Here is a 55,602-nt window from a genome sequence, read left to right on the forward strand (position 1 = left end):
CGGGATCGGGGCGCCGAGACCGTGGGGTTACCCCGCTGTCTCGGCGCGAAGATCCCGTCTCGCGGAAAGGTGAGTGGCGGGAGGGGAGCGGGGTCAGGCGCGGGGCTTGGCGGGGAAGACGGCGGCGACGCTCGCGTTCGCGAGCCGACCGGCGACCGTGCTGAGACCGCCGGCGAGCGCGGCGTCATCCGCGACGGCGCGCTCCCAGCCCTTGTCGGCGAGGGCGAGCGCGTAGGGCAGCGTGGCGTTCGTGAGCGCGGGGGTGGAGGTGCCGGCCGCTGCCCCGGGCATGTTCGCGACGCAGTACAGGATGGCGTCGCCGACCCGGAAGATCGGGTCGTCGTGGGTCGTGGGGCGGGAGTCCTCGAAGCATCCGCCCTGGTCGATCGCGATGTCGACGAGCACGCTGCCCGGCTTCATCCGCAGTACGAGGTCGTGTGAGACGAGCTTCGGCGCCTTCGCGCCCGGGATGAGCACCGCGCCGATCACCAGATCCGCCTCGAGCACCGATCGCTCGAGTTCGTAGGCGCTCGAGGCGACTGTCCGCACCGCGCCGCGGTAGAGGTCGTCGATGGCGCGTAGGCGCGGCAGCGAGAGGTCCAGGACGGTGACGTCGGCGCCGAGGCCGACGGCCTGGGCGACCGCGTTCGCGCCGGCCATCCCGCCCCCGATGACGGTGACCTTCGCGGGGCGCACCCCGGGTACCCCGGCCAGCAGCACGCCGCGCCCGCCCTGCGAGCCGAGCAGGTGGTAGCCGCCGGCGAGCACGGCGAGGCGACCCGCGACCTCGCTCATTGGGGCGAGCAGGGGGAGCGACCGATCGGCGAGCTGCACGGTCTCGTACGCGAGGGCCGTGGTGCCCGCCGCCAGCAGCGCGTCGACGAGCGGCTCGTCGGCAGCGAGGTGCAGGTACGTGAACAGGGTGAGATCGGGCCGCAGGTAGCCGTACTCGGCGGCGACGGGTTCCTTCACCTTCAGCACGAGCTCGTTGTCCCACGCGGCGGCCGCGTCGCCGAGCTGGGCGCCGGCCGCGACGAATTCCGCATCCGGGATCGCGCTTCCGGCTCCCGCGCCGGCCTGCACGGTGACGGTGTGGCCGTGGCGCACGAGCTCGTGCACTCCGGCCGGCGTCGCCGCGACGCGGTACTCGTGGTTCTTGACTTCGGCGGGAACTCCGATGCGCATGGTTTCTCCTCGTGTGCGGGGCCGGTCGGCGACCCGAATCTAGAAGAAAATCGCGGATGTGTCGCTAGCAGCCGAATAGTCTTCTCTCACACCGCTCAGGACAGGAGGATCTGCGATGAATCGCTCAACGGATGCCGGCCGCGCGCAGAAACGTCAGCTCGATGAGATCGACGAGCGGATCCTCTGGGAGCTGCAGCGCGACGCCGATCTGACGAACGCCGCGCTCGCCGCCCGCATCGGTCTCTCGGCCTCGACCGCCCACGCGCGCGTCCGCGCGCTCCGTGCGGCGGGGGTGCTCGGCGCCTCGCGCGCCGACGTCGACCTGGCCGCCCTCGGCCTTCCCCTGCAGGCGATCGTCGCGGTGCGCCTGCGCGCCCAGGCGCGTCCGTCGATCAAGACCTACGCCGACAAGGTCGCGCGGTTGCCGAACGTGCTGAACATCTTCTTCCTCGGCGGGCAGACCGACTTCCTCATCCATGTCGCGACGACCTCGCCCGAGCAGCTCCGCGACTTCGTGGCGACGCGCCTCAGCATGGACCCCGCGGTCGCGTCGACCGAGACCCAGATCGTCTTCGACTGGGTGCGCTCGCCGGGGCGCGCCGGCGGGTTCGACGACATGCGCGACCCCATCCAGTAGCGGCTCAGCGCGCGGGGTCGCTCGGCGTCAGAAACCGGCGCAGCATGTCTTGCAGTTCGGCGAGCAGCGCCGCGCGTTCGCTTCCGGATGCGGCGAACGCCTCGTGCAGCACGGCGTCGGCCGAGAGGAACGCCACGCGGGCGCGCAGCTCGTCGCGACCGTCGGAGGCGAGCCCGCTGACGCGCATGAGCGTCGCGACTTTCGCCGCCATCCGCTGTCGGTGCAGGGTGCGCTCGTCGAAACCGGCCGGCGTCGTCGAGACCGCGTGCAGGGCGCGCACGGGTTGCTGGTCGAGGTAGACCCCGGCGACGGCGTCGATCACGTGCGCGACCGGATCGGCCGGGGCGGCGGAGCGCGTCGTCTGGGCGATTGCATCGTCGAGAAGCAGCTCGAGCCGGGAGTGGTAACGCGCGACGAGCGCCCGCGTGATCGCGTCGCGGTCGGGCAGGTACTGGTAGAGCGCGCCGACGCTGACGTCGGCCTCGGCGGCGACGCGCGGCAGGTTGATCGCGTCGGGTCCTTCGGTGCGGAGCAGCCGGTCGGCGGCGACGAGCGCGCGAAGGACCTTGTCGCGCGAGCGCGCTTGCGTGGGGACGCGGCGGAGCGGAAGGGCGTCCCACTCCTCGGCTGTCGTCACGGATCCTCTAATCAAACTTGACTTTGGTTTGCTCGCTGCGCATGCTCACTGTATGACATCGACGTCAGACATCGTCGCGTTGCGCCGAACGGTGGCGGATGCGGCCCGCGTGCTCGCCGACCGCGACCTTCTCATCGGCACTGCCGGCAACATCAGTGCCCGCTCGGGCGACCTGGTCGCCCTCACCGCGACGGGCGCCGTGCTCGGCGAGTTGACGCCCGACCAGGTCACGATCGTGACTCTCGATGGCGCGGTCGTCGAGGGGGAGTGGGCGCCGACTTCCGAGGCGGACCTGCATCTCGGCGTGCTCCGCGCCGCGCCGCCCGGCGTCGTAGGCGCGGTCGTGCACACCCATTCCCGGTACGCGACCGCCCTGTCGATCGTGGTCGACGAACTCCCGGTTGTGCACTATCAGCAGCTGACCCTCGGCGGCGCCCTGCGCGTCGCGGCGTTCGAGCCGTTCGGCAGTCCCGAGCTCGCGCGCGCCGTGGGCGGCGCTCTCGACGGGCGGCTGGCGGCGTTGATGGCCAACCACGGCGCCGTCGCGCTGGGCGCCGACCTCGCCCGCGCCGTCGAGAACGCGCTGCTGGTCGAATGGCTCTGCGAGTTGTACTGGCGTGCGCGGGCGATCGGCGAACCGCGGGCGCTGGATGGTGCCGCGCAGCGCGCCGTCATCGAGGCGGCGACGCGCCGCGGCTACGGCACGACCCAGAGGATCGTTCCGTGAGCGCCCCGATCGCGCGCGGGCGGTCCTCCGAAGTGTTCGCCGATGACCCCGGGCACGTCGTGAAGCTCTACTTCGCCGGCGCCGACGAGGTCGAGGTCGACCGCGAGGTGCGCGACTCGCGGACCGTGCACGCGCTCGGCATCACCCCGGTGCGCTGCTACGGGCGGGTCGAGCGCGACGGCCGGCACGGCATCGTGTTCGACCGGATCGACGGCATCCCGCTGACCACGGTCGCCGAACGCAACATTCTGCGGCTTCCCGAGGTGGGACGAACCCTCGCTGACGAGCACGTGGCGGTGCACGCCGCGCACACCACCGAGCTGCAGGATGTGCGTGCGCTCGCGCTCGCCCAGATCGACAAGCCCTCGTTCGCGGCGTTGACGATCGCCGAACGAGAGTCCCTCCGGGCGCACCTGCGGTCGCTGCCCGACGGCGATGCCGTGCTGCACCTCGACTTCCACCCCCAGAACGTGTTCGTACTGGCGGATCGGAACGTCGTGATCGACTGGCAGACCGCCGTCTCCGGTGACCCTGCGGCCGACGTCGCCCTCACCTGCCTGCTCTTCCGGGAGGCGGAACTCTTCCCGGGAACCTCGGCCCCCATGCGCGTCGTCTACGCGGCGGTCAGGCGTGTCCTGCTGCGCCACTACCTCGCGGAGTATCTGCGTCGCAGCACCGTCACCCCCGCGCAGATCGAGCGCTGGACGACAGCCGCGCGCGTGCTGCGGCTCGGCCTGCTCGATGTCGCGTCGGAGCGCGAGCGGATGCTGGCCGGCATCCGTCGCGACCTCGCCGCCCGTGCGTCGGCCCAGGGTCCGGCACGATCGGCGTCGGCGTCGTGAGTGCCCCGTTCGCCCGTCGCCTGCCCGGTTCGCCGGTCGACCTGCTCATCATCGGGGCGGGGATCACCGGGACGGCTCTCGCCTACGAGGCCGCGAGCCGGGGCCTCCGCGTCGCGGTCGTGGACGCCGGTGACATCGGCGGTCGCACGTCGGCGGCGACCGGCAAACTCATCCACGGCGGCCTCCGGTATCTGAAGAACTTCGAGGTCGGCCTCGTCCGCGAGTCCCTTGCCGAGCGCCGCACGCTCATGCGCATCGCTCCGCACCTCGTCGAACCCGTCGGCATGGTGCTGCCCGACCCGGGACTCATCGAGCACGTGGGGCTCACGGCCTACGACGTGCTCTCGTTCGACCGCAACCGCATCCCGGATCCGGCCAAGCGCATCCCCGCGCACCGGGTGCTCTCCCGGGGGCAGCTCGATGCGCGCGGTCTCGCGCACGTGGGCCGCGGCATCCTCTACTACGACGCCATGATGTATTCACCCGAGCGGCTGACGTTCGCCTTCGCGCGCACCGCGCAGCAGCACGGTGCCACCTTCTCGACCTATACCCGCGCCGAGCGACTGCTCGTGCGGGGTTCGCGGGTCGAGGGGGCGCGGGTGCACGACGCCGTCACCGGATGCACGCACGACGTTCGCGCGACCGTGACGGTGAACGCGGCGGGGCCCTGGTCGCACGATCTGCTCAGCAGCACGCCGGAGCTGCTGCCGCTCGCCGGACCCGCGCCGCGCGTGCGCTCGGAGGGCATCTACCTCGTCACGCGGCCCCTCACCCGCACGATGGTGCTCACGGTGTCGGGGCACGGCCACTTCAGCGTCGCACCGTGGCGCGGGCACAGCCTCATCGGCCCCACCGAGACCCCGTACTCCGGCGCGGTCGGCGACTGGCGCCTTACGCGCGAGTCGATCGAGCGACTCGTGGATGCGGTCAACGCCGGCGCGAATCTGCCCGAACGACTCGCCATCGACGACGTCGTGGCGGCGTACGGGGGGTTGCGCCCGCTCTCCGAGTCGTCGGGCGACGACACGTACCGGGCCTCTCGATCATCCGAACTCGTCGACCATGCGAAAGGCGGCGTCGACGGATTGCTCTCGGCGGTGGGCGGCAAATACACGAACTCCCGCGCCTTCGCCGAGAAGGTCGTCGACCGGCTCGGGCGGCGGGCGGGACTCGGGGCCGCGCGGAGCGTCAGTGCGCGCACTCCGCTGTTCGGTGGCGACATCGCCGACATCGGCTCGGCCCGCGCCGCGATCGTGCCGGATGCGGCCGCAGCCTCCGTCGCCGCCGACACCGCCGATCTCCTGCTGCGCCACTACGGCACCCAGGCCCGCGAGGTGCTCGCGCTCATGAGCGAGGACCCGAGGCTTGCCGAACGGGCGACGCCCGACGGCGAACCGCTCGCCACCGTCGCCTACGCGGTGCGGCAGGAATCTCCCGTGCACCTGACCGACGTGCTCCTGCGCCGCACGGGGATCGGCCACCTCGGAGACCCCGGGGACCGGATCCTCGGGATGGCCGCCGACATCGCGGCCGAGCATCTGGGCTGGGATGCCGGGCGCCGCCGCACCGAACTCGATGCCGCCCGCCGCGCCGTGCGGCTGCCGGTGGACTGAGCGGGCTCAGCGCAGGCGGAGCACCGCGTCCCACAGCGCGTCGGCGACCTCGCGCTTCGTGCCGGTCACGGATGCGGGCTGCGCGTCGTCGTGCGCGTCGCCGTGCGCGTCGCGGGTGAGGAGCAGCAGCGTGTTGTCGGTGGTCTCAAAGCCGCGATCCCAGCCGACCTCGTTGACGGCGAGGAGGTCCACGCCTTTCCGTTCCCGCTTTCGCGCGGCCCGCGCGAGCAGTTCGTCGCCGGTCGCGGTCTCGGCGGCGAAGCCGACGATCGTCTGTCCGGGGCGCCGCTCCGCGACCAGCCCCGCGACGATGTCGGGGTTCTCCACGAGCTCGAGCGTGCGCGTGCCGTCGCCGGACTCCTTCGTGAGCTTCCGCTCCGACACGGCGGCGACGCGGTAATCGGCGACGGCCGCGGCCATCACCACGACATCGGCGTGGGTCGCCGCATCCGTCGTCGCGCTCTGCAGCTCCGTCGCCGTCCCGACGTCCGTCACCCGGATGCGGGGATCGGCGGATGCGGTCGCCCGCACATCCGCGTCGAGGTGGGCCGCGATCAGGTGCACGTCGGCGCCGCGATCGGCCGCGGCGAGCGCCACCGCGAGGCCCTGCCGCCCGCTCGATCGGTTTCCGAGGAAGCGCACCGGGTCGATGGGTTCGCGGGTGCCGCCCGCGGTGACGGCAATGCGGAGCCCGGCCAGATCCTGGCGCAAGGGGGCGGCCACCTCGAGGGCGAATCGCACGATGCTTTCCGGTTCGCTCATGCGCCCGGGCCCGCTGTCGCCGCCGGTGAGTGCGCCGTCCTCCGGTCCGATCACGCGCACGCCGCGGGCGCGGAGGGTCTCGATGTTGGCGACGGTCGCCGGATGACGCCACATCTCGCTGTGCATCGCCGGCGCGACGACGACCGGCGCGACCGTGGCGAGCAGCGTCGTGCCGAGCAGATCATCGGCGATACCGGCCGCCATCTTGGCGAGGGTGTTCGCGGTCGCCGGGGCGATGATCACGAGGTCGGCGTGCTGGCCGAGCGCCACGTGACGCACCTGCGGAACATCGTCGTGCAGCGATGTCGTGACGGGGTTGCGGCTGATGGCCTCCCACGTGGGCAGGCCGACGAACCGCAGCGCCCCCTCGGTCGGGATGACATGCACCTCGTGGCCCCCGCGGATGAGGTCGCGAACGAGCGATACGGTTTTGTACGCGGCGATTCCACCGGTGACTCCGACGACGACGAACACGGCATGATTCTCGCACGCGACGCGTCCGCCCGAAGGAGACCCGATGTGCACCGTGATCGTCCGCGTCCCCGAGAACCCGGACGCCCCGACGCGCCTGATCGCGATACGCGATGAGGATCCGGGTCGCCCCTGGAATCCCGTGGGGCCGTGGTGGCCGGACGCGTTTCCGGGAGTGCTCGGCGTGCACGACGTGCGGGCCGGCGGTGCATGGTTGGCCGCCGACCCGGGCGCGGGGCGGCTGGCCGTGCTGCTGAACCGGCACGACGACGGTTCGCTTCCCGACGCGGATGCCGTCTCTCGCGGCATCCTGCCGCTCGCTTCCGTGGCGGGCTCGCCGCCCGGTGAGGCGCCGCGCACGCGCGGCTTCAACCTGCTCGAGATCGACGGGGCGGCATCCCGCGTGGTGTCCTGGGATGGCGTTCGGCGCGGGGTCACCGAGCTCGCGCCGGGAACCCACATGATCGCCCACGACGACCTCGACGACCCCCGCACGGCCCGCATCACGCGCTGGCTGCCCGAGTTCACCGCCGCAGACACGGATGCGGCGGGCGCATGGTGGGCGCCGTGGCTCGGCGTGATCGAGCGGAGCACCGCGCTCGCCGCGACCGACGACCGCGCCATCATCCGCGATCACCGGCATCTCGGCATCCCCACGCTCTCGCTCCTCATCTGCGTGGCGAGCGTGCGCTCCCACGGCGTGGAGCTCCGAGATGCCACCCTCCCCGCGCCTGGAACGTGGGGGCCGCTCACGTTCTGAGTGGCTGCCAGCCGCGCGACGCGAGAGGATGGGGCGGGCCCGCTCAGAAGGCGGGCTCACCCAGGAGGAAACATGATCATCGTCGGGCTCGTTTTCGCGGCACTCGCCGCGCTGCTGCACGTCTACATCTTCTGGCTCGAGTCGATCGCCTGGACGAGCGATCGCGCGCGGCGCACCTTCGGGACGACCCCGCAGGAGGCGCAGGCGACGCGGTCGCTTGCGTTCAACCAGGGCTTCTACAACCTGTTCTTGGCGATCGCGGCCGCGCTCGGAATCGTGTTCTTCGCCGCCGGTGCCACGGCGATCGGGGCGACGCTCGTCTTCGTCGGGACGGGCTCGATGGTCGCGGCCGCGCTCGTGCTCCTCCTGTCGGACCGTTCGAAGACGCGTGCGGCGCTCACGCAGATGGCCTTCGCGGTGATCGCTGTCGTCGCGCTGGCCGTGGGGATCGCCCTCTGATCCGACGCCCTCGGGGCGTGGGGCCCCGTCAGGGGGTGGGGGTTGCGGCGGGCGGCCGGTCCGGTGCGGGGGCGAAGTGCTCCGCGACGAGCATGATGCCACCCGACGAGTTCGCGGAGTTGGCGAGCTCTTCGATCCACTCGCGGCTCAGCATCGCCGGCTCGGGGTCGTCGAAGACGAAGCGCAGCGGAATCGACGGATGCAGCCACAGCGTGCTGCGGCCGCGGGGCTGATCGTCCGGGTGCCGCCACGAGAGCGTGAAGCTCTCGCCCCGGCGGAGCTTCGTTGAGAGAACCACCTTCAGGTGTGCCAGGGCACGGTCCTCGATATGGATCGGAGTGCTGCCCCCGCCGTAGTAGATCGTGCCCATGCGATCACCCTAGCCGGGGGCGCACCCGGTAGCGCGGGTCGCGTGGCCTATGCTCGTGCCGTGGGCCGATTCATCTATGACACGAACGCGAACGCGGTCGACATCGAAGACCGTACGCTTTCGCACCTGCGGATCGTGGTGATGAACAAGCTCCGTCGTGGCGAGCCCTTCATGTTCGATGTCGAGATCGGCGACGGCAGCGGGCGCCGCAGCTTCTGGGTGCACCCGTCGGTTCCCATGCAGTTCCACTTCTACGGCAGTCGTCAGCCGAAGATCAACCGGGCCTGGATCGAAGATCTGATGCTGGCCGCATCCGGACCCGCCGGACTCACGATCGTGCCCGAACCGCCGGACGAGCCGGTGGAACAGACGGCCTAGTAGCAGCGATTCCCGGCGCGTCCGGGTTGTCAAGGGGTCGGACCGCGCCCGCCGCTGAGGCAAGGTGGGAACCGCCCCAGGAGGTGGTGCCATGCTCGCCGGACCCGAAGACGTCGTGCCCGAGAACCCGCTGACGTCCCTCGAATTCGAAGACGTCCCCGGCATCGACGTCGTCGACGGCGAATTCCTCCCGCGGAGCGGCTTCGATCCGCTCTCCCCGCGCTGAACGCATCCCCACCGATTCCGGGGCGCGCCAGTTTTCTGCTGCCGCTCCACAGATCTGAGGCGCGGGAGCAGGAAACTGGCGCGCGGCGCGCGGTGAGTGCAGAGAAGTGGCGCGCCGGATCGGGGCAAGCCGGCGGATGCGGGGTCAGCCGGCGGATGCGGGGTCGGCGAGCAGGGGTTCGAAGGCCGCCTCGGCGGCACCGATCAGGAGCCGGTCGTCGGCGAGCGACGCGAGGCGCAGATCGAGGGACTCCGCACAGGCGGGCATTGCCTGACCGCGGACGGCGGCGGTGAGCCCCGGAAGATCGCTCGATGCCAGCGCGGCGAGGAACCCGCCGAGCACCACGACCGACGGGTTCAGCACGTTCACCGCGTTGGCGAGCGCAGTGCTGAGGATGCGGCGCTGCCGGTCGCGTTCGGCGCGGGCAGTGGGCGCGGACGTCGTCTGCAGCGCGCGGGCGAGGGCGTGGTCGTCCGCATCCGTCGCGGAGCCGCCGAGCGCCGCGAGCAGCCGCGCGCGCCCGACTTCGTCTTCGAGCACCCCGCCGGGAGCCCGGCGATCGGAGGCGTCCTCGATGCCGGGGCGATTCTGGCCGAACTCGCCGGCGTATCCGCCCGCGCCGCCGAGCATCGTGCCGTGGGCGATCACCCCGCCGCCGATACCGCTGGCGCCGCCGTTGAGGTAGATCACGTCGGCGTGGCCGCGGGCGGCGCCGAAGAGGTGCTCCGCGCGGGCGCCGAGGCTCGCGTCGTTGCCGACCGTGGTCGGGAGCCCGGCCGCCGACTGTACGAGGGCGGCAAGGGGGGCATCGCGCCAGCGCAGGTGCGGCGCGTCGCGGACGACCCCGTCGCTCGTGCGCACGAGACCCGGCACGGCGACACCGACGCCGACGATCCGGTGGTTGGCAAGCGCCCCCGCACGCCACTGCGCGATGCGGTCGGCGATCGCCGCCGCGGCGACCTCCGGCGAGGGTGCGTCGCGCCAGGGGATCCGTACGCGCGCGACGACGGAACGATCGAGCGTCACGGCCGCGAGGGTCAGCGCATCGATCTCGGGGTGCGCCGCGATCGCGACCGCGGAGCCGCTGGTCACCACGACCGGCGACGGGCGGCCGGCGCGGCGCGCAGCATCCGGAGCCCGTTCCTCGACCAGCCCGAGCGCGGCGAGTTCGCCCACGAGGTCTCCGATCGTGGACCGGTTCAACCCCGTCTCCTCGGTGAGCGCCGCGCGTGAGCGGGGCCCGTCGAGATGCAGGAGCGTGAGCACGCGGGCGAGATTGCGCTGCCGCACGGATGTCGCGCTCGCCCCGGTGGTGGTCATCCTCCCAGTGTAGTATGTTGGCGAGCACAACTTATTCGGGTGCACCCCGCCCCGCACATTCGCAAAGGAGCGTCATGTCTTCACCCACGCGCGACGACAAATTCTCGTTCGGCCTCTGGACCGTCGGCTACAACGGCACCGACCCGTTCGGTGGGCCCACCCGGCCGCCGCTCGACGTCGTGCACGCGGTCGAGAAGCTCTCGGAGTTGGGGGCGTACGGGCTCACGTTCCACGACGACGACCTCTTCGCCTTCGGCTCGTCGGAGACCGAACGGCAGACCCAGATCGATCGCCTCAAGGGCGCGCTCGAGGACACCGGGCTCATCATTCCGATGGTCACCACGAACCTCTTCTCCGCCCCGGTGTTCAAAGACGGCGGGTTCACCGCGAACGACCGGGACGTGCGCCGGTTCGCCCTGCGCAAGGTGTTCCGCCAGCTCGACCTCGGTGCCGAACTCGGCGCGAAGACCTTCGTCATGTGGGGTGGCCGCGAGGGCGCCGAGTACGACTCCGCGAAGGATGTTCGCGCCGCGCTCGAGCGGTACCGCGAGGCCGTCAACCTGCTCGGCGACTACGTCACCGACAAGGGGTACGACATCCGCTTCGCGATCGAACCGAAGCCCAACGAGCCGCGCGGCGACATCCTGCTGCCGACGCTCGGCCATGCGATCGCGTTCATCGACTCGCTCGAGCGCCCCGAGCTCGTCGGCGTCAACCCCGAGGTCGGCCACGAGCAGATGGCCGGGCTGAACTTCGCCGCGGGCATCGCGCAGGCGCTCTTCCACGGCAAGCTCTTCCACATCGACCTGAACGGTCAACGCGGCATCAAGTACGACCAGGACCTCGTCTTCGGGCACGGCGACCTGCACAACGCCTTCGCGCTCGTCGACCTGCTCGAGAACGGCGGACCCGGCGGAGTGCCCGCCTACGACGGCCCGCGGCACTTCGACTACAAGCCGAGCCGCACCGAGGATGAGAAGGGCGTGGGGGAGTCGGCCGCGGCCAATATGCGCACCTACCTGCTGCTCAAGGAGCGCGCGGCGGCCTTCCGCGCCGACCCCGAGGTGCAGGAGGCGCTCGAGGCGGCACGGGTCGCCGAGCTCTCGGTGCCCACGCTCCACGAGGGAGAGTCCTATGACGACTTCCTCGCCGATCGTTCGGCCTACGAGGACTTCGACGCCGACGTGTACCTGGGCGGCAAGGGTGGCGGCTTCGTGCGCCTGCAGCAACTCGCGACCGAGCACCTGCTCGGCGCTCGCTGACCGCATCCGCCCGGCCCTGCCTAGCCCTTCCCCGACCCTTCCCCAACCCTTCCCCAACCCTTCCCCGACCCTTCCCCGACCGCGAGACTGGATCTTCGCGCCGAGACAGTGGGGTAACCCCGACGTTTCGGCGCGAAGATCCCGTCTCGCGGGTAATCGCGCGGGCGGGAGGGCCGCGGGAGGGTCGGGGCCGGGGGAGAACGCACGAAGGAAGGAGAGCGCGGATGGCGCTCGTCATGGGAGTCGACTCGTCGACCCAGTCCTGCAAGGTCATCGTCGTCGACAGTGCGACGGGGGCGATCGTCCGCGAAGGGCGGTCGCCGCATCCGGACGGCACCGAGGTGGACCCGGATGCATGGTGGGTCGCGCTGCAGGCGGCGATCGCGGAGGCGGGCGGGCTGTCCGGCGTCGATGCGTGGGCGGTCGGCGGGCAGCAGCACGGCATGGTGGCGCTGGATGCGGAGGGCCGCGTCATCCGTCCGGCGCTGCTCTGGAACGACACCCGCTCGGGCGGTGCGGCCGCCGACCTCATCGCGGAGTTCGGGGCCGACCTGCTCGCCCGGCGCACGGGCCTCGTGCCGGTGGCCTCGTTCACGATCACGAAGCTGCGCTGGCTGCGCGATCACGAGCCCGAGAACGCCGCGCGCGTCGCCGCCGTCGCGCTGCCGCACGATTGGCTGACCTGGCGCCTGCGCGGCTTCGGGCCCGACGGCGAATCCGCGCACGGCCCGGTGCTCGACGAACTCATCACCGACCGCTCCGATGCGTCGGGCACGGGATACTGGTCGCCCGACACGGGCGGCTACGACCGCGAGCTGCTCGTCGCGGCGCTCGGTCATGACGCGGTGTTGCCGCGCGTGCTCGGACCGGAGGGGTGGGTGACGGATGCGGACGGCCGCCGCGTCGGCCCCGGCGCGGGCGATAACGCGGGCGCGGCGCTCGGCGTCGGCGCGGGTCCGGGCGATGTGGTCGTGTCGATCGGAACCAGCGGCACGGTGTTCGCGGTGAGTGCGGAGCGGACGATCGACCCGACCGGCACGGTCGCGGGATTCGCGGATGCGGACGGCCACTTCCTGCCGATCGTCGTCACGCTGAACGCCGCCCGCGTGCTGGACGCCATCGCGCGCCTGCTCGGCACCGACCACGCGGGTCTGAGCGCGCTCGCGCTCGCCGCCGAGCCGGGCGCCGGCGGGCTGCTGCTCGAGCCGTACTTCGAGGGGGAGCGCACCCCCAACCTGCCGGATGCGAACGCCTCGCTGTACGGCATGACGCTCGCCTCGACGACGCGCGAGAACCTCGCGCGCGCGGCGGTCGAGGGGATGCTGCACGGTCTCGGTGCGGGGCTCGACGCCCTGCGTGAGCTCGGCGTTCCGCTCGAGCGGGCGCTCCTGATCGGCGGGGGCGCGCAGTCCGAGGCGGTGCGCCGCGTCGCGCCGCTGATCTTCGGTATGCCCGTCGAGGTGCCCGCACCCGGCGAGTACGTGGCGCTCGGCGCCGCCCGCCAGGCCGCCCGGCTGCTCACCGCCTGACCCCCTCCCCGACTGACCCCCATCGACCGCGAGACTGCAGCTGCGCAACGAGACGTTGGCTCGGAGCCGCGGTCTCGTTGCGAGAATGCTGTCTCGCGGTCGGCCAGGAGCGGCGAGCCCCCGCACTCCCAGCGCCCGCCGAAGTGGGGCACCTAGGGTCGAGGGCATGACCATCCCGCTCGATGACGGGCAGATCACGGTTTCCGCCGTCGAACTGCGTGCCGCACGCGATGAACTGCAGCGGTTCCTCCTGGAGTACCGATTCGGGATGCAGGAGATCGAGACGAAGCTCTCGATCCTTCGCGACGAGTTCCTCCTGATGCACGAGTACAACCCGATCGAGCACGTGTCGAGCCGGGTCAAGACCCCTGACAGCCTGGTCGACAAGGTGCGCCGGAAGGGGATCGACCCCGGGTTCGAGTCGATCCGGGCGCACATCACCGACATCGCCGGTGTGCGCGTGACGTGCAGTTTCACCGCCGACGCCTACCGGCTATTCGACCTGCTCACGCAGCAGGACGACATCACCGTCCGCGAGGTGAAGGACTACATCGCGGCGCCCAAGCCGAACGGCTACAAGAGTCTGCACGCGATCGTCGAAGTGCCGGTCTTCCTGTCGACGGGGCCCATGCGGGTGCCGGTCGAGGTGCAGTTCCGCACCATTGCGATGGACTTCTGGGCGAGCCTCGAGCACAAGATCTACTACAAGTACGACCGGCAGGTGCCGGGGCGCCTGATCGACGAGCTGAAGGATGCGGCCGACAACGCCGCCGCTCTCGATGACCGGATGGAGCGCCTGCACCGCGAACTGCACGGCCCGCGCCCTCCGCACACCCTGCACGTCTGATCGCCCACGGGGAACCGCGAGCGGTGGCCGCAGACGCGGCACAATGAGGACATGAGCGAGGTCGAGGAGCTGTTCGCGGACGCCCGCCGCGCGCTCGCCGACCTGCCCACGGAGAACCTCGGCCAGTGGACCACGCCGCGCCGCATCCTGGGTGTGCCGCGCGCGCCGCGGGTCGCCCCGGCCGGCACCGCCTGGCATCTCGGGGTCCTGCTCGTGACGGACGATGCGGTGCTCGGCACGGGAGACATCATCCGCGCCCGGGAGGAGGTGCGGCGGGGCTTCGCCGCCGAGTCCCAGCGTGAGCGCGCGGCGATCGCCGCGGCCGCCTTCCGCGGAGGGTTTCCCGAGGGGGTGGCCGTCCACATCGGGTGGACTGTGCTCGACCCGTCCGCGCTGGATCGCGGCGCCGCATCCGGCCCGCTGGCGGTTTGCGACGGACGCCCGGCCGTGCGCTGGAGCGCGTCGGGCGGGTACCAGCCGCTCGAGGGATATCTCCGCGAACGCATCGCCCTGCTCCGCACGCCGCCCGAGCGCGCGTAGCGCGGCGCGCACCGGGGTCTCCGCGGGTGCCCCGTCAAGCCCCCGACCCGGCACGGCCGCATCCGCGAGGCTCGACCCATGACCGACATTTCCGCGCCCGCCGACCCGACTAATGTGGAACCCCTTCCACAGCAAGGGGACAACGTGCAGACGTGGCCGGGATCGACCTATCCGCTGGGTGCCACCTTCGACGGCAACGGCACCAACTTCGCCATCTTCAGCGAGGGCGCCGAACGCGTCCAGCTGTGCCTCTTCGATGAAGACGGCACGGAGACCCGCGTCGACCTGATCGACGTGGATGCGTTCGTCTGGCACGCCTACCTGCCGAACATCGCGCCCGGTCAGCGCTACGGGTACCGCATCCACGGCGAGTACGACCCGGCATCCGGCAACCGCTTCAACGCGAACAAGCTCCTGCTCGACCCGTACGCGAAGGCCGTCGAGGGGCAGGTCGACTGGGACCAGGCCGTCTTCAGCTACACGTTCGGCGACCCCGATTCGCGCAACGACGAGGACTCCGCCGCACACATGATGAAGGGTGTCGTGGTGAACCCCTTCTTCGACTGGGGTGGGGATCGCCAGCCGAAGACGCCGTACTCGGAGTCGTTCATCTACGAAGCGCACGTGCGCGGTCTCACCGAGCGCCACCCCGGAATCCCGGATGAGATCCGTGGCACGTACAGCGCCATCGCGCACCCGGTCATCATCGAGCACCTGAAGAAGATCGGCGTCACGGCGATCGAGCTGATGCCGGTGCACCAGTTCGTCAACGACGACACCCTGCAGCAGAAGGGCCTCTCCAACTACTGGGGCTACAACACGATCGCCTTCTTCGCCCCGCAGAACACGTACTCGTCCACGGGCGAGCTCGGACAGCAGGTGCAGGAGTTCAAGGGGATGGTGCGGGCCCTCCACGCGGCGGGCATCGAGGTCATCCTCGACGTGGTCTACAACCACACCGCCGAGGGCAACCACATGGGCCCGATGCTCTCGATGCGCGGCATCGACAACCAGGCCTACTACCGCCTCGAAGACGACGACAAGCGGTACTACACGGATTACACCGGCACAGGCAACAGCCTGAACGTCGGCAACCCGCACGCGCTGCAGCTGATCATGGATTCGCTGCGCTACTGGGTGCTGGAGATGCACGTCGACGGCTTCCGCTTCGACCTGGCAGCCACCCTCGCCCGCGAGTTCTACGACGTCGACCGCCTCGCCGCGTTCTTCGAGCTCGTGCAGCAGGATCCGGTGGTCTCGCAGGTCAAGCTCATCGCCGAGCCCTGGGACATCGGCCCCGGCGGCTACCAGGTGGGCAACTTCCCGCCGCAGTGGACCGAGTGGAACGGCAAGTACCGCGACACCGTCCGCGACTTCTGGCGCGGCGAGCCGTCGACGCTCGGCGAGTTCGCGTCGCGGCTCACCGGCTCCGCCGACCTGTACGAGCACGACGGACGCCGGCCGGTGGCATCCATCAACTTCGTCACGGCGCACGACGGCTTCACGCTCCGCGACCTCGTGTCGTACAACGAGAAGCACAACGACGCCAACGGCGAAGACGGCAACGACGGCGAATCCCACAACCGTTCGATGAACTTCGGCGTCGAGGGCCCGACCGACGACCCGGCGATCCTGGAGATGCGCGCACGCCAGCAGCGCAACTTCATTGCGACGCTGCTGCTCAGCCAGGGCGTCCCGATGCTGCTGCACGGCGACGAGCTCGGTCGCACGCAGCAGGGCAACAACAACGGCTACGCCCAGGACAACGAACTCACCTGGGTGGACTGGGACCACGTCGACCAGCCGCTCGTGGAGTTCACCGCCGCTGTCGCGCGCCTGCGCCGCGAGCACCCGACCTTCCGGCGCAGCCGCTTCTTCGACGGCCGGCCCGTCCGCCGCGAAGACGAGCGCATCCCCGACATCGTGTGGCTCCGCCCCGACGGCTCCGTCATGGAGCCCTCCGATTGGGACTCCGGATTCGGCCGCGCGGTCGGTGTCTTCCTGAACGGCAACGGCATCCGCGAACGCGACCGTCGGGGTGAGACCATCCGCGACAAGCACTTCATCGTGCTGTTCAACGCGGGCGATGACGACGTCGACTTCACACTCCCCGACGTCGAGTTCTCGCCGCGCTGGGACGTGCTGGTCGACACGGCGGGCAAGCACGCGAACACGCGCCCGGCCGACCCCGGCGACGTGCTCGCCGTGGGGGCGAAGTCGCTCATCGTGCTCTGCGAGCACCAGGGCGCCGAGGTGGAGATCGACCACTCCGTCGCCGCCTCGCTCGCCCAGAACATGACCGGAACGATCGACGAGGTGCCGAGCGCGGCGCCGAAGTCCGAGCTGCCGAGGTAACGGCGTGCGGCCTCTCTCGACCTACCGGTTGCAGATCCGACCGTCGTTCGACCTGGATGCGGCGACCGAGGTCGTGCCGTACCTGCGCGATCTGGGTGTCTCGTGGGCGTACCTGTCGCCGCTGTTGCAGGCGACGACCGGGTCCGACCACGGCTACGACGTCGTCGACACGAGCCGCGTCGACCCCGCGCGCGGCGGCGCGGCCGGTCTCGCGGCGTTCTCGGCTGCCGCGCACGAGGCGGGTCTTCCCGTGCTCGTCGACATCGTGCCGAATCACATGGGCATCTCCGCACCGCGCGAGAACCCGTGGTGGTGGGACGTGCTCCGTCTCGGGCGCGGGTCGGCGCACGCGGCCGCGTTCGACATCGACTGGGATGCGGGCGGCGGGCGCGTGCTCGTGCCCGTGCTGGGCGCTCCGCTCGAGGAGGTCGCGAGCGATCTCACTCTTGACACCGCGCCGGCAGACGACGCTCCGGACGGTCTGCTGCGCTACTTCGAGCATGCCTTCCCCCTCGCCCCGGGGTCGCTCGACGGCATCGATCCGGGAGCGGTCGGCGCACCACTCGAGGTGCTCGGTCGCCAGCACTACACGCTGGCCTTCTGGCGCACCGAGGCGACCGATCTGAACTACCGGCGGTTCTTCGCCGTGACGACGCTCGCCGGTGTGCGCGTCGAACTGCCCGAGATCTTCGAGGCGACGCACACCGAGATCCTGCGGTGGGTGCGCGAGGGGCTCGTGGACGGCCTGCGCATCGATCACCCCGACGGTCTCCGCGACCCGGGCGGCTATCTCGACCAGCTGGCCGAGGCATCCGGTCGGGTGTACACGCTGGTGGAGAAGATCCTCGAGCACGGCGAGAGCCTGCCGTCCTGGTGGGCGACCGACGGTACGACGGGGTACGACGCGCTCGGCGTGATCGACCGCGTCCTCGTCGACCCCGCCGGCGAAGGCGCGCTCGATCGCCTCGATGCGCAGCTGCGGGAAGGCACCGGTGTCGCTCCCGGCCAGAGCTGGACCGACCTCATCCACACGACCAAGCGCATGATCGCCGACACGATCCAGGTGGCCGAGATCCGTCGCCTCGTGCGGTTGCTTCCGCATCCGATCGACGACGCGGAAGACGCGCTCGCCGAGATCCTCGCGTCGTTCCCGGTCTACCGTTCCTACCTCCCCGCCGGACGCGAGCAGCTCACCGTTGCGCTCGCGGATGCAGCGGCCCGGCGCCCCGACCTCGCCGGCGCGATCGCCGCCCTCGAGCCGGTACTCGCGGACCCGTCCGAGGAGGCCGCGCAGCGTTTCCAGCAGACGACCGGGCCCGTCATGGCGAAGGGCGTCGAGGACACCGCGTTCTACCGCTTCACGCGCCTCGGTTCGCTGACCGAGGTGGGCGGAGACCCCGCGGTGTTCGCGATCCCGGTCGAGACATTCCACGACGAGCAGATGCGACGGCAGGCCGCGTGGCCCGCGGCGATGACAGCCCTCTCCACGCACGACACGAAGCGCGGCGAAGACGTCCGCGCCCGCCTCGATGTGCTGGCCGAGATCCCGGAGCGCTGGGCCGAGGTGCTCGGTGAGCTCCGCGCCGTCGCCTCGACCGGACACGGCCCCTTCGACTCCCTGCTGTGGCAGGCAGTCGTCGGCGCGTGGCCGGCCGCATCCGATCGCCTGCACGCCTACGCTGAGAAGGCCGCGCGCGAAGCGGCCGAGGCCACCGGCTGGTGGGATCAGGATGCGGAGTTCGAGGCGCGCATGCACGCCCTCGTGGATGCCGCCCACGGCCCTGCCCGGCCGATCCTCGAGTCCTTCGTCGCCGAGATCCAGGCCGCCGGGTGGTCGAACGGGCTCGCGGCGAAAGTGTTGCAGCTCGCCGGCCCCGGCGTGCCCGACGTCTACCAGGGCTCCGAACTCTGGGAGCAGTCGCTCGTCGACCCCGACAACCGTCGCCCGGTCGACTTCGCGCTGCGCGCCGAGTTGCTCGCGGAGATCGATGCGGGCATCGCGTCCGGTGATCTGCCGGCGATCGACGAATCGGGCGCGGCCAAGCTGCTGGTGACGTCACGGACGCTTCGGCTCCGGCGCGATCGGCCCGAGCTCTTCGATCGGTACACGCCCGTGACGGTGACGGGCGCCGCCGCGCAGCACGCCGTCGCGTTCGACCGCGGCGGGGCGATCGCCGTGGCGACCCGCCTGCCGGTCGGGCTCGCGGAGCGCGGCGGATGGGACGACACGATCGCCCTGCTGCCTGCGGGGCAGTGGCGCGACGCGTTCACCGGACGACGTGTCACGGGCGGCGCGTTCGCGCTCACCGACCTGCTGCAGCGCTACCCCGTCGCCCTGCTCACGCGCGAGTCCTGACCCCGCGCCGGCTTTCCGTCGCACAGAACGCGCACCCGCACCACAGCGCACCCGCATCAGAACAGCACGAAACGGACCGCCGAGCGCGGGGGAGAGAGAACACGCATGATCGAGGTCTGGGCACCGAAGGCGGAGCGGGTTCGGATGCGGCGCGTGGCGGGCGCCGACGCGCCGGATTTTGACGCGGAGGGCGCCGACGTCGAACTGCGCGCCGCGGAGGACGGATGGTGGCGCGCCGACGTCGATCTCGCGGATGGCGAGCGCTACGGCTTCGTGCTCGACGACGGTGATCTGCGCCCCGACCCGCGTTCACGTCGGCAGCCCGAGGGTGTGCACGGACCATCGGCGTACGTCGATGCTGCCGCGTTCTCGTGGCGCGACGGTGCCTGGACCGGCCGGCAGCTCGCCGGCGGTCTCGTCTACGAGCTGCACATCGGCACGTTCACTCCCGACGGCACCCTCGACGCCGCGATCGAACGGCTCGGACACCTGGTCGAACTCGGCGTGACGCACGTCGAGCTACTGCCCGTGAACGGGTTCAACGGCGTGCACAACTGGGGCTACGACGGAGTGCTCTGGTACACGGTTCACGAGGCGTACGGCGGCCCCGAGGCCTACGTGCGCTTCGTCGACGCCGCGCACGCCGCGGGGCTCGCCGTCATCCAGGACGTCGTCTACAACCACCTCGGTCCCTCCGGCAACTACCTGCCCGAGTACGGCCCGTACCTGCGCGAGGGCAGTCGCAACACCTGGGGCGATTCCGTCAACCTCGACGAGGCGGCGGTCCGCTCGTACATCGTCGAGAACGCGCTGATGTGGCTCGGCGAGTACCACGTCGACGGTCTGCGGCTGGATGCGGTGCACGCCCTGCACGACGAGCAGCCCGTGCACATCCTGCGGGAACTCGCCGAGGCATCCGACGCCCTCTCTGCGCACCTCGGGCGACCGCTCACGCTCATCGCCGAATCCGACATGAACGATCCGACGCTCATCCTGCCTCGGGAGGCGGACGGCTACGGACTCACCGCGCAGTGGAGCGACGACTGGCACCACGCGGTGCACGTCGCCCTGACGGGGGAGACGGTCGGCTACTACGCGGACTTCGCCGACCCCGATGCGCTCCCGAAGGTCTGGGCCGACGGGTTCTTCCACAACGGCACCTACTCGTCGTTCCGCGGGCGCGATCACGGCCACCCGATCCCCGAGCAGGTGCCGGCCTGGCGTCTCGTGACGTTCGCGCAGGACCACGATCAGATCGGCAACCGCGCCGCCGGAGACCGGCTGACCGCGACGCTCTCGCCCGAACGACTGGCGGTGGCGGCGGTGCTCACGCTCACCGCACCCGGCACGCCGATGCTCTTCATGGGCGAGGAATGGGGCGCCTCGACGCCGTGGCAGTTCTTCACCTCGCACCCGGAGGAGTGGCTCGGCGATGCGGTGCGGAAGGGGCGCACGGCGGAGTTCGCCGAAATGGGCTGGGACGAGTCGATCGTGCCCGATCCGCAGGATCCCGCAACGTTCCGACGGTCCGTCCTCGACTGGTCCGAGGCAGCGGACGGCGAGCACGCGCGCCTCCTGCAGCTCTACCGCGATCTCGCGCGGCTGCGCCGCGAGCGTCCGGAACTGACCGACCCCGCCTTCGGGCAGTTGGGCGGCGAGACGGCGGACCCGGATGCGGCTCCCGACGCCCGCCGCTTCGTGCTGCGCCGCGGCGCGCTCGCGGTGCTGGTGAACCTGTCGGCCGAGCCCTGGGTCGTTCCGCTCGACGAGAACGATGACGTCGTGCTGCTCGCGACGGTCGACGCGACGATCGCGGACGCGGCGGTCACCGTCGCGCCGGAATCCGCCGCTGTCGTGGGTCCTCGGCATCCGTAACGCGGAGGAAACGTCCGGGCTCTAACCTCTCCTCAGCGTTCGCGTCAACGAAAGCTCTCGCGGCAGGGTACCGCCGACATTGCTGGGACACACGTGAAGTGGCTGCCTGATATCCGACGGTTGCCCTTCGGGGCGACCTCCATCGAGGAGTTGCGATGAGTTTCCACGTTCCCACAGTCGACATCACGCCCTACATCACGGGCGGAACCCCCGAAGCGCGGGCGGAGGTGGCCCGTCAAATCGACGATGCCTGCCGCACGGTCGGCTTCATCCAGATCACCGGGCACGGCATCCCGGACGCCGTCATCGACGGCCTGACGAGCGCGATGGACGCGTTCTTCGGGCTGAGCCTGGAGGAGAAGAAGAGCTACCGCACCCCGCCGCAGATCAACCGCGGCTACAGCCCGCCCAAGTCCGAATCGTTGAGCCTGTCGCTCGGTGTGGAGCAGGCGAGCCGGATGAACGACTTCTTCGAGGCCTTCAACGTGGGGGCGGGGCAGGCGGACTATCCGGATGCCGACGCGCTCCCGCAGCCCGACTACGCGGAGAACCTGTGGCCCGATGTCGACGGGTTCGAGGCGCAGGTGCAGGCCTACTTCGGTGAGGCGGCGCGGGTGGCGCGCACGATGACGCGCATCTTCGCCGACGCGCTGGGGCTCGCCCCGGACTTCTTCGCCGAGCGCACGGGGCACTCCCTCGACGTCATGCGGATGAACAACTACGCCCTGCCGCCGGGAACAGACGTGACGCTCGACGGAGACCTCGTCGGGATGGGGGAGCACACGGACTACGGGATCGTGACGATCCTGTGGGCCGACCAGGTGAAGGGCCTGCAGGTGCTCGGTGCCGACGGCTCCTGGAACGACGTCTCACCCGCCGACGACGCGCTGCTCATCAACCTCGGCGATGTGACCGCCCGGTGGACGAACGAGCGCTGGATGTCGACCCTGCACCGCGTGAAGCCGCCGGTCATCGGCGGCACGATCGAACGCCGCCGGTCCGCCGCGTTCTTCCACGACGGCGACGTCGACGCCGTGATCGAGACGCTGCCGTCGTGCGTGGATGCCGACCACCCCGACCTCTACGCGCCCATCACCGTGGGCGACCACATCCGGGCGAAGCTCGCCGGCTCGCGGGCCGGAAAGCCGAACGAGCAGGCCGAGCGCGAGTCCGCGCGAGTGCTGGCCAGCCGCCGCTGAGCCGTCGCCCCGCCGACCCGCCGACCCGCCGACCCGCCGGGGACTGTCAAGCCCCGACGGGTCGGAACGCGTCGATCCGTAGCGTGGGGGCATGAGCGCCGCCGCGTCCCCCCGGGACCTCCTTCGTCAGATCACCGTCCTGTCCGCGACGGTGTTCATGCTGATCGCCGCGATGGTGGGGACGGGCCTCTTCGGCGGAACGGCCGTGCAGGACCTCCAGGGCGGCGCGCTCGACGAGGACGGCTCTTTCCTCGCCCCCGCCGGACCGGCGTTCTCGATCTGGTCGCTGGTGTACCTGGGCCTGATCGCCTACGCGATCTGGCAGGCGCTTCCCGCGCAACGGCGCAACGAGCGTCAGCGCGTGCTCGGCTGGGGCATCGCCCTGACGGAGGTGCTCAACGGGCTGTGGCTCGTCGCGGCGCAGTTCACGACGCTGCCCGTCACCGTGCTCACGATCTTCCTGCTGCTCGCGGCGCTCAGCGTGGTGTTCCGCCGCACCGTCGAGCGGCCTCGCGGCAGCATCCTCGACGCGATCCTCGTCGACGGTGTCACGGGGCTCCACCTCGGGTGGGTGACGCTCGCTTCGGTGGCGAACGTGTCTGCGTGGCTCACGCAGATCGCGCCGCCGGAGTGGGTGGCCGGCGCCGAAGTGTGGGGCCTCGTGGTGCTCGTCGTCGTCGCTCTCGTCGGGTCGCTGCTCGGGTGGCTCAGCGGTGGCCGGCTCGCGCCGGCGGCGGCGCTCGCCTGGGGACTGTCATGGGTGGCCGTCGGGCGTCTCGGCGGCGAGCCGCAGAGCACCGTCCTCGGTGTCGCGGCGATCGTCGTGGCCGTGCTGATCGTCGCCGTGACCGTCGTCAGCCGGCTGCGACGGACGCCGTAGCGAACGCGCGCAGCATCCGCGCCGGGGCATCGACGGGCGCGGCGAGCACCCGAGCGGACACTGCATCGAACTCGGATGCCTCGAAGTAACCCGCGTCGCGATAGATCGCCATGCGAGCCGTGAAGGCCTGCGGCGTCAACTCCGGGTGGAACTGCGTCGCGTACAGCCCGTCGCCCAGCCGGTAGGCCTGGACCGGGCAGCTCTCGTTGGCGGCGAGCAGCACCGCGCCCTCGGGGAGTCGCAGCGTCCCTTCTTTGTGAGCTGTGAAGGCCTCGAAGGGGTCGGGAAGCACCCCGAACACCGGGTCGCGGCGGCCGGCCTCGGTCAGGACGATCGTGGTCGAGCCGGTGGGCTCGGCGTAGTCGGGGCTGACGTCGCCGCCGCCCATCCGGGTCACCACACCGATGCCGTAACAGGTGAACATGGCGAGAGTCCGGGACGCGATGGCCGCGGCGGCGACGTGCTCGAGGTCGCTCTCCAGCCGGCGCTGCCCCTCGGATTTCACCGGTTCGGCGACGTTGAACGGGCTGCCGCCGACGACGAAACCGCGGTAGCGCTTCAGCGCGTCCGCGGGAAGAGCGTCGGACACGAGATCCCAGGCGTGCAGGGACTCCTCATCCAGGCCCATGGCAACGCGGAACGACGCGTACTCGCCCACGGCGGCCTGCTGCTCCGGACGCACGCACAGGTACAGCAGCGGGCGGGAGTCCATCCCGAAAGTCTAGGTGCCGCGGCCCGTGACGTTCGCGGTCAGCCGCGCGAGGACCGCGCGGAGCGGCCCCGGACGATCCCGACGAACGTGTCGATGAGCGGGTCGGTGCGTTCCGCATCCCAGGCCAGAGCGACGCGCGAGACGGGGCCGTCGACGAGCGGGCGGACCGCGACGTCCTTCCGCTGGTGCAGGCGGGCCAGCGACATCGGCACGACCACGATGCCCACTCCCGCGGCGACGACCGCGATGGCTTCTTCCGTGGTCTCCGGCGGCGCGAAACGGGGCGCGACCGTCGCGGGTGCGGCGAACGACAGCACATCGTCGACCGGCGTGATCAGCACCTCGCCCTCGAGGTCGGCGGCGGAGAGTTCGTCGACGGCCGTCAGGTGCGAGTCCCGTGCGCAAATCACGACGGGACGCTCCTCGTAGAGGGCGATGACGTGGAGTCCTCCGGTGGGGATCGGCAGCCGCACGATCGCCGCGTCGACGTCGCCGCGGCGGAGGGCTTCGGTCTGGCCCGCCACGGCGAGGGGAACGAGTTCGAGGGGGTTCCGCGGCATCCGTTCCTGCCACGTGTCGATCCACTTGCCGGGGGTCGCGCCCGGGATGGCGCCGAGCCGGAAGGGGCCCTGCGGGGCGGCGGGCTCGGGGGCAGAGGCCGGTCTGGCGGCCGGCGCGCTCCGGGTCGGACGCTTCGGAGCGCGTGCGGCACCCGGTTTGGGCGTCCGCGCGGGCGCGCGGCGAGACGGTTCTCGCCCCTTGCCGCGCTGTCCGCTCATCCCGTCAGGCTACGCGGTCGGGCGCGGTCTCACGCAGCGAGGCGGAGACCCTTGCGGTCGGTGGCGACGCGTTCGCCGTCGGCGATGGTCTGGTCGTCGCCGATCAGCGACCCACCCGCGACACTCGCGCCCTCGCCGATCTGCGTGCGCACACCGATCTGCGCGCCCGGCCCGAGTTGGGCCTTCGCGCCGATGTGCGCGTGCGGTGCGATGTGGGCCTTCGGTCCGATGACGACATCGCTTTCGACCCAGGCGCCACGGCCGACGAAAGCACCCGCGGCGATCTGGACGCCCGGCTCGATGTACGCGCCCGCTTCGACGAACGCGGTCGGGTGCACCTTCGCGCCGTTGGCGACGAGCCCGCGGCCGTTGATGTGCTTGCGGTACCGCAGCATCTCACCGCGGTCGTTCTCGATGTCGATGTAGTTCTTACCCACGATGCCCTCCTCCGGCCCCTGCGGGACCGAGTACATGAGTGAACCGGTCCCGACACGTTTCCATTCCCGTGAGTAATTCGTCACCGGAGGTATTTCGGATTCCACGCGCACGGCGTTTTCCCCTGGTGGGCATGCGGATGCGGTGCGGGCCCGGCGGCACGTGGGTGCGCGCGTCGCGGCGTACGGGGAATGAGACGATGGGTACCGTGACGAACCCCTCCCCGGAGCCGCATCCCGAGACTGCCGCGACCCTCGTTTTCGACGACAAGAGCACGGCGCACAGCATCCCGGAAGACGTGCTCGGGCTGCTCACGGGCACGTTCGTCGCCTCGCTCGGCCTCTACCTGCTGCAGTCGAGCGGCGCGGTCACCGGCGGCACCGCAGGCATCGCCCTGCTCATCGACTACGCGACCGAATGGCCGTTCTGGCTGATCTTCGCGGTCGTCAACCTGCCGTTCGCGGCACTCGCGATCTGGAAGAAGGGCTGGAGCTTCACCCTCCGCACGGCGGTGTCCATCGCGCTCGTCTCCGCGTTCTCGGTGCTGCACCACGCGCTGTTCCGGATCGACGAGCTGCAGCCGATCTACGGCACGATCGCCGGCAACCTGCTCGCGGGCGTCGGGCTCCTCATCCTGTTCCGCCATCGGGCGAGTCTCGGCGGCGTGAACATCATCGCCCTCGTCGTGCAGGAGCGCACCGGCTTCCGCGCCGGGTGGACCCAGCTGACCGTCGACCTCGTGATCATCATCGCGGCGCTCTTCGTGCTGCCCTGGCCCGCGGTGCTGCTGAGCGCGGCCGGTGCGGTGCTGTTGAACGTGGTGCTCGCGTTGAATCACCGTCCGGGCCGGTACATCGGGCACTGACCGCCGCTCAGCTCCGGGTCTTCTCGCCGGCGCGTCCGACGAAGTGATCCACTGTTCTCACTCTCGGAAGTGCCGCGCTCACGGCAACGTGTAGACGAATATCGATGCGGTCGTGGTGAGAATGAGCCACGTGGCCGTGGGAGCGATCAGGCCCAGAGCGACCCACCACCACAGGCGCGGCGCGCGGCGGCGGCAAGCGAGGTATGCGAACGCACCCGCGACAAGCAGGCACGTTCCGGTCGCGATCACAGCGACGGTGGTCGCCGTCCACTCCGAGTGAACCGTCGTGGTTCCCCCGGCTTCCATGACCCAGGTGCACGAACGCCCGATCGGCCAGGCGGAAACCCGCGAGGAGACGAGGGCGATCTCGGACTGGGCGGCCCCTTCCGGAGCCTCGAAGCCGCACTGGTACGCAGCGCTTCCTCGCGTCTCGATGTATTGGCTGGCGAGTGCGCCGATGAAACCCAGGAGGGCACACCACAGCGCGATACGCAGAACACGGGTCGTTGACCGTGCGTTGCTCATGCGCGAGATTGTGACGTGTCGCGCGCGGGTTGGCAGCGCGGGCACCAGAACACGTTGCGCTCCGACGTCGCGTTCGCGCCCAGCGAGGTTTCGCGGATACGGGTGCCGCACCGGCGGCACGGCTGGCCCGTGCGCCCGTAGACCCAGAACCTGCGGCCCGGGCGGTCCTCGCCCGTGAACGTGCGCGCCGAGCGGTCGCGATTCGCGCGGATCATCCGCACCCCGGTCTCGATGAGTCCGACCGTGTCGACCTCGGATGCGGGCGTCGTGGGCGCGATGCCGCGCACGAACAGCAACTCGTTCGCGTACACGTTGCCGAACCCGGCGACGTTGCGCTGGTCGAGGATCGCGACGTGGGCGGGGCGCTCGTCGCGGGCGAGATGCGCGGCGGCGTCGGCGGCGGATGCGGGAGTCCAGTCGGATCCGAGGGGATCGGGACCGAGGTGGCCGATCAGCTCGTGCTCGCGGTCGGTCGGCACGACATCGATCATGGCGAGATCGAAGCCGACCGCATCCGCGGTGTCGACGCCGATGATGGCGCGCGCGGTATGCGCGGGCTTTCGCCAGCGGGCACCGGGCGGGTAGACGTGCCACTCGCCCTCCATCTTCAGATGCGAGTGCAGGGTGAGGCCCCCGATCCGCGCGAGGATGTGCTTGCCGCGGGGGATGACCGCATGGACGGTCTCACCGCGGAGGTCGATCGTCGCGACCTTCGGCACACGCAGGTCGAAGCGGATGACCTCGTGACCGGCGAGAGCCGCATGCAACCGCTGGGCGGCCCGGTAGACGGTGTCGCCCTCAGGCACGCGCGCCGCCCGTGCTCTCGCGCGACGCGCGGGCCGCGTCGCCCGCGGTCTGGCGGCGGAGCGTCATGCCGCGCGGCGATTCGACGAATCCGGCGCTGCGCAGCATCCGCCCCATATCGGCGCCGATCACGAACGCCCCGTTGACCTGCTCGATCGTCAGCGTGTCGAGCGAGCGCGCACGGGCCGTCGCCACGAGGTCTGCGGCGGCAGCGGTCAGCACCTCTTCGTCGTCGCTGAAGGCGAGCGCCGTTTTGCCGCCGCGCTCGAGATACAGCACGAGCGCGCCGTCGACCACGACGACCAGCGCGCCGGCCTTCCGCCCCGGCCGGTGCTTGCTGCCCTCGAGTGCGGGCCACGGAAGCGCTGCCCCGAAGGGGTTGGCCGGGTCGGTCGCGGCGAGGGTGCGCGCTGCGCGCGGCGGAGGATCGGCGACCGCGGCGAACTCTCGCAGCCGGTCGATCGTGGCGGAGGCCGCGAACTGCGCGGCGCCGAGCTTCTCGATCAGGTACCCGCGACGGCAGTGGCCGGCCTCTTCGAAACCCGACAGCATCCGGTACGCCTGCGCGAAGCCGCCCGGCAGACCCTCGCTCTGCACCGAACCGCGGGTCACGACGCCGTAGCGGTCGAGGAGAAGGCTCGCGGCGGCGGTCGCGCGAAGAGTCGGGTCGGACTCGGCAACGGGCAGTGCCGACCAGCGTCCGCCGACCGACGCGGGCCGGGCGGGTGCGGTCGGCCGCGGCAGAGAGGTGCCGCGGAACATCCGCGCGCGCGGGGCCCGACGGGTCACGCGATGCGCCTGCGATCCTCCGGCGAGCAGGCCCCGGACCGGAGCGAAGGTGTCGTTGGTCACCCGGCCCGCCCACGCCAGACGCCAGAGCGCCTCGACCACGGACTGCTCGTTCTCGGCGCCCGCGAGGGTGCGCACCTGCGCCGCGAAGTACGCTCCGCCGGCCGCGAGCGCGTCGAGCACCCGCGCATCGAGGGAGTCCGCGGGGATGTCGTCTTCGGGTACCAGAAGCGTGAGGGGTGCGGTGTCGGCCGGATGCAGCGAGATCCAGCCGTCACGACCCGGAAGCGAACCGTGCCCGGCCCACACGACCTCGCCCGTCGCGGTGAGCTCGTCGAGCATCGCGGGGGAGTAGTCGCGCACCCGAGAGGGCAGCACGAGGGACTCCCACGCGCTGGCCGGGATGGGCACGCCCGCGAGCTGCTCGATCACGGCCAGCGCGCCATCGATGCCGTCGAGCGGTCGGGTGAGGTGCTGCCAACTGGGCAGGAACCGCGCGAATCCGTCGGGAGGCACGGGCTCGACCGAGCCGCGGATGGCGGCGAGCGACCGCATCCGGAGCCGCCGGAGCACCTCGGTGTCGCACCACTCCGTCTCGTCGGGGCGAAGGGCCCGCGCTTCCGGGAGGAAGAAACCGCTCGTGATGCGGCCGGCGCCCTCGAGGCGCTGCAGAGTGTGGCGCGCCACGGCCACCCCGACCCCGAAACGATCGGCGACGGCATCCGCTGTGAAGGGGGCGTGCGTGCGCGCGTACCGGGCGACGAGGTCGCCGAACGGATCCGGGAACGGCTCCAGGAAGGCTTGCGGGAGTCCGACCGGGAGGGCGACCCCGAGCGCATCGCGCAAGCGCCCGGCGTCTTCTATCGCCGCCAGGCGGACGGTGCCTGCGATCGACACGCGGATGGCGCGACGCGCCTGCACGAGCGCCTCCGCGTGCGCGGACGCGACCTCGAGCGGCGCCGGAGCCGACGCCGACGGCGTCTCGACGTCGCTGTCTGTCGCGGCCTCCACGGAGACCTCCGCGCGCAGGCGCGCGGCGATCTCGTCGTCGGACAGCGGCCCCAGGATGCGCAGCAGATCGGCGACGCCCTCGACGCCCTTCACCCGGCGGTCGGGGTCGAGGCGTTGCGCCTCGCGTTCGAATTGCTCGATGACGGCGGGGTCGAGCAGCTCCCGCATTTCGATCTTGCCGAGCAGCTCCGACAGCAGCCCCGGGTCGACCGACAGCGCGGCCGCGCGCCGTTCGGCGAGCGGCGAATCGCCCTCGTACATGAACGCGCCTACGTAGCCGAAGAGCAGATCCCGCGCGAAGGGCGAGGGTTGCGAGGTCGTGGTCTCGACGAGCCGGATGCGGCGGTCGGCGATCTGGCGGGCGATCCGGGTGAGCGCGGGCAGGTCGTAGACGTCCTGCAGCACCTCGCGGAGGGTCTCGAGGATGATCGGGAACGTCGGATGCCGCCGCGCGACTTCGAGCAGTTGCGCCGACCGCTGGCGCTGCTGCCAGAGCGGGCTGCGGCGGTTCGGGTTCGTGCGGGGCATCAGCAGCGCGCGCGCCGCGCACTCGCGGAACCGCGACGCGAACAGCGCGGAGCCGCCCACCTCGTCGGTGACGATCTGTTCGAGCTCGTCGGCGTCGAACACGAAGAGTTCGGCCCCCGGGGGCTCGGCCGTCGCATCGGGGATGCGGGCGATGATGCCGTCGTCGCTCGCGACCGCGGAGCCCTCGACTCCGAGGCGTTCGCGGATGCGGGCGTTGACCGCCAGCGCCCACGGCGAATGCACCTGCATGCCGTACGGGGAATGCAGGATGACCCGCCAGTCCCCGACCTCGTCACGGCTTCTCTCGACCGTGAGCTGGCGGTCGCTCGGAACGGAGCCGGTCGCCTCGATCTGCTCGGCGAGGTAGGCGAGCAGATTGTCTTGGGCCCGGTCGTCGAGACCCGCCTCGGTGAGGCGCTGCCGCGCTTTCGCGGGTTCGGCGGCGGCGACCTCGCGCGAGAACTTGCCCAGCGCTTCGCCCAGCTCGGCGGGCCGACCGATGCCGTCGCCGTGCCAGAACGGCACCTTGCCCGGTTGCCCGAACGCGGGCAGCACGTTCACCCGGTCGTGCGTGATCTCCACGATCCGCCAGCTGGTTGTGCCGAGGGTGAAGACATCGTTGACGCGCGACTCGTAGACCATCTCCTCGTCGAGCTCGCCGACGCGGGCGTTCTGCGATTCCCCGGCCACGAAGACCCCGAAGAGGCCGCGGTCGGGGATGGTGCCGCCGCTCGTGACCGCGATCCGCTGGGCGCCGGGACGCCCGGTCAGCGTGCCCTGGTCGCGGTCCCAGACGAGCCGCGGCCGCAGCTCGGCGAACTCGTCGGAGGGGAAGCGTCCGGCCAGCAGATCGAGTGTCGCCTCGTACGCCGAGCGGGGGAGCGTCCGGAAGGGCGCGCTGCGGCGCACGGTCTCGAACCAGTCCTCGACCTCGATCGCGCCCAGTGCGCAGGCCGCGACGGTCTGCTGGGCGAGGATGTCGAGGGGATTCTGCGGCACACGAACGGCCTCGATCTGACCCGCCAGCATCCGTTCGGTGACGATCGCCGTGTGCAGCACGTCTCCGCGATGCTTGGGGAAGAGAGCGGCCCGGCTGGTCTCGCCGACCTGGTGCCCGGCGCGTCCGATGCGCTGCAGACCCGACGCGGCCGACGGCGGCGATTCGACCTGGATGACGAGGTCGACGGCGCCCATGTCGATGCCGAGCTCGAGGCTGCTGGTGGCGACGACGCACCGGAGCACGCCGGACTTCAACTCGTCTTCGACGATCGCCCGCTGCTCTTTCGACACCGACCCGTGATGCGCCTTCGCGAGCACGGGATCGGCGCCGGCCGTGGCACCGGCCTGTGACATCTGCGCGGCGGGAACGGTCGCCTCGGGCAGATCGAGCCCCATCCGCTCGCTGTAGATCTCGTTGAGGCGGGCGGTCAGCCGTTCGGCCAGGCGACGCGAGTTCGAGAACACGATGGTCGAGCGATGCTGCAGGATGCGGTCGACGATCGCTTCTTCGACGTGCGGCCAGAGCGAGCCGGTCATCTCGGTGCTCTCGGGCCGTGGCGCTGCCGGGGCGAACCAGTCGCCGTCGCCGTCATCGTCGCCGGTCGTGGCGGCGGGACGCGTGGGCGGCGGGGTCTCACCCGGTGCCGGAGGGGGGTTCAGCATGTCGTCGACCGGCACGACGACCGTCAGATCGAATGTCTTCGTCGCCCGCGGGGCCACGATGTCGACGGGCGCCGAGCCGCCGAGGAACCGTGCGACCTCGTCGATCGGCCGGACGGTCGCCGAGAGTCCGATGCGCTGCGCCGGCTTTTCGAGCAGGGCGTCGAGTCGTTCCAGGCTGACGGCGAGGTGCGCGCCGCGTTTGGTGGCGGCGACGGCGTGCACCTCGTCGATGATGACGGTGCGGACGCCCCGGAGCGTCTCTTTCGCCTGACTCGTGAGCATCAGGTACAGCGATTCGGGCGTCGTGATCAGGATGTCGGGCGGGTCGGACACGAGCTTTCGACGCTCGGACGACGGGGTGTCTCCGGAGCGGACGCCCACCGTCACCTGGGGCGCCGGGATCGCGAGCCGTCGCGCGGAGTGCCCGATGCCGACGAGCGGCGAGCGGAGGTTGCGCTCGACGTCGACGCCGAGGGCCTTGAGCGGGGAGATGTAGAGAACGCGGGTGCGCTCGCTGTCGCGTTCGACCTTCGTCGCGGCGCCGCCACGACGCGGGGGCGCGACGGCCGGCTCGGGCTCGGCCTGTCGCTCGCGGAACACGCTGTCGATCGCCCAGAGGAACGCCGACAGGGTCTTTCCTGATCCGGTCGGGGCGACGACGAGAGCGTGGCGTCCTTGCGAGATCGCCTGCCAGGCGCCGGCCTGCGCGGGAGTCGGCGCCGAGAAGGCGCTCCGGAACCAGTCCTGCGTGGCAGGAGAGAACCGGTGCAGCACGTCGTCCACTCCACCATCATCCCGGGTGCCTCCGACACCGGGATCGGGATTGCGCTGCGGGCAGACGATCGGATCGGTATCGCCGGGCTCCCGGAACGGATCAGCGCACGGATGTGCGGGTGTCGACGCGGACGCGGAGCGTCGCGGTGTAGCCGGCCGTCGCGTCGCCCACCACAGTCGCCATTTGGAGAGCGCCGCCGTCATCGCGGAACACCATGTCGGAGGACAGCGAGATGTCGTCGAGGTTGCCGCGAGACCCGTCGTAGTCCGGAAGCGCGTACACCGTCTCGCTGATCCCCTGGGGTAGAGCCACCTGCGACGTCGCGATGACGTTCGCCGTATCGGTGATCCCGTCGACGTCCGGGTACACCTCGAAGTGCACGTGCGGCCAGCGACCCGGGTAGCACCCCGGGAAGACGGTGGTGAACGTCACGGTTCCCGCCGCATCCGCCGTCTGCACGCCGCGTAGGTAGGTGACGTCCTCGAGGCCGTCGGAGTACATCGAGTACCCGCCCTGGGCATCGCAGTGCCAGACATACACCGCGGCGCCCGTGAGGGGGATGTCGCCGTTCGCGGTGCCCAGCAGGACGAGCGACAGGGTCAGCGGAACGCCCACAGCGAGGGCGCCGCCGTCGATACTCGAGCGGATGTCGGAGCGGACGATGCCGGACTGCTCGAGGATGTCGGGCCCGTTCGAGCCATCGCCCGGGAACGGCCCCGGCGTCTCCTCGGGGATCTCCCCGGCGGGCAGGGCGTCCGTGGTCGGCGATCCCGTGCGGGTCGAGCCGGACGCGCTCGCCGCCGCTGAGCCGGTCGGTGCGGCGGACACGCCGGGTGCACAGGCCGCCAGCGCTGCCGCCCCCACGCCGATGCCGAGCAGGCTCAGCACTCCTCGCCGACTCATCACCGTGCGGATGTCGAAGGGTGCCCCCTGGTCGACGACCTCATCGTCGGCGCGATCGAGCAATCGCCCCTCGTATGCGGGGCCGCGAGGCGTGTGTTCGGGTTCGGGGATGCGGCTCATGGTCGTCTCCGAGGGCTCGGGTCGTGCGGGCGGAGTCCCAGCATTCCTGGCGCAGATTTCCGGCAGCTATGAGCGTGCTGGATGCTCCCCGCACGGTGGGCGGGGCGCGTGCGGACCGCCGAGGGGGTTATGCGCCGCAGGCATCCCCCGTAGCGTGGATGAATGGACAAGCGAACGGAAAACCGAAACGTGTCCGGATCGATGGCGCGGCGCGCTGGAGAGATCGCCCTGCTGGTCGTCGTCTCCGCGGCGGTCGGAGTTGTCTTCGGCTTCGTCAGCCAGTCGGCGGTCATCGGCGTGATCGTCGGCGCGGGTGTGGCGATCATCGCGGCCGCGTGGATGTGGCGGGCCCGCCGGTCGGGCGGATACGACGAAGAGACGCGGGCGACGACGCGACAGGCCGGCGACGAGCGTCGTTCCCACCCCGAGTACGGGCCGCTGAGTCAGCCCGGAACGTTCGGTGTGCGCATCGGCACCGGCGCGGCCGGCAAGGACAACGGGCGCGGCTGACCCGCATCCGGAGCGTCTGCCGGAACACGGACGCGCCTCGGGTGAGCCGACGTACCGACCGTCCGGATGCGGTACGCGACGGCGCTGGGGTCCGTCTCGGTCTCGGTCTCGGCCGCGACGGAGCTCGACGTCGGTGCCCGCTCGGCGAGGTCGGCAGTCGGCGTCGCGCCCCCGGACGCGGCCGCCGGCACCGGATCGGCGGTGAGGGCGTCGCGCAGGACGCTCCGCGGGTCGAAGCGTCGCGGATCGAGCGCCCGCATCCGCTCCGGGTCCCACCGCACGCCCGTCTCCGTCTCGGCGCGGTGCCGAGCGGTCTCGAGCGCCGACCGCAGAAGGCGGACGGTGTCGGCCAGGCGTCGCGCGTAACCCGGGAGGCGTGCCGGCCCCAGCACGATCACGGCGACGAGCGCCACGAGGATGAGCTTCTCGGTCGTCAGTCCGAACACGGTGGCCTCCTTCAGAGGGACGCGGATGCGGCGCGTGCCGCCCGCCGGTCGCGGAGGAACGCGATGCCGAGTGCCCCGCCGAACAGAGCGGTCACGGGGATCGCGACGAAGAACATCGACAGCACGTCGGCCGCCGGAGTCGCCAGTGCGCTGAACAGCACGATCACGACGACGATGATCCGCCAGCGGTGCGCGATGGCCCGGGCGGGCAGGATCCCCGCGAAGTTGAGAGCCACCAGCAGAACGGGCAGCACGAAGGCGATGCCGGTGCACAGCACGATCCTGATCACGAAGTCCACGTAGTACGAGGCCTGCAGGATGGAGCTGTCCTCGGCGGATGCGAACCCGGCGAGGAGTTCGACCATGTGCGGGAAGAGCACGACCCCCGTCAGGCATCCGGCAGCGAACAGGGGGAGTGCGGCGAACACGAATCCGAAGGTGTACCTCTTCTCCCGGCGCGTGAGGCCGGGGGCGAGGTAGGCGAGGATCTCGTACAGCCAGACCGGGCTCGAGAGCGCCGCCCCCGCGACCACCGCGATGCGGATGCGCAGGTCGAACGCCCCGGTGACACTGTCGAAGTTGAGGCTCGCCGCGCGGGATTCGGCGAGCTGGTCGATCGGGGCGCGCAGGACGTCGAGGATGCCGTCGGAGGCGACAAACCCCAGGACGACCGCGATCGCGAGCGCCGCCGTTGCGCGGGTCAGCCGGGTGCGTGCTTCACGGGCGTGCGCGGCGAGCGGCATCCGCTCGCCGGTGGTGCGCTCGGTCGCCTCCGTTCCGGCAACGGTCTCCCCGGCAACGGTCCCGGCGGCCCCGGCGACGGCGGCGGGGGTCACGGGGCGAGCCCGGGCGACGGCGTCGTACGGGTGGTCGGCGCGTCGGACGGGTCACCCGCGGGCGAGGCGACGGGCGCGGGTGCGGCGTCGACGGCCTCGGTCTTCAGGATGCGGACCGACTGACCGACGCTCTTCGCGAGGGCGGGGAGCTTCGCCGCGCCGAAGACGAGAAGCACGATGGCGAGGATGATCAGCGCGTGCCATCCGGTGAGATTCTGCAGCATGGGTGGTTTCCTTTCCAGAACGGGTGGGGTCAGCGTCCGCCGCCGCCGGCCGGAGCCGCGGCCTGGGACGGGGTGGTCGTCGTGTCGACGCGGGCGACGAGCGAGACGGCGTAGCCCGTCGTGACGTCGCCCGTGACGGTGGCCAGCTGCAGCGCACCGCCGTCGTCGCCGAAGACGTTGTCGCTGTCGAGCGAGACCTGGGCGAGGTTGCGGCTCGACCCGTCGTACTCCGAGAGCGCGTAGACCGCGTCGCAGGCATCCTGCGGCAGGGCGACCTGGGAGGTCGCGATCGCGTTCGCCGCATCCGTGATCCGGTCGACACTCGGGTACACCTCGAAGTGGATGTGGGGCCAGCGCCCCGAGTAGCAGGCCGGGAAGATCGAGGTGAAGGTCACCGCGCCTACGGCATCCGCGACCTGCACACCGCGGAGGTAGGTGACGACTTCCAGGCCGTCCGAGTACATCGAGTACCCGCCGCCGGCGTCGCAGTGCCACGCGTACACCGCGGCCCCCGTGAACGGAACGTCGCCGCCCGCGGTGTCGAGGATCGTGAGGGTGAGGGTCATCGGAACGCCCGCCGCCGTCGCGCCGCCGTCGATGCTGGAACGGAGGTCGCTGCGCACGATGCCGGATTGTTCGAGGATGTCGACACCGTTCGAGCCGTCGGCCGGGTAGGGGCCGGCGGTCTCGTCGGGGATCTCGCCGACGGGGAGCGCGGACGAGGACGTGGCCGTCGCGGACGAGGACGGCGCGGCAGCCGTCGTGGCGGTGGATGCGCTCGTGCTGGCGCCGGATGCGGTGGGCGTGCACGCGGCGAGCACGGCGACGCCGGCACCGAGTCCGACGAGGCTGAGGACACCGCGACGACTCATCAGGGTGCGGACGTCGAACGGCGCCCCCTGATCGACGACCTCCTCGTCGGCACGATCGAGCAGGCGGCCCTCGTAGGCGGGGCCCTGCGGGGTCTGTTCGGGAACGGGGATGCGGGTCATGGTGGCCTCCGGGGGAGCGAGTATCTGCGTCGTCTCCTCACCCTGACCGACGGTCTTCGCCGGCCGCCATGCGCTTGCTATGCGCCTCCTATGAGGGATCGCCCTGCGCGTTCGACGGCGGAGTGCCGCCCTCGGCAGGCGGAGCCGCGGCCTGCGCCTGCAGTCGGAGATCGAGGAACTGCCGCACATCCGCCAGTTCCTGGGCCGACACGCTGTGCCCTAGACCGGGGTAGACGCGCCCGCTCAGATCGGCGTGGGTGGGCAGCCATTCGATCGTGTGGGCGACGAGCGGTGCGGGAATGACGGTGTCGGCCGTGCCCCGCCCCCAGAAGACCGGCGGACGCGTCTGCGCGAGCGCGGCGTCGCCCGGCAGCGCCCCCGGCGTCGCGTAGCCGCTCAGGCCCACGACGAACGCGAAGCGCTCCGGATGCAGACGGAGCGCCTGCAGAGCGACCGCCGCGCCCTGCGAGAACCCGAGCAGACCGATCGTGTCGGCATCCGTGTGCGCGTCGATCCACGCCACCAGGCGCGCGGCCGCATCCGTCGTCGGCTGCGCCGAGCGTCCGTCGAGACCGTCGATCGGGTACCACGAGTACCCCGGCGACGGCCACGGCGGCGCGAGCGGTGCGCGGACCGCGGCGATCGCGAAAGCCTCGGGCAGGTGCGGCACGAGGCCGAACAGGTCGCGCTCGTCCGATCCGTACCCGTGCAGGAGCACGAGAAGAGGTTTGCCCTCACGCGGCCCGTCCGACCAGAGAACGGCGGCGTCGTCGAGGGTGTCTGCGGGGATCACGACATCATCCTGACATCGGGTGGCGACACGGGCGAGCGAGGGGGTGGGGTATACAGGAGACATGCCGGTGCGTACCCCCGATCCCGACCCGAACGAGCCCGAAGACGACGGCGGCGCCGCGCGCGATCCGCTCGGACTCGGTGAGAACGCCGGCGGTTCGCTGCCCGGCAGCGCCTCGAACCCCGCGTGGCTGAGCGATATCGAGCTCGCCGAGATGCGTCGGCGGTTGCCGATCGTCTACGTCGAGGCGATCCCGGTGCGCACCGACGGCAACGGTGCGGTGACGCAGGTGGGTATCCTGCTGCGCGCCACCCCGCTCGGTGAGATGACGCGCTCGATCGTGTCGGGCCGGGTGCGGTACGGCGAGACCATCCGCGACGCGCTGTTCCGGCACCTGGAGAACGATCTCGGTCCGATGGCGTTCCCCCTGCTGCCGCCCTCGCCCACCCCGTTCACGGTCGCGGAGTACTTCCCGATGCCCGGGGTCAGCGCGTTCCACGACGACCGCCAGCACGCGATCTCGCTCGCGTACATCGTGCCGGTCACGGGCACGTGCGAACCGCGCCAGGATGCGCTCGAAGTGACGTGGATGGAGCCGGAGGAGGCCGCATCCGACGCTCTCGCCGCCGAGATGGAGGGCGGTCGCGGCACCCTCGTCCGCCTCGGTCTCGCCTCCGTGGGCGCGCTCCGCTGACCTCGCTCCGACCCGCCGAACGTCAGGGTGTGCGGGTCTCGCGGGCGATCGCGGCGACGAACGCGTCGACGTCCTGCTCGGTCGTGTCGAACGAGCACATCCACCGCACCTCGCGGCGGAGCGCATCCCAGTCGTAGAAACGGAAGCTCTCGCGGAGCCGGTCGGCCACGCCCGCCGGCAGTGTCGCGAAGACCCCGTTCGACTGCGTCGGCTGCGTGAACGTCACGCCCTGCACCGACCCGTCGGCGAGGCCCGCCTCGACCCCCGCGCGGAGGCGCTGCGCCATGGAGTTCGCGTGCCGGGCGTTCTGCAGCCAGAGGTCGCCCTCGAGCAGCGCCACGAGTTGCGCCGAGAGGAAGCGCATCTTCGACGCGAGCTGCATGTTGAGCTTCCGGAGGTAGGTGAGCCCGGTGGATGCCTCCGGGTCGAGCACGACGATCGCCTCGGCGCCGAGTGCACCGTTCTTCGTGCCGCCCAGGCTCAGCACGTCGACGCCCGCGTCACGCGTAAAGGCGGCCAGCGGAACGTCGAGCGATGCCGCCGCGTTCGCGATTCGCGCACCGTCGAGGTGCAGCCGCATCCCGTGTCCGTGCGCGTGGTCGGCGAGGGCGCGGATCTCGTCCGGTGTGTAGACGGTGCCGAGCTCGGTCGACTGCGTGATCGACACGACCAACGGCTGCGCGCGGTGCTCGTCGCCCCATCCCCAGGCCTCGCGGTCGACGAGTTCGGGCGTCAGCTTGCCGTCCTCCGACGGCACGGTGAGCAGCTTCATCCCGCCGACCCGCTCGGGCGCGCCGCCCTCGTCCACGTTGATGTGCGCGGTCGCCGCCGCGATCACCGCGCCCCAGCGCGGCAGCATCGACTGGAGACCCGTGACGTTCGCGCCGGTGCCATTGAAGACGGGGGATGCCTCCGCGCCCGCACCGAAGTGCGCCGTCACGACCTCCTGCAGCCGGGCGGTGTACTCGTCCGCGCCGTACGCGCTCTGGTGTCCGCCGTTCGCGGCCGCGATCGCGGCGAGGACGTCGGGGTGCACGCCCGAGTAGTTGTCGGACGCGAAGCCGCGGAGCGCAGTGTCATGCAGGGTCGTCATGTCTCCAGCCTACGAGCGGCGCCGGGCCGTCGCCGCCGCATCCGCCCGACTGGAAAAATCGCCAGGACAGGATGATCGGGCCTGCATCGTCCTGTCCTGGCGATATCTCCTACGCCGGAGAGGCGGCGGGGCTCAGTCGGCGCCGCGGATGCCGGCGGTCGACGCGATGACGGGGCGCATCTTCTTCTCCAGCGCCTCGAAGAACATCGACAGCGGGAACTCGTCCTCGCGGACCGCGTTCGTGAACCCGGACGGCGGACCGGCGAGCACCTCGTCGGGGAGTCCCCGTGCCCACACCGACGCCGGATGCGGCGTCAGCACCGAGCGCACCAGGTCGTACGCGGCGAGCCAGTGCGCGGTCTTCGGCCGGTCGATCGACTCCCAGTAGAGCCGGTCGATCGCGTCGGCGAGGGCGACGACCGCATCCGGGATCGCCTCCCAGTCGATCGTGAGACGCGTGTCGGTCCAGTGCAGCACCTCGTGGCGGTGCAGCCACGCGAACAGCAGCTGACCGCCGAGCCCGTCGTAGTTGCGCACGCGCGAGCCGGTGATCGCGAAGCGGAAGATGCGGTCGAACACCACGGCGTACTGCACGAGCACCGCGTGCTGGAGCATGTCGTGCTCCACCGCGGTGAGATCGTCGCCGTTATCGACCCGCTCCTGCAGGCGCGTGCGGATGCGGACGCACTCGCGGAACGCCGTCAGGTCGCACCGCAGTTCTTCCAGTGAGTAGAGGAAGTACGGCATCCGCTGCTTGATCATGAACGGATCGAACGGCAGGTCACCGCGCATGTGCGTGCGGTCGTGGATGATGTCCCACATCACGAACGTGCGCTCGGTGAGCGCCTGGTCGGTCAGCATCCGCGCGGCGTCGGCCGGCAGATCGAGTTTCGTGATCTCGGATGCGGCCGCCACCACGCGCCGGTAGCGCGCGGCTTCGCGGTCCTGGAAGATCGCGCCCCACGTGAAGGTCGGCACCTCGCGCATCGCCACGGTCTCCGGGAACAGCACGGCGGAGTTCGTGTCGTACCCGGGCGTGAAATCGACCAGGCGGAGCGACACGAACAGGCCGTTGGTGTACTCGGTTTCGAGCGCGCCGATGAACTCGGGCCAGATCACTTCGACGAGCACGGCTTCGACGAATCGATTGCTCGAGCCGTTCTGCGTGTACATCGGGAAGACGACCAGGTGACGCAGCCCGTCGACGCGGTGCTGCTGCGGCTGGAAGGCGACGAGAGCGTCGAAGAAGTCGGGAACTCCGAAGCCCTCGGCCGACCAGCGCAGGAGGTCGCCGACCAGTGCGTCGAGGTAGGCGGCATCGTGCGGGAAGCGCGGAGCGAGCGCACGCACCGAGGCGACGAGCGTGTCGACGTGCCGGCGCGCGGCGGGTCCGTCGTGCTCCTCGGGAACCGATCCGTCGGCGGCCTGCAGCTGCTGCAGTGCGACGGCGGCGTCCTTGAGAGCGAGCCAGGCCGGATCGTTCTCCACGTCTGCCGCGAGCGCCGGGATGACCTCGTCCTCGACGACCTCGGGTTCGCCGACGATGGCCTTCTGCTCGTAGGTGGGGAGCGCGGCTTGGGTAGACATGGGAACCTCCGATCTGCGGGGTCGGGCCGGCGGATCCGGCGCGATAAGCGGATGCGGACCAGCGTATCCGCCGCATCCGGGTGACACGGTGCGGGGCGGGGTGGCCCTGATGGCCACCCCGCCCCGGCTTCGGTGTTACGCCCCGCCCTCCGTGAGCGTGACGTCGATCGGGGCGAAGTCCGCCCCGGTGAGGTCGAGTCCCGCGTCCGCGAGCTCGTCGAGAGCCTTCTGGATCCACTCGTTGGAGTACGCCGTGGCGGGCGGCTCCTCGGTGATGAGGTGGGCGCCGGTCTCGTTGACCGCGGCGAGGGCGCCGGCGACCGTCTTGTCCCAGGCGGCCTCGTCGATCACGCCGATCCCGCCCTCGGACGGCCAGATGAGCTTGTTCGTCTCATTGACCATCCAGAGCTCGTGGCTCGGTCCCCATCCGGAACCGGCCGCGATCGTGATCTCGGACGCTTCTTCGGGGTTCTCGGCCGCGTACGCCCAGCCCTTGATGACGGCCTTCAGGAAGGCGACCGTCGTCTCCTGGTACTCGGTGTCGCCCTCGAGGCGTTCGGTGTCGGCCCAGATCGCGTCCTGCAGCATCGCGCCGGCGGTGTCCTCGTAGCTGATGACGTTGAAGTCATCGGGCGTGTAGAGCTCGCCGGTGTCGGGGTCGACGGTCTCGAGCAGCTGCGCGTACTCGTTGTAGGTCATCGCCTGCGCGGCGTCGATGTCGCCCTGCAGGAAGGCGTTCATGTTGAAGTCCTGCGTGATGATCTCGACCGTCGAGGCGTCGAGCCCCTCGGCCGCCATCGCGGCGAAGATCTCCCACTCGTTGCCGAAGCCCCAGGAGCCGATCTTCTTGCCCTCGAAGTCGGCGACCGAGTCGATGCCGGAGTCTGCCCACGAGACCTGCAGTGTGCCGGACCGCTGGAAGATCTGCGCGATGTTGGTGAGGTTCGCGCCGGCCTCGATGGATCCGAGAACCTTCGGGACCCACGCGATCGCATAGTCGACGTCGCCGTTCGCGAGCGCGTCCTGCGGCACGATGTCGCCGCCGGAGGGGATGATCTCGACGTCCAGTCCTTCCTCTTCGAAGAAGCCCTGGTCGACGGCGGCGAAGTAGCCGGCGAACTGCCCCTGGGGCAGCCACTGCAACTGCAGTTTCACCGACGTCAGTTCGTCGTCGCCGGTGGCGGCCGGCTCCGCGTCGCTATCGCCCCCCGAGCAGGCGGCGAGAACGAGGGCGCCGACGGCGGCGAGTGAGGCGGCCGTGAGCATGCGGCGAGTGCTGTGTCTCATGTCGTTCCTTTCATGTGCGGTGGTGCATTCCGCGGCGCCCGGGTGGCGCAGGGACGAGGGTGGGTGCCGTCAGTGTCGGCGCCGGACGGCGGCGCGCTCCAGCAGCAGGGTGACGACGTAGAAGAGCAGTCCGAGCAGGATCGCGGCGAACACGTACGCCCAGGCGCGCGCGTAGGCGCTCGTGGCCGCCGAGGTCGAGATCATGGCGCCGAGCCCGCCGCGGGGTCCGCCGAAGTACTCGGCAACGAGGGCGGAGATCACGGCGAGCGAGGAGGCGAGGCGGATGCCGGTGAACACGAACGGGAGAGCGGTCGGGAGCGTGACCGCGCGCAGCACCTGCCCGGACCCCGCCGCGTACGCCCGCATCAGATCGCGGTGCACGGGCAGCACCTGCCGGAAGCCGCGCAGCGTGTTCACGAACACGGGAACGAATGAGGCGAGGGCGGCGATCGTCTGGCGGCCGACCTGGCTGTCGGCACCGAACATCGAGTTCAGCACCGGTGCGAGGGCGACGATCGGGATGACGGCGAGCCCGGCGACGACCGGCGCGGTCATCAGGTCGAGGATGCGCCAGCGCGCCGCAAGTGCCGCAAGGGCGATGCCGAGCAGCGCTCCCACGATCAGGCCCACGAGCGCGTTCGTTCCCGTCGTGAGCGCGGCGGCGCCGATCGCGGGCGCGAACGCGAGGAATTCCTCGACGATCTCGGCGGGACCGGGCAGCAGATAGTCGTCGACCCCGCCGAGGCTCACGAGCACCTGCCACAGCACCAGTGCGAACACGCCGACGGCTACGGGCGCGACCACCCGCAGCCAGGTGCGCTCGCCGCTGATCGCGGCCGACGACATCATCGGTTCTCCACGCCCCGCGGCGCGGGTGCGCCCTGGTGCAGCGCTTCGCGAACGGCCGTCACCATCGCGAAGAACGTCTCGTCCTCGCGGAGCGCCTCGGTGCGCGTCGCGCCCTCCAGCTGCATCGGAACGATCTCCTGGATCCGGCCGGGGCGCGGAGACATCACGACCACCCGGTCGGAGAGGAACACGGCCTCGGGGATGGAGTGCGTGACGAACACCACGGCCGCCCCGGTCTCGCCGCAGATGCGCACGAGCTCGGTCTGCATCCGCTCCCGGGTCATCTCATCGAGTGCGCCGAACGGTTCGTCCATCAGCAGCAGCTTGGGGCTCTCCGCGAGCGCGCGAGCGATCGCGACGCGCTGCTGCATTCCGCCCGACAGCTGGTCGGGATAGCGGTCGGCGACGTCGGCGAGCCCGACCATCGCGAGGAGGTCCGCCACCCGTGCGCCGCGCCCCTTCACGCCGTGCAACTCCAGCGGCAGCGACACGTTGCCCGCGACGGTCCGCCAGGGCAGCAGCCCCGCCTGCTGGAACGCGATGCCGTAGTCCTGGTCGAGGCGGGCGCGCGCCGGCGGCTTGCCGAACACCGAGATCGTGCCGGCGGTGGCCTGGTCGAGGTCGGCGATCAGTCGCATGAGCGTCGACTTGCCGCATCCGGACGGTCCGATCAGCGAGACGAATTCGCCCGGGGCGACGTCCAGGTCGATGCCCTGCAGGGCCTGGACGGGCCCGGTTCGTGTCGCGAACGTCTTGTCGACGCCCGAGATATGGACGGCCGGTGGGGCCGTGGTGCTGCGGTCGATGCTCACGCGTTGTCCTCCCCGCGTCGGTAATTCTTGAGTACGGCGCCGAGCAGAGCCACGAACGCGGCGGATACGAGCCCGAGCGCGATGGCGCCGAAGATCGGGCCCCAGGGCTTCGCCGGATCGCCCGATGCCTGCCCGGCGTACTGGATCAGGATGCGGCCGATGCCGCCCTGAAGGCCGGTGGATACCTCGGCGACGACGGCGCCGACGACGGCGCCCGCCGCACCGAGCCGGAGCGCGGGGATGAGGTACGGGACGGCGGCCGGGAGGCGCAGGTGCAGGAGCGTCTGCCACGAACTCGCGGCGTACGTGTGCAGCAGTTCGGTGTGGATGCGGTCGGGGGACTGGAGCCCCCGCAGCGCGCCGACCGCGACCGGGAAGAACGCCAGATAGCTCGCGATCAGCGCGACGCTCATCCAGTCCTCCCACTCGAACGAGCCGATCTCGATCCGCGAGCCCCAGCTCTTCACGATGGGGGCGAAAGCGATGAGCGGTACGGTCTGGCTGAGCACGATCCAGGGGAGGATCGCCCACTCCGCGATCCGCCAGCGCTGCATGAGGAGCGCGAACGCGAACCCGACGATGACGCCGACGATCCAGCCGACCGCGGCGATCCCGAGGGTGACGAGGGCGGCGAGCAGCACCTCGAGCCAGAGCGGACGCGCGGTCGGTGAGGAGGTCACCGGTTCGAGCAGGCGGGTCGCCATCTCCCAGATGTGCGGCATCGCGAGGTCCGTCGTCCGCGGCAGCACACGCAGCTCCCCGATCACGACGCCGTCCGCGGGGCCGAGGAACTTGTACAGCTCCCACAGCACCGCGACCGCCACGACGCCCGCGAGGCCGTAGGCCCCGGCGCGCAGCATCCGTCCGCCGCTCGCGCTCTTCTTCCGCCCGCGAGACGGCAGTGGGGCCTCGAGACGTTGGTCCGGAACCACCGTCTCGTCGCCGAACTGCGGTTTCGTCGTCATCGCTTGGCGGTGATGTGCTCGGAGAGCGCGGGGATGACGGTTTCGCCGTAGACCCGCATCGTCTCCTCCTTGTTGTCGTGCTGGAGGTAGCCGGCGAACTGGGTCACGCCGATCGCGCGAAGCTGTTCGAGCTTGGCGATGTGCTCTTCGGCGGTGCCCAGGATGCAGAACCGGTCGATGATCTCGTCGGGCACGAAGTCGACGTGGTCGTTGCCGGACTTTCCGTGCGAGTTGTAGTCGTAGCCCTCGCGGCCCGCGATGTAGTCGGTGAGCGCTGCGGGAACATCGCCCTCGGTGCCGTACTTCGAGACGATGTCGGCGACGTGGTTGCCGACCATCCCCCCGAACCAGCGGCACTGGTCGCGCATGTGGTCGATGTCGTCGCCGATGTACATCGGGGCGGCGACGCAGAAAGCGATCGACTCCGGGTCGCGGCCGGCGGCGGCGGCCGCATCCTTGACGACCTTGATCATCCAGGCGGCGATGTCGACGTCGGCCAGCTGCAGGATGAAACCGTCGCCGACCTCGCCGGTCAGCTTCAGGGCGAGCGGACCGTACGCGGCGACCCACACGTCGAGTTCCGATCCCCGGCTCCACGGGAACTGCAGCGTGGCGCCGTTGTACTCGACCGCGCGGGAGTTGCCCAGTTCGCGGATGACGTGGATCGACTCGCGCAGCTCCCGGAGGGTCGTCGGCTTGCCGTTCGTCACCCGCACGGCCGAGTCGCCGCGACCGATGCCGCAGATCGTCCGGTTGCCGTACATCTCGTTCAGTGTGGCGAAGACGGATGCGGTCACGGTCCAGTCGCGCGTCGCCGGGTTCGTCACGAACGGCCCGACGGTCACCCGCCTCGTCGCGTTCAGGATGGCGGAGTGCACGACGTACGGCTCCTGCCACAGCAGGTGCGAGTCGAACGTCCACACGTGGCTGAAGCCGTGGGCCTCGGCGAGCTGTGCGAGCTGCACCGTGCGGGATGCGGGCGGGTTGGTCTGCAGGACGACGCCGAAGTCCATGTCGTTCCCCCTTCTTACTGCTGTCTGTCTGGGTGCCCCGGTCGATGTCCCACTATTTGCTGTCCATGTCCCACAATTTGCCGTTCTGACAGCGGCAAAGCGGCAAAAAGTGGGACATGGGTGGCAGACCTGGGGGAGCTCGCCTCAGATGAGGTACTGGCTGAGGCCGCGCGGGATGTAGCGGCCGTCGCCCGCGCGACCGAGGTACGCGCCGCTGTCGACCACGACCTTGCCGCGCGAGAGGACGGTGTCCACGTGGCCGTCGATCTCGAAGCCGTCCCACGCGGAGTAGTCCATGTTCATGTGGTGCGACTTGCCGGGGCCGATGCCGATCGAGGTGTGGCCGTTCGGGTCGTAGACGACGACGTCGCCGTCGGCGCCGGGCTGGATGACGCCCTTCTTCCCGTACATGCCGAACATCCGCGCCGGCGTCGTGCTGGTGAGCTCGACCCATCGCGGCAGGGTGATCTGGCCGGTGACGACGCCCTGGTACATGAGGTCCATCCGGTGCTCGACCGACCCGATGCCGTTGGGGATCTTCGAGAAGTCGCCGATCCCCATGTCTTTCTGGCCCTTCATGCAGAACGGGCAGTGGTCGGTGGAGACCATCTGGATGTCGTTCGTGCGCAGGCTCTGCCACATGTGGTGCTGGTGGCCCTCGTGCTTCGACCGGAGCGGCGTCGAGCACACCCACTTCGCGCCCTCGAAATCGCCCCACTCCTCGCTCGACGCGCCGAGCTGGTCTTCGAGGCTGAGGTAGAGGTACTGCGGGCAGGTCTCCCCGAACACGTTCAGGCCGCGGTCGCGGGCGGCGGCGATCTGTTCGACCGCCTGCTTGGCGCTCACGTGCACCACATAGAGCGGTGCGCCGGTCAGGTCGGCGATCATGATCGCGCGGTGGGTGGCTTCTTCCTCGGCCTGCCACGGGCGGGTGGTGCCGTGGAAGTACGGCGACGTGTGCCCTGCATCCCGTGCCTGCTGCACGAGGACGTCGATCATCGCGCCGTTCTCGGCGTGCATCATCATCATCGCGCCGTTGTCGGCGCCCTTCTGGAACGCGCGCAGGATCTGGCCGTCGTCGGAGAGGAACACGCCCCTGTAGGCCATGAAGAGCTTGAAGCTCGTCACGCCCTCGGCGATCAGTTCGTCCATCGCGGTCAGCGAGGACTCCTGCACGTCCGACAGGATCTGGTGGAAGCCGTAGTCGATCGCGCAGTTGCCGGCGGCCTTCTCCTGCCAGGCGTAGTACTGCTCGAGGATGTTCTCTTCCGGGTACTGCACGACGAAGTCGACGATCGAGGTGGTTCCGCCGATCGCCGCCGCGCGGGTGCCGGTCTCGAAGGTGTCCGAGGCCTGCGTTCCCCCGAACGGCATCTCCATGTGGGTGTGCGCGTCGATGCCGCCGGGGATCACGTACTTGCCGGTCGCATCGACGACCGTGTCGACGGATGCGGTGAGGTCGTGCCCGAGCAGGGTCGACCCGGGAGCGAGAACCGCGACAATGGTCTCGCCGTCGATCAGCACATCCGCCTCGCCCGTGCCGGTCGCGTTGACGACGGTGCCGCCGGTGATGAGTGTCGTTGCCATGACGGGTCGCCTTATGGTGCCGAGATCGGGCCGTAGGAGTCCGGCCGCCGGTCGCGGAAGAACTGCCAGTCGTCGCGCATCTCCTGCACGAGGTGCATGTCGAGATCCCGGATGAGGATCTCTTCGTGCTCGGAGGATCCGCGCTCGCCGACGAAGTTGCCGCGCGGGTCGATCACCTGGCTGGTGCCGTAGAAGTCGACGGCGAGGTCGCCGTACTCGTTGTCTTCGCGCCCGACGCGGTTCGGCTGCAGCACGAAGTAGCCGTTCGCGACGGCGGCGGCGGGTCCTTCGACCTCCCACAGGCGGTTGCTCAGACCGGGCTTGGTCGCGTTGGGGTTGAACACCATGTGCGCGCCGTTCAGGCCGAGGGCGCGCCATCCCTCCGGGAAGTGCCGGTCGTAGCAGATGTAGAGCCCGACCTTGCCGACGGCGGTGTCGAAGACGGGGTAGCCGAGGTTTCCCGGACGGAAGTAGAACTTCTCCCAGAACCGGTCGAGGTGGGGGATGTGGTGCTTGCGGTACGAGCCGAGCACGGAGCCGTCCGCATCCACCATGACGGCGGTGTTGTAGTAGACGCCGGTCTGCTGCTCCTCGTAGATCGGGAGCACCATCACGAGACCGAGTTCCTTCGCGAGAGCGGCGAAGCGCTGCACGATGGGGCCGTCCACGGGCTCCGCGTAGCCGTAGTACTTCTTGTCCTGCGTGATGCCGAAGTAGGGGCCGTAGAAGAGCTCCTGGAAGGAGATCACCTGGGCGCCCTGCGCCGCAGCCTCCCTCGCGAACCCCTCGTGCTTGTCGAGCATCGACGCCTTGTCGCCTGTCCAAGTCGTCTGCGTGATCGCTGCGCGGACCGTCGTCATCGTCGCCTCCAAGTGGGTGAACCGGGTGTGCGGAACCATATCGTTCACGGGGGTCGCCGGCTACGGCGACGGGTCCGTCCCCGTGGGGTCATCTTTCGGGATCGACATTTCTCGGCCGTTTCGCCCTGTGACGGGGTGGTTAATGCTCCCGTGTATCCGCGGGCGGGAGCGGGAAGGCCGCGCTCGGGAACGGGCGTGGCGGGATACATCGGCAGACGGATGCTGCGGCGGGCGCCGCGCCGTAGCGTGGAGGAGTGTTCCGTCCACTGAAGACCTGGCAGCTCGTCGTCGACGTCGGCGGCGCTCTTGTCTTCATCGTGCTGTTCGGCGGCCTCTTCGCGTCCGGCGGTGCCGATTCCCCGCTCCAGGAGTTCTTCGTCGCCCTCGGGATGGCGGCGGCGCTCGCGGTGCGACGGAAGTCGCCGGCGTTGTCTCTCGCGGTCGCGTGGGTCACCGCGATCGCGCAGATGGCGCTCGGGATGACGCCGACGGCCGCGAACCTCGCCGTGTTCGGGGTGCTGTACGTGACGGCCGCCTACGGATCGCGGCTCGTGTTCTGGCTGGGCTTCGCGTCATCCTTCGTCGGTGCGGCGGCGATCGCGCTCTACCTGGTCGTGGTGATCCCCGCCTTCGCTGGAAGCACTATCGCGGTCGGCAACCTCCCGATCGTTCTGTTGGTGATGCTCGCCGCGGGCTTCGCCCTCCTACTGTCGTGGACCGCGGGCGCGCTCGTGCGGACCGCCGCCCGCGCGGCGCAGAACCGGATCGCCCGCGACCGCGCGCAGGGCGAGGCGGCCGCGGAGCAGGAGCGGGTGCGGATCGCCCGCGACATGCACGACGTCGTCGCGCATTCCCTCGCGGTCGTCATCGCGCAGGCCGACGGCGCGCGGTACGCCGCAGCGGCCGACCCGTCGGTGGCGACCGCGGCGCTCTCCACGATCTCCACGACGGCACGCGCTGCCCTCGCCGACGTGCGGATGCTGCTCACCCAGCTGCGGCACAGCCAGGGCGACGGGCCGCAACCCGGGATCACCGACCTCGACGATCTCTTCGCGCAGGTGCGGGCGGCGGGCGTAGATCTGCGGATCGAGGTCGCGCCGCTGCCGCCGGACGATGTTCCGGCATCCGTGCAGCTCGCGGTCTTCCGCATCCTGCAGGAGGCCCTGACCAACGCGCTCCGGCACGGGGGTGCGGGGCCTGTCCGCGTGCACCTCGCCTGGCACGGCGACCGTTGCGACCTCGCCGTGCGCAATCCGCTGCCCCCGCGCAGCGCCGCCCGTGCGGGGCTCGACATCGACGCGGTCGAGCGCGGCCCCGGCCACGGCATCATCGGCATGCGCGAGCGTGCGCAGCTCGTGGGCGGGTCGCTTCGGGTCGGACCCGACGACGATCAGTTCGTCGTCACGGCCACCCTTCCGATCGGAGAGCGCTCATGAAGAACACCATCCGCGTGGTGCTCGTCGACGACCAGGGTCTCTTCCGGGCGGGCATCCGGATGCTGGTCGATTCGCAGAGCGACCTCGAGGTCGTCGGCGAAGCCGCGGACGGCCGCGAGGCGATCGCGGTCGTCCGCGCGACGCGGCCCGACGTCGTGCTGATGGACATCCGGATGCCGGTGCTCGACGGTCTCGCCGCGACCGCCGAACTGCTGCAAGACCCGGATCCGCCGCGGATCGTGATGCTCACGACCTTCGATCTCGACGAGGCCGCCGCCCGCGCCATCCGTCAGGGCGCGAGCGGGTTCCTCCTGAAGGACGCGGACCCCGAGTTCCTGCTGGCGGCGATCCGCACCGTGCACGCGGGATCCGCCGTGATCGCCGCCGCCGCGACCCGCGATCTCTTCGCGCGATTCGCGGATGCGGCACCCGCCCCGGTTCCGTCGACCTTCCTCACCCTCACCGAGCGCGAGCGGGAGATCTTCGCGCTCGCCGCGAGAGGGCTCTCGAACGCCGAGATCGCGGGCCGCGAGTTCCTCTCCGAGGCGACGGTGAAGACGCACATCAGTCGGATCCTCGCGAAGCTGTCGCTGCGCGACCGGGTGCAGCTCGTCGTCTTCGCATTCGAGCACGGTCTGGCCTGAGCAGCATCCGGTTCGGATGTCATCCTCCGGATGTAGACCGGCCGCGACCTCGGGCTGACGCGGCGGGCAGGCCCCGATTTCTAGCGTCGGGGTATGCACATTCCTTCCAGCGAACTCGGGCTCGCGGCCCGCGTCCAACGACTCACGAAGACCTACGGCACCGGCGACGGCGCCGTGCGCGCGCTCGACGATGTCGGTGTCGGCATCCGCCGCGGTGATTTCACCGCGATCATGGGCCCGTCCGGATCGGGCAAGTCCACGCTCATGCACATCATGGCGGGCCTCGACGCCCCCACCCGGGGCAGCGTGTGGATCGGTGACACCGAGATCACCGGGCTCTCCGACCTCGATCTGACGATCCTCCGGCGACGGCGGATCGGGTTCGTGTTCCAGTCGTTCAACCTCGTGCCGACGCTCGACGCCCTCGGCAACATCATGCTGCCCTTCGACCTCGACGGACGCCGCCCGACGGCGCTCGAGCGGTCGCGGATCGATGGCCTCATCGAGAGTCTGGGGCTCACGGGCCGGGTGCGGCACCGGCCGCACCAGCTCAGCGGCGGACAGCAGCAGCGCGTCGCGATCGCTCGCGCCCTCGCCACCGCGCCCGATCTGGTGTTCGCCGATGAACCGACCGGCAACCTCGACTCGCGCACCGGGCGCGAGGTGCTGGGGCTCCTTCGCGCCGCCAGTCGCGACCACGGCCAGACGATCGCGATGGTCACGCACGATCCGATCGCCGCGAGCCACGCCGACCGCGTGCTGCACCTGGCCGACGGCCGCGTGGTCGCCGACCAGCGCGGGCAGACGGCCGAGGAGATCTCGGCCTTTATGCTCGCCGCCGAGCTCGGTGCGGAGGCGTCGGCGTGAGCGCCGGTGTTCTCGCCCCGACCGATCGCGGCGGGGAACGACGGATGCCGCGGGCCACCACATCCGTCGCCTGGATGCGCGAGCGCGGGATGGGGGCGAGCGTGCTCGTCGCGACCATCTCGACCGCATTCGGGGTGGTGCTGCTGTCGGCGACGGGGTTCATCTCGGCGATGCTGCGCGCCAACTCCTACATCGGCGACAGCGAGATGCTCGCCGTCGTGCTCGCGATCCTGTCGGTTCTGCTGGTCGGGGTGGCGGTGTACGTCGCCTCGATCGTGACGGCGAACACGTTCGCGACGGTCGTGGCCGGGCGCACGCGCCGGATCGCGTTGCTGCGGCTGATCGGTGCGTCGGCGCGGTCCCAGCGCGCCGAGATCGCCCGACAGGGACTCCTCGTCGGTGTGGTCGGGGCGGTTCTCGGGCTTCTCGTCGGGATCGGCGTCGCGGCGGTCGGTGTCGCTCTTGCCGAGCGCGCGCTCGGGCTGCCGGACCTCTCTTTCCCGCTGCTGCGGGTCGAGCTGCTGGCCCCGGCGTTCGTCGTCGCTCTCACGACGTGGGCTGCCGCGTGGGCGGGTTCGCGCCGGGTGCTGACGGTCACGCCGCTGCAAGCGCTCGCCGGATCGGTCGAGCGCACCCACGAAGCCGTCGGCGGTCGGCGCGGCCGGAACGTCGTCGCGCTGGCGCTGCTGATCGTCGGCGTCGCGCTCCTGGCGCTCGGCATCCTGGCGGGACTCCTGTCACCGCTCGGCGTCGTGATCGCCTTCGGCGGCGGGCTGCTGTCGTTCACGGGCCTCATCCTCGGGTCGACGCTCATGATGCCGCCCGTGCTCCGCCTGGTCGGCCGATTGTTCGGCGACTCGGCGACGGCGCGGCTCGCGGCGGAGAACGCGTTGCGCTATCCCGAGCGATCCAGTCGGATGGCGATCGGCGTCGTCATGGGCGTCACCCTCGTGACGATGTTCGCCGTCGCGATCGAGTCGACGAAAGCGCTCCTCGAGCGGTCCGCCGACGGCGCCCTGCCCGCCGACATGGTCACGATCCTCGACGGCTTCTCCGCGATCATGATGGGGCTCGTGGCCGTCAGTGCGGTCATCGCCGGCGTAGGACTCGTGAACCTGCTCACCATCGGCGTCGTGCAGCGCCGCCGGGAGCTCGGACTGCTCCGCGCCCTCGGTGTCTCGAACGCGCAGGTGCGCCGGATGGTGCTTCTCGAGGCCGCGCACATCACCGTCACCGCGACGCTCACGGGCCTCGTGCTCGGCGTCGTCTACGGCTGGGCCGGCGCCCAGTCGCTGCTCGGCACGGTTCCCGGAGATCCCGACCAGTACAGCGGCCCCACGTTCGTGCTCCCGGCCGTGCCGCTGATCCCCGTGCTGGTCATCGTCGCGGCGACGGCAGTACTGACGCTCATCGCCGCCGTCGTCCCGACGCGCCTCGCGACGCGGGTGACCCCGGTCGCCGCCCTCGCGGAGGGGTAACGGGGCTACGCCGGGGCATCCCCGTCGTGCGCCCAGGTGGGGGCGAGGGCGCGGATGCGGGCACCTCGCCACTGCCAGGCCGCCCAAAGCCCGGGCCAGAGGAGCGGTGCGACGCGGCCGCCGATCACGAGTCGATCACGCCAGAGGGTCCTGCCGGGTTCGCCGGGCGCGGGGGAGATGGCCATCTGGTGGTCCCAGACATCGAGCGAGGCGAGCGGACCCGACAGCGGCGTGCCGCTGTCACGGAAGATTCGCACGTCACCGTGCTGCTCGGTGACGACGCGGTCGCTCACCGAGATCAGCTGCGCTCCGAGCGGCAGGAGCCCGCCGAGGAACAGCCCCACGGCCGCATCGTCGCCCGGCTGCCAGATGGTCGGCAGCGGCGCCATCGGCTGCATGTCGACGAACGGACCGTAGAGCTCCGCGACCGCTCGGGGGGAGTGGAGCGCGCGCCAGGCCGCATCCGGATCGCAGTCGATCGTGAACTTCAGCAGGATGCGCACGCCACCAGTGTCGCACCGCCACCGGCGGAGACCCCGGGGGCTTGCCCGCCGCGTCGCAGAGCGTCATGCGCGGGCGGCACCCGGATCGTCCGTTCTACGCTGGTCCGATGCCCACCGCGTTCGACCAGTCCCGCTATCAGATCCGCGTCGAATGGGGCGTCGACGGCCTCGCCCGGCTCGCCCCGTCGGACGTCGTGGTGGTCGTGGATGTGCTTACCTTCTCCTCGCAGGTGACGGATGCGGTCGCCGCCGGCGACGGCATCCTCCTGGCCACCGGTCTCGCCGCGGGGGAGGAAGCGGCATCCGTCGCGGCCGCCGCGGCCGCATCCGGCGCGCACGTGCTCCTCGGCTCGCTCCGCAACGCGGCCGCGGTCGCGAAGGAGGCGCTCGCCGAACAGCAGCGGCGCGGCGCGCGTACCTCGATCGCGGTGATCGCCGTGGGCGAGCGCGCCGGCGCGGCGACTCGGTTCGCCGTCGAAGATCAGCTGGGCGCCGGCGCCATCATCGACGCGCTCGGTGCGCTGGGCATCGACCACACGTCTCCCGAGGCGGCGGCCGCGTGCGAGGCGTTCCGTGGTCTGCGCGCCGCCGTGAGGCACCTGCTCACGGCCAGCGGATCCGGTCAGGTGCTGATCGAAGCCGGGCGTCGCGACGACGCGCTCGCGGCGGCCCAGGTCGACGCGACGCACGTGGTGCCCGTCCTCCGCGACGGGATCTTCGTCTCGGTCTGAGGCTGTGCGCCTGCCGCTGCGCATCAGCGCGGAGTGAGTGCGGCGACGCGCTCCGCGCGGGTGATCTCGCGCCGGGTCCACGTGAACGCGTGGCGCGGGTCGAACCGCGGGGCGCAGATCGCGCAGGACGTCTCCCGTGTCGCGCGCCGGTGTCGGTACGCGACATGACCGGCCGGGCACACCCCCACCCACGGAGCCAGTTCCACCGCCGTCTCGCCGGCGTGCGTCGTGCCGCCGATGTAGCCGAGCTCTTTCGCGACCCGCTTCCACCGCGGACCGTGCCCGGCCTCGGCGCCCGCGACCGCGTGCGCGACCTCGTGCAGCAGGGTCTGATGGTTCGTGTCGTCGTCGTAGCGTGCGGAGAGATACCGCGAGACGCTGATGCGCTTCCGACTGAAATCGCACAGCCCGGCACGGCGCTTCGCGTTGTCGAAACCGAAGCTCCACGAATCGTCGAGGTGGAGGGCGATCAGGGCATCAGCCCAGACGCGGATGCGCTGCAGATCCGACATGATCCGAAACTAGATCCGGGGTCCGACACTCAACTGGCGACGGATGCCGCCACCCGGCGTCGGTCGACGGCGTCGATCGCGAGCAGGGTCGATTCGAGCTGTTCCTCGGGCGCGCCGGCCTGCTGGCGGAAGAACAGCTCGCGCTTGAAGTCGGCGCGCGCGCCGTCCAGGTCGTCGTCGTCCAGGCGCACCATGCCGCGGTGATGGCTGGCGAACGCGGCGATACCGGCCCAGCCGTGCCCCTCGGCCTCTGCGGCGCAGGCCGTCAGCTCCTGCTCGGCCGCGGCGAGCTGGCCGCGTTCCTGCTGGATCGTGGCGTGCAGGATGCGGGCGCGCAGCAGGTCCTTGCGGGTGCCCGCCATCCGTGCCGTCCGTACGGACTGGTCGGAGATCTGCAGAGCCTCGTCGAAGTCGCCGGTCACCTTGAGCAGCCACACGCGCTCGAGGAGCGCCGGAAGACTGCGCTGCGGGCCGATCTCGGCCAGCCGCTCCCGGCATTCGCGCTCGTCGACGATCTCGCGCAACGTGTCCGGGTGGTAACCCCTGATGTAGCTCACGACTCTCCCTCCGCGATCGGTTCTTCCAGTGTGCGGGATGCCCCGCGCCCTCCCCGCCTCCCACGCCGACGACCCCTCCGCCGACCCACCCCCTTGTCTCCGACCCACCCCCTTGTCTCCGACCCACCCCCTTGTCTCCGACCCACCCCCTTTGACCCCGCTCGCTGAGGGGTGGCTCGGCGACAGAGGGGTGGGTCGGCGACGTCAGGAGTGGGGACGTCAGGGGGGCGACGTCAGCGCTCGAAGACGGAGGAGGCGGGCATCGGCGACGGGGTGGCATCGGCATCCGTCGCGGGACTCGCGCCGCGGGCGAAGTCCTCGAGCTCCTCGCCGTGCGCGACCTTCGCCGGGTGGGGACCGGCGGCCATCAGTCGCGGCAGCCACTCGGTGGGGAGCGGGGCGGCGGATGCGGCGAGCACGAGGTTGCCGAAGCGCCGGCCCTTCAGCGTCTGCACCTCGGCCAGCAGCGCGATCTCCGGCAGCACGGCGCGCACGGTCGCGACCTGCCGGCGCGCGAACGCAAGGCCCGAACCGTCGGCGACGTTCACCAGCAGCACGCCGTCGGGGGCGAGGAGGGCGGCCGCGGCGCGGTAGAACTCGACGGTCGTCAGGTGCGCCGGGGTCTGCGCGCCGGCGAACACGTCCGCCACCAGCAGATCCACGTTGCCGACGAGCGCCGCGGGAAGACGGCCGAGACCCTCGCGGGCGTCACCGATCCGGATACGGATGGCCGCGCCGCGGGGGAGCGGTAGCTCGGCGCGCACCAGCTCGACCAGTGTGGGCTCGAGCTCGATCACCTGTTGGCGGGACCCCGGGCGAGTGTGCTCGATGTAGCGGGGGATCGTCAGGGCGCCACCGCCGAGGTGGACGGCGGTCAGGGGTTGGCGCGGCATCCGGAGCTGGTCGATCACCGCGCCCATCCGCCCGACGTATTCGAAGTGCAGGTGGGTGGGGTCGTCGAGATCGACGTGCGACTGCGGGGTGCCGGCGACCTCAAGCTCGTACCCGCTCGTGAACCCCGAGGGGACAATGCGGGCGATCGTGCCGTCCGAGAGGCGCGCCTCGGGACGAGGGACATCTTCGCGTCGGGCCCGGGCCATGGCTTCACCGTAACCCCCGCCGAACCGCACCGCTCACACCCCCGCGGCGCGCGTATACCGCAGGTCGCGAAACTCGTCAAGAATCCGA

55 protein-coding genes are annotated in these 55,602 nt (G+C 70.9%); 25 read left to right on the plus strand and 30 right to left on the minus strand.

Annotation, left to right across the window (positions count from 1 at the left end):
- Positions 1-93: 93 nt before the first annotated feature.
- Positions 94-1,185, minus strand: a complete 1,092-nt coding sequence (gene ald, locus LQ938_RS01870; protein ID WP_223722373.1) for an alanine dehydrogenase — start codon at positions 1,183-1,185, stop codon at positions 94-96.
- A 115-nt stretch (positions 1,186-1,300) separates the two neighbouring features.
- On the opposite strand from ald, the gene LQ938_RS01875 reads away from it, so the two are divergent.
- A complete protein-coding gene (locus LQ938_RS01875) occupies positions 1,301-1,822 on the plus strand; it encodes an Lrp/AsnC family transcriptional regulator (protein ID WP_223722374.1) in 522 nt (173 codons plus the stop codon).
- Between the two features lie 4 nt (positions 1,823-1,826).
- On the opposite strand, the gene LQ938_RS01880 is transcribed toward LQ938_RS01875, so the two are convergent.
- Positions 1,827-2,459: a TetR/AcrR family transcriptional regulator gene (locus tag LQ938_RS01880; protein WP_223722375.1), complete on the minus strand. Its 633-nt coding sequence runs from the start codon at positions 2,457-2,459 to the stop codon at positions 1,827-1,829.
- A 52-nt stretch (positions 2,460-2,511) separates the two neighbouring features.
- On the opposite strand from LQ938_RS01880, the gene LQ938_RS01885 reads away from it, so the two are divergent.
- From LQ938_RS01885 to LQ938_RS01895, 3 genes are read left to right on the plus strand one after another with little or no spacing between them, the layout of a single operon-like run.
- Entirely contained in the window at positions 2,512-3,186 is a 675-nt protein-coding gene (locus LQ938_RS01885; RefSeq protein WP_223722376.1) for a class II aldolase/adducin family protein, read from the plus strand.
- Positions 3,183-4,028 (plus strand): aminoglycoside phosphotransferase family protein, encoded by an 846-nt coding sequence (locus LQ938_RS01890; protein ID WP_223722377.1) that lies wholly within the window; start codon positions 3,183-3,185, stop codon positions 4,026-4,028. Before LQ938_RS01885 ends, LQ938_RS01890 begins: the two co-directional genes overlap by 4 nt.
- Positions 4,025-5,641: a glycerol-3-phosphate dehydrogenase/oxidase gene (locus LQ938_RS01895; RefSeq protein ID WP_223722378.1), complete on the plus strand. Its 1,617-nt coding sequence runs from the start codon at positions 4,025-4,027 to the stop codon at positions 5,639-5,641. Before LQ938_RS01890 ends, LQ938_RS01895 begins: the two co-directional genes overlap by 4 nt.
- A gap of 6 nt (positions 5,642-5,647) precedes the next feature.
- Here LQ938_RS01895 and coaBC read toward each other — a convergent pair whose 3' ends face one another.
- Positions 5,648-6,877 carry a bifunctional phosphopantothenoylcysteine decarboxylase/phosphopantothenate--cysteine ligase CoaBC gene (gene coaBC / locus LQ938_RS01900; RefSeq protein ID WP_223722379.1) on the minus strand — a complete coding sequence of 410 codons (1,230 nt, stop codon included), beginning with the start codon at positions 6,875-6,877 and terminating at the stop codon, positions 5,648-5,650.
- Positions 6,878-6,920: 43 nt separating this feature from the next.
- On the opposite strand from coaBC, the gene LQ938_RS01905 reads away from it, so the two are divergent.
- Together LQ938_RS01905 and LQ938_RS01910 are read left to right on the plus strand one after the other, a co-directional pair.
- Positions 6,921-7,634 (plus strand): NRDE family protein, encoded by a 714-nt coding sequence (locus tag LQ938_RS01905; protein WP_223722380.1) that lies wholly within the window; start codon positions 6,921-6,923, stop codon positions 7,632-7,634.
- A gap of 72 nt (positions 7,635-7,706) precedes the next feature.
- Positions 7,707-8,093, plus strand: a complete 387-nt coding sequence (locus LQ938_RS01910) for a DUF1304 domain-containing protein (RefSeq protein WP_223722381.1) — start codon at positions 7,707-7,709, stop codon at positions 8,091-8,093.
- Between the two features lie 28 nt (positions 8,094-8,121).
- Here LQ938_RS01910 and LQ938_RS01915 read toward each other — a convergent pair whose 3' ends face one another.
- Positions 8,122-8,463: a DUF7882 family protein gene (locus LQ938_RS01915; RefSeq protein WP_223722382.1), complete on the minus strand. Its 342-nt coding sequence runs from the start codon at positions 8,461-8,463 to the stop codon at positions 8,122-8,124.
- Positions 8,464-8,523: 60 nt separating this feature from the next.
- Between LQ938_RS01915 and LQ938_RS01920 the strand changes: the two genes are divergently transcribed.
- Together LQ938_RS01920 and LQ938_RS15410 are read left to right on the plus strand one after the other, a co-directional pair.
- Positions 8,524-8,841: a DUF7882 family protein gene (locus LQ938_RS01920; RefSeq protein ID WP_223722383.1), complete on the plus strand. Its 318-nt coding sequence runs from the start codon at positions 8,524-8,526 to the stop codon at positions 8,839-8,841.
- Between the two features lie 91 nt (positions 8,842-8,932).
- Positions 8,933-9,067 carry a hypothetical protein gene (locus LQ938_RS15410; RefSeq protein WP_263317542.1) on the plus strand — a complete coding sequence of 45 codons (135 nt, stop codon included), beginning with the start codon at positions 8,933-8,935 and terminating at the stop codon, positions 9,065-9,067.
- Between the two features lie 144 nt (positions 9,068-9,211).
- Here the strand turns inward: LQ938_RS15410 and LQ938_RS01925 are convergent, their stop codons facing one another.
- Positions 9,212-10,387, minus strand: a complete 1,176-nt coding sequence (locus LQ938_RS01925) for an ROK family transcriptional regulator (RefSeq protein WP_223722384.1) — start codon at positions 10,385-10,387, stop codon at positions 9,212-9,214.
- A gap of 74 nt (positions 10,388-10,461) precedes the next feature.
- Here LQ938_RS01925 and xylA point away from each other — a divergent pair, with 74 nt between their 5' ends.
- The 9 genes from xylA to LQ938_RS01970 all read left to right on the plus strand — a co-directional run bounded on the left by xylA (position 10,462) and on the right by LQ938_RS01970 (position 23,230).
- Positions 10,462-11,649, plus strand: a complete 1,188-nt coding sequence (gene xylA / locus LQ938_RS01930; protein WP_223722385.1) for a xylose isomerase — start codon at positions 10,462-10,464, stop codon at positions 11,647-11,649.
- A 224-nt stretch (positions 11,650-11,873) separates the two neighbouring features.
- Entirely contained in the window at positions 11,874-13,178 is a 1,305-nt protein-coding gene (xylB, locus tag LQ938_RS01935) for a xylulokinase (RefSeq protein WP_223722386.1), read from the plus strand.
- A gap of 166 nt (positions 13,179-13,344) precedes the next feature.
- Positions 13,345-14,025 (plus strand): GTP pyrophosphokinase, encoded by a 681-nt coding sequence (locus LQ938_RS01940; RefSeq protein ID WP_223722387.1) that lies wholly within the window; start codon positions 13,345-13,347, stop codon positions 14,023-14,025.
- Positions 14,026-14,076: 51 nt separating this feature from the next.
- Positions 14,077-14,565, plus strand: a complete 489-nt coding sequence (locus LQ938_RS01945) for a glutaminase (protein WP_223722388.1) — start codon at positions 14,077-14,079, stop codon at positions 14,563-14,565.
- Between the two features lie 144 nt (positions 14,566-14,709).
- Entirely contained in the window at positions 14,710-16,920 is a 2,211-nt protein-coding gene (glgX, locus tag LQ938_RS01950) for a glycogen debranching protein GlgX (RefSeq protein WP_223722545.1), read from the plus strand.
- 4 nt (positions 16,921-16,924) lie between these two features.
- Positions 16,925-19,276: a malto-oligosyltrehalose synthase gene (gene treY, locus LQ938_RS01955; protein WP_223722389.1), complete on the plus strand. Its 2,352-nt coding sequence runs from the start codon at positions 16,925-16,927 to the stop codon at positions 19,274-19,276.
- A 105-nt stretch (positions 19,277-19,381) separates the two neighbouring features.
- Positions 19,382-21,151, plus strand: coding sequence for a malto-oligosyltrehalose trehalohydrolase (gene treZ, locus LQ938_RS01960; RefSeq protein ID WP_223722390.1), 1,770 nt, complete (start codon positions 19,382-19,384; stop codon positions 21,149-21,151).
- Positions 21,152-21,306: 155 nt separating this feature from the next.
- Positions 21,307-22,350, plus strand: coding sequence for an isopenicillin N synthase family dioxygenase (locus tag LQ938_RS01965; RefSeq protein WP_223722391.1), 1,044 nt, complete (start codon positions 21,307-21,309; stop codon positions 22,348-22,350).
- A gap of 91 nt (positions 22,351-22,441) precedes the next feature.
- A complete protein-coding gene (locus LQ938_RS01970) occupies positions 22,442-23,230 on the plus strand; it encodes a tryptophan-rich sensory protein (RefSeq protein ID WP_223722392.1) in 789 nt (262 codons plus the stop codon).
- On the opposite strand, the gene LQ938_RS01975 is transcribed toward LQ938_RS01970, so the two are convergent.
- From LQ938_RS01975 to LQ938_RS01985, 3 genes are read right to left on the minus strand one after another with little or no spacing between them, the layout of a single operon-like run.
- Positions 23,205-23,942 carry a glutamine amidotransferase-related protein gene (locus tag LQ938_RS01975; protein ID WP_223722393.1) on the minus strand — a complete coding sequence of 246 codons (738 nt, stop codon included), beginning with the start codon at positions 23,940-23,942 and terminating at the stop codon, positions 23,205-23,207. The genes LQ938_RS01970 and LQ938_RS01975 overlap by 26 nt on opposite strands.
- 38 nt (positions 23,943-23,980) lie before the next feature.
- Positions 23,981-24,721: a LysR substrate-binding domain-containing protein gene (locus tag LQ938_RS01980; RefSeq protein ID WP_223722394.1), complete on the minus strand. Its 741-nt coding sequence runs from the start codon at positions 24,719-24,721 to the stop codon at positions 23,981-23,983.
- Positions 24,722-24,750: 29 nt separating this feature from the next.
- Positions 24,751-25,158, minus strand: coding sequence for a transferase (locus LQ938_RS01985; protein ID WP_223722395.1), 408 nt, complete (start codon positions 25,156-25,158; stop codon positions 24,751-24,753).
- 197 nt (positions 25,159-25,355) lie between these two features.
- Here LQ938_RS01985 and LQ938_RS01990 point away from each other — a divergent pair, with 197 nt between their 5' ends.
- Positions 25,356-26,021: a YitT family protein gene (locus LQ938_RS01990; protein ID WP_223722396.1), complete on the plus strand. Its 666-nt coding sequence runs from the start codon at positions 25,356-25,358 to the stop codon at positions 26,019-26,021.
- Between the two features lie 78 nt (positions 26,022-26,099).
- On the opposite strand, the gene LQ938_RS01995 is transcribed toward LQ938_RS01990, so the two are convergent.
- The 4 genes from LQ938_RS01995 to LQ938_RS02010 form a co-directional block, all read right to left on the minus strand.
- Entirely contained in the window at positions 26,100-26,546 is a 447-nt protein-coding gene (locus LQ938_RS01995; protein WP_223722397.1) for a hypothetical protein, read from the minus strand.
- Entirely contained in the window at positions 26,543-27,352 is an 810-nt protein-coding gene (locus LQ938_RS02000; protein WP_223722398.1) for a DNA-formamidopyrimidine glycosylase family protein, read from the minus strand. Before LQ938_RS02000 ends, LQ938_RS01995 begins: the two co-directional genes overlap by 4 nt.
- Positions 27,345-32,123 carry an ATP-dependent helicase gene (locus LQ938_RS02005; RefSeq protein ID WP_223722399.1) on the minus strand — a complete coding sequence of 1,593 codons (4,779 nt, stop codon included), beginning with the start codon at positions 32,121-32,123 and terminating at the stop codon, positions 27,345-27,347. The genes LQ938_RS02000 and LQ938_RS02005 overlap by 8 nt, the downstream gene beginning before the upstream one ends.
- A 91-nt stretch (positions 32,124-32,214) precedes the next feature.
- The gene (locus LQ938_RS02010; protein WP_223722400.1) at positions 32,215-33,138 is read right to left on the minus strand and encodes a dioxygenase family protein; all 924 of its coding nucleotides are present in this window, start codon (positions 33,136-33,138) and stop codon (positions 32,215-32,217) included.
- Between the two features lie 162 nt (positions 33,139-33,300).
- Between LQ938_RS02010 and LQ938_RS02015 the strand changes: the two genes are divergently transcribed.
- A complete protein-coding gene (locus tag LQ938_RS02015; RefSeq protein ID WP_223722401.1) occupies positions 33,301-33,648 on the plus strand; it encodes a hypothetical protein in 348 nt (115 codons plus the stop codon).
- On the opposite strand, the gene LQ938_RS02020 is transcribed toward LQ938_RS02015, so the two are convergent.
- The 5 genes from LQ938_RS02020 to LQ938_RS02040 form a co-directional block, all read right to left on the minus strand.
- Positions 33,582-34,094, minus strand: coding sequence for a twin-arginine translocase TatA/TatE family subunit (locus LQ938_RS02020; RefSeq protein WP_223722402.1), 513 nt, complete (start codon positions 34,092-34,094; stop codon positions 33,582-33,584). The genes LQ938_RS02015 and LQ938_RS02020 overlap by 67 nt on opposite strands.
- Positions 34,095-34,105: 11 nt before the next feature.
- Positions 34,106-34,930: a twin-arginine translocase subunit TatC gene (gene tatC, locus LQ938_RS02025; RefSeq protein WP_308116159.1), complete on the minus strand. Its 825-nt coding sequence runs from the start codon at positions 34,928-34,930 to the stop codon at positions 34,106-34,108.
- Positions 34,927-35,154, minus strand: a complete 228-nt coding sequence (locus LQ938_RS02030) for a Sec-independent protein translocase subunit TatA/TatB (RefSeq protein ID WP_223722403.1) — start codon at positions 35,152-35,154, stop codon at positions 34,927-34,929. Before LQ938_RS02030 ends, tatC begins: the two co-directional genes overlap by 4 nt.
- 29 nt (positions 35,155-35,183) lie before the next feature.
- Entirely contained in the window at positions 35,184-36,146 is a 963-nt protein-coding gene (locus LQ938_RS02035; RefSeq protein WP_223722404.1) for an intradiol ring-cleavage dioxygenase, read from the minus strand.
- A gap of 88 nt (positions 36,147-36,234) precedes the next feature.
- Positions 36,235-36,939, minus strand: coding sequence for an alpha/beta hydrolase (locus tag LQ938_RS02040; protein WP_374197473.1), 705 nt, complete (start codon positions 36,937-36,939; stop codon positions 36,235-36,237).
- A gap of 61 nt (positions 36,940-37,000) precedes the next feature.
- Between LQ938_RS02040 and LQ938_RS02045 the strand changes: the two genes are divergently transcribed.
- Positions 37,001-37,633, plus strand: a complete 633-nt coding sequence (locus LQ938_RS02045) for an NUDIX hydrolase family protein (RefSeq protein ID WP_223722405.1) — start codon at positions 37,001-37,003, stop codon at positions 37,631-37,633.
- Between the two features lie 22 nt (positions 37,634-37,655).
- Here LQ938_RS02045 and LQ938_RS02050 read toward each other — a convergent pair whose 3' ends face one another.
- The 9 genes from LQ938_RS02050 to LQ938_RS02090 form a co-directional block, all read right to left on the minus strand.
- Positions 37,656-38,726 (minus strand): threonine aldolase family protein, encoded by a 1,071-nt coding sequence (locus LQ938_RS02050; RefSeq protein ID WP_223722406.1) that lies wholly within the window; start codon positions 38,724-38,726, stop codon positions 37,656-37,658.
- A gap of 132 nt (positions 38,727-38,858) precedes the next feature.
- Positions 38,859-40,313, minus strand: a complete 1,455-nt coding sequence (locus LQ938_RS02055) for a DUF6421 family protein (RefSeq protein WP_223722407.1) — start codon at positions 40,311-40,313, stop codon at positions 38,859-38,861.
- A gap of 135 nt (positions 40,314-40,448) precedes the next feature.
- Positions 40,449-41,600 (minus strand): ABC transporter substrate-binding protein, encoded by a 1,152-nt coding sequence (locus LQ938_RS02060; RefSeq protein WP_228361098.1) that lies wholly within the window; start codon positions 41,598-41,600, stop codon positions 40,449-40,451.
- 69 nt (positions 41,601-41,669) lie between these two features.
- A complete protein-coding gene (locus LQ938_RS02065) occupies positions 41,670-42,449 on the minus strand; it encodes an ABC transporter permease (protein ID WP_331275720.1) in 780 nt (259 codons plus the stop codon).
- Positions 42,446-43,261 (minus strand): ABC transporter ATP-binding protein, encoded by an 816-nt coding sequence (locus LQ938_RS02070; RefSeq protein ID WP_223722410.1) that lies wholly within the window; start codon positions 43,259-43,261, stop codon positions 42,446-42,448. Before LQ938_RS02070 ends, LQ938_RS02065 begins: the two co-directional genes overlap by 4 nt.
- Positions 43,258-44,226 carry an ABC transporter permease gene (locus LQ938_RS02075; protein WP_374197474.1) on the minus strand — a complete coding sequence of 323 codons (969 nt, stop codon included), beginning with the start codon at positions 44,224-44,226 and terminating at the stop codon, positions 43,258-43,260. The genes LQ938_RS02070 and LQ938_RS02075 overlap by 4 nt, the downstream gene beginning before the upstream one ends.
- A complete protein-coding gene (locus LQ938_RS02080; RefSeq protein WP_223722411.1) occupies positions 44,223-45,239 on the minus strand; it encodes a TIGR03842 family LLM class F420-dependent oxidoreductase in 1,017 nt (338 codons plus the stop codon). The genes LQ938_RS02075 and LQ938_RS02080 overlap by 4 nt, the downstream gene beginning before the upstream one ends.
- A gap of 144 nt (positions 45,240-45,383) precedes the next feature.
- A complete protein-coding gene (gene hydA, locus LQ938_RS02085) occupies positions 45,384-46,826 on the minus strand; it encodes a dihydropyrimidinase (RefSeq protein WP_223722412.1) in 1,443 nt (480 codons plus the stop codon).
- 11 nt (positions 46,827-46,837) lie between these two features.
- Positions 46,838-47,686, minus strand: a complete 849-nt coding sequence (locus LQ938_RS02090; RefSeq protein ID WP_223722413.1) for a nitrilase-related carbon-nitrogen hydrolase — start codon at positions 47,684-47,686, stop codon at positions 46,838-46,840.
- Between the two features lie 254 nt (positions 47,687-47,940).
- Here LQ938_RS02090 and LQ938_RS02095 point away from each other — a divergent pair, with 254 nt between their 5' ends.
- The 4 genes from LQ938_RS02095 (at position 47,941) to LQ938_RS02110 (ending at position 52,111) form a co-directional block, all read left to right on the plus strand.
- Positions 47,941-49,122, plus strand: coding sequence for a sensor histidine kinase (locus LQ938_RS02095; protein WP_223722414.1), 1,182 nt, complete (start codon positions 47,941-47,943; stop codon positions 49,120-49,122).
- Positions 49,119-49,766, plus strand: coding sequence for a response regulator transcription factor (locus LQ938_RS02100; protein WP_223722415.1), 648 nt, complete (start codon positions 49,119-49,121; stop codon positions 49,764-49,766). The genes LQ938_RS02095 and LQ938_RS02100 overlap by 4 nt, the downstream gene beginning before the upstream one ends.
- Positions 49,767-49,859: 93 nt before the next feature.
- A complete protein-coding gene (locus LQ938_RS02105) occupies positions 49,860-50,633 on the plus strand; it encodes an ABC transporter ATP-binding protein (RefSeq protein ID WP_223722416.1) in 774 nt (257 codons plus the stop codon).
- Between the two features lie 44 nt (positions 50,634-50,677).
- Positions 50,678-52,111 carry an ABC transporter permease gene (locus LQ938_RS02110; RefSeq protein WP_223722549.1) on the plus strand — a complete coding sequence of 478 codons (1,434 nt, stop codon included), beginning with the start codon at positions 50,678-50,680 and terminating at the stop codon, positions 52,109-52,111.
- Between the two features lie 5 nt (positions 52,112-52,116).
- Here the strand turns inward: LQ938_RS02110 and LQ938_RS02115 are convergent, their stop codons facing one another.
- On the minus strand, positions 52,117-52,614 hold the full coding sequence (locus tag LQ938_RS02115) for a hypothetical protein (RefSeq protein WP_223722417.1): 498 nt from the start codon (positions 52,612-52,614) through the stop codon (positions 52,117-52,119).
- 107 nt (positions 52,615-52,721) lie between these two features.
- Between LQ938_RS02115 and LQ938_RS02120 the strand changes: the two genes are divergently transcribed.
- A complete protein-coding gene (locus LQ938_RS02120) occupies positions 52,722-53,345 on the plus strand; it encodes a 2-phosphosulfolactate phosphatase (RefSeq protein WP_223722418.1) in 624 nt (207 codons plus the stop codon).
- Between the two features lie 23 nt (positions 53,346-53,368).
- On the opposite strand, the gene LQ938_RS02125 is transcribed toward LQ938_RS02120, so the two are convergent.
- The 3 genes from LQ938_RS02125 to LQ938_RS02135 all read right to left on the minus strand — a co-directional run bounded on the left by LQ938_RS02125 (position 53,369) and on the right by LQ938_RS02135 (position 55,514).
- Positions 53,369-53,857 carry a SprT-like domain-containing protein gene (locus LQ938_RS02125; protein WP_223722419.1) on the minus strand — a complete coding sequence of 163 codons (489 nt, stop codon included), beginning with the start codon at positions 53,855-53,857 and terminating at the stop codon, positions 53,369-53,371.
- Positions 53,858-53,886: 29 nt separating this feature from the next.
- On the minus strand, positions 53,887-54,414 hold the full coding sequence (locus tag LQ938_RS02130; protein ID WP_223722420.1) for a hypothetical protein: 528 nt from the start codon (positions 54,412-54,414) through the stop codon (positions 53,887-53,889).
- A 233-nt stretch (positions 54,415-54,647) separates the two neighbouring features.
- The gene (locus tag LQ938_RS02135; RefSeq protein ID WP_223722421.1) at positions 54,648-55,514 is read right to left on the minus strand and encodes a spermidine synthase; all 867 of its coding nucleotides are present in this window, start codon (positions 55,512-55,514) and stop codon (positions 54,648-54,650) included.
- Positions 55,515-55,602: the final 88 nt, after the last annotated feature.

Source organism: Microbacterium sp. cx-55 (assembly GCF_021117345.1).
Lineage (GTDB): Bacteria > Actinomycetota > Actinomycetes > Actinomycetales > Microbacteriaceae > Microbacterium.

What these genes read in the sequence shown, in the direction of transcription:
- LQ938_RS02060 (WP_228361098.1), bottom strand. Translation starts at nt 41,600, where the DNA reads ATGAGACACAGCACTCGCCGCATGCTCACGGCCGCCTCACTCGCCGCC.
- LQ938_RS02135 (WP_223722421.1), bottom strand. Translation starts at nt 55,514, where the DNA reads ATGGCCCGGGCCCGACGCGAAGATGTCCCTCGTCCCGAGGCGCGCCTC.
- LQ938_RS01980 (WP_223722394.1), bottom strand. Translation starts at nt 24,721, where the DNA reads ATGAGCGGACAGCGCGGCAAGGGGCGAGAACCGTCTCGCCGCGCGCCC.
- LQ938_RS02105 (WP_223722416.1), top strand. Translation starts at nt 49,860, where the DNA reads ATGCACATTCCTTCCAGCGAACTCGGGCTCGCGGCCCGCGTCCAACGA.
- LQ938_RS02065 (WP_331275720.1), bottom strand. Translation starts at nt 42,449, where the DNA reads ATGATGTCGTCGGCCGCGATCAGCGGCGAGCGCACCTGGCTGCGGGTG.
- LQ938_RS02045 (WP_223722405.1), top strand. Translation starts at nt 37,001, where the DNA reads ATGCCGGTGCGTACCCCCGATCCCGACCCGAACGAGCCCGAAGACGAC.
- LQ938_RS01975 (WP_223722393.1), bottom strand. Translation starts at nt 23,942, where the DNA reads ATGGACTCCCGCCCGCTGCTGTACCTGTGCGTGCGTCCGGAGCAGCAG.
- xylB (WP_223722386.1), top strand. Translation starts at nt 11,874, where the DNA reads ATGGCGCTCGTCATGGGAGTCGACTCGTCGACCCAGTCCTGCAAGGTC.
- LQ938_RS02055 (WP_223722407.1), bottom strand. Translation starts at nt 40,313, where the DNA reads ATGTCTACCCAAGCCGCGCTCCCCACCTACGAGCAGAAGGCCATCGTC.
- LQ938_RS01910 (WP_223722381.1), top strand. Translation starts at nt 7,707, where the DNA reads ATGATCATCGTCGGGCTCGTTTTCGCGGCACTCGCCGCGCTGCTGCAC.
- LQ938_RS02080 (WP_223722411.1), bottom strand. Translation starts at nt 45,239, where the DNA reads ATGGACTTCGGCGTCGTCCTGCAGACCAACCCGCCCGCATCCCGCACG.
- LQ938_RS02100 (WP_223722415.1), top strand. Translation starts at nt 49,119, where the DNA reads ATGAAGAACACCATCCGCGTGGTGCTCGTCGACGACCAGGGTCTCTTC.
- LQ938_RS01945 (WP_223722388.1), top strand. Translation starts at nt 14,077, where the DNA reads ATGAGCGAGGTCGAGGAGCTGTTCGCGGACGCCCGCCGCGCGCTCGCC.
- LQ938_RS01905 (WP_223722380.1), top strand. Translation starts at nt 6,921, where the DNA reads ATGTGCACCGTGATCGTCCGCGTCCCCGAGAACCCGGACGCCCCGACG.
- LQ938_RS02110 (WP_223722549.1), top strand. Translation starts at nt 50,678, where the DNA reads ATGCCGCGGGCCACCACATCCGTCGCCTGGATGCGCGAGCGCGGGATG.
- LQ938_RS02075 (WP_374197474.1), bottom strand. Translation starts at nt 44,226, where the DNA reads ATGACGACGAAACCGCAGTTCGGCGACGAGACGGTGGTTCCGGACCAA.
- LQ938_RS01925 (WP_223722384.1), bottom strand. Translation starts at nt 10,387, where the DNA reads ATGACCACCACCGGGGCGAGCGCGACATCCGTGCGGCAGCGCAATCTC.
- LQ938_RS01875 (WP_223722374.1), top strand. Translation starts at nt 1,301, where the DNA reads ATGAATCGCTCAACGGATGCCGGCCGCGCGCAGAAACGTCAGCTCGAT.
- LQ938_RS01915 (WP_223722382.1), bottom strand. Translation starts at nt 8,463, where the DNA reads ATGGGCACGATCTACTACGGCGGGGGCAGCACTCCGATCCATATCGAG.
- LQ938_RS02050 (WP_223722406.1), bottom strand. Translation starts at nt 38,726, where the DNA reads ATGACGACCCTGCATGACACTGCGCTCCGCGGCTTCGCGTCCGACAAC.
- LQ938_RS01885 (WP_223722376.1), top strand. Translation starts at nt 2,512, where the DNA reads ATGACATCGACGTCAGACATCGTCGCGTTGCGCCGAACGGTGGCGGAT.
- LQ938_RS02015 (WP_223722401.1), top strand. Translation starts at nt 33,301, where the DNA reads ATGGACAAGCGAACGGAAAACCGAAACGTGTCCGGATCGATGGCGCGG.
- treZ (WP_223722390.1), top strand. Translation starts at nt 19,382, where the DNA reads ATGATCGAGGTCTGGGCACCGAAGGCGGAGCGGGTTCGGATGCGGCGC.
- LQ938_RS02035 (WP_223722404.1), bottom strand. Translation starts at nt 36,146, where the DNA reads ATGACCCGCATCCCCGTTCCCGAACAGACCCCGCAGGGCCCCGCCTAC.
- LQ938_RS01965 (WP_223722391.1), top strand. Translation starts at nt 21,307, where the DNA reads ATGAGTTTCCACGTTCCCACAGTCGACATCACGCCCTACATCACGGGC.
- LQ938_RS02030 (WP_223722403.1), bottom strand. Translation starts at nt 35,154, where the DNA reads ATGCTGCAGAATCTCACCGGATGGCACGCGCTGATCATCCTCGCCATC.
- LQ938_RS01940 (WP_223722387.1), top strand. Translation starts at nt 13,345, where the DNA reads ATGACCATCCCGCTCGATGACGGGCAGATCACGGTTTCCGCCGTCGAA.
- LQ938_RS02120 (WP_223722418.1), top strand. Translation starts at nt 52,722, where the DNA reads ATGCCCACCGCGTTCGACCAGTCCCGCTATCAGATCCGCGTCGAATGG.
- LQ938_RS02090 (WP_223722413.1), bottom strand. Translation starts at nt 47,686, where the DNA reads ATGACGACGGTCCGCGCAGCGATCACGCAGACGACTTGGACAGGCGAC.
- LQ938_RS01990 (WP_223722396.1), top strand. Translation starts at nt 25,356, where the DNA reads ATGGGTACCGTGACGAACCCCTCCCCGGAGCCGCATCCCGAGACTGCC.
- LQ938_RS01970 (WP_223722392.1), top strand. Translation starts at nt 22,442, where the DNA reads ATGAGCGCCGCCGCGTCCCCCCGGGACCTCCTTCGTCAGATCACCGTC.
- hydA (WP_223722412.1), bottom strand. Translation starts at nt 46,826, where the DNA reads ATGGCAACGACACTCATCACCGGCGGCACCGTCGTCAACGCGACCGGC.
- xylA (WP_223722385.1), top strand. Translation starts at nt 10,462, where the DNA reads ATGTCTTCACCCACGCGCGACGACAAATTCTCGTTCGGCCTCTGGACC.
- LQ938_RS01995 (WP_223722397.1), bottom strand. Translation starts at nt 26,546, where the DNA reads ATGAGCAACGCACGGTCAACGACCCGTGTTCTGCGTATCGCGCTGTGG.
- LQ938_RS02125 (WP_223722419.1), bottom strand. Translation starts at nt 53,857, where the DNA reads ATGTCGGATCTGCAGCGCATCCGCGTCTGGGCTGATGCCCTGATCGCC.
- LQ938_RS02010 (WP_223722400.1), bottom strand. Translation starts at nt 33,138, where the DNA reads ATGAGCCGCATCCCCGAACCCGAACACACGCCTCGCGGCCCCGCATAC.
- LQ938_RS15410 (WP_263317542.1), top strand. Translation starts at nt 8,933, where the DNA reads ATGCTCGCCGGACCCGAAGACGTCGTGCCCGAGAACCCGCTGACGTCC.
- ald (WP_223722373.1), bottom strand. Translation starts at nt 1,185, where the DNA reads ATGCGCATCGGAGTTCCCGCCGAAGTCAAGAACCACGAGTACCGCGTC.